Here is a 57,671-nt window from a genome sequence, read left to right on the forward strand (position 1 = left end):
GCAGCACCAGGGTGTTGACGAAGAAACCGACCAGGTCGTCCAGTGCCTCGTCCGAGCGTCCGGCGACCACCGAACCGATCGGCACGTCGGTACCGGCACCGAGCCGGGTGAGCAAAGCGGCCAGCCCGGCCTGAAGCGTCATGAACATCGTGACCCGGTGCTCGCGCGACAGCTCGACCAGCGCCCGATGCAGTTCGGCACCGATCGGCAGGGCGACCCGGTCGCCCCGATGGTCGGCGCGGGCACCGCGCGGCCGGTCGACGGGGAGCGTGAGTTCCTCCGGCAGGTCGGCCAAAGTAGCGCGCCAGTAGGCGAGTTGGCGGGAGACCAGACTCTCCTGGTCGTCCTCGTCGCCGAGCAGCTCGCGCTGCCAGAGCGCGTAGTCCGCGTACTGGACGGGCAGCGGCTGCCACTCGGGGGCCGCGCCGTCACACCGGGCGGCGTAGGCCGCGGCCAGGTCACGCAGCAACGGGCCCATCGACCAGCCGTCGCCGACGATGTGGTGCAGCGCGACGACCAGCACGTGCTCCTCGGGTGCGACCCGGAGGAGAGTGACCCGGACGGGCGGTTCGGTGGCCAGGTCGAAGGAGCGGCGGGCGGCCCGGTCGACCTCGGCGTCCACCGCTTCCGGAGCGCAGTCCAGCAGTTCGACCGGGAGCGCGGCGTCGGCAGGGGCGAGGACCAGCTGGTGGGGCTCGCCGTCGTGCTCGGCGATGACGGTGCGCAGGATCTCGTGCCGGGCGACCAGATCGCCGAGGGCGAGTTCGAGGGCGGCCAGATCAAGCGGCCCGGTCATACGCAGGGCGAGCGGCATGTTGTACAGCGCGCTCGGCCCCTCCATTCCGTCGATCAGCCAGAGCCGCTGCTGGGCGAAGGAGAGCGGAAGCCGTTCCGGGCGCTCACCGGCCGTCAGCGCGAGCCGGGCCCCGGCACCGTCCAGCCGCATCGCCAGGCCCGCCACCGTCGGCGCCTCGAAGACATCCCGCACCCCGATCTCGGTGCCGAGCACCGAACGGATTCGGCTGAGCAGTCTGGTGGCGAGGAGCGAGTGCCCACCAAGAGCGAAGAAGTCGTCATCGACCGAGACCGGTCCCGTCACACCGAGCACTTCCCCGAACAGGCCGCAGAGGATCTCCTCGCGCGCCGTACGGGCCGCCCGGCCGCCGGTGGTCGCCGCGAAGTCGGGCGCGGGCAGCGCGGCCCGGTCGAGCTTGCCGTTGACGTTGAGCGGCAGTGCTTCGAGCGTGGCGAAGGCCGCCGGGACCATGTAGTCCGGCAGAGCGGCGGCCGCGTGGGCGCGCAGCACGGCCGGGTCGAGCGGGGTGTGCGCCACGACGTAGGCGACCAGCCGGGTGCCTGCGGCGCCGTCCGTGCCGTCCGTGTATGGCAGCACCGCGGCCTGAACGACGTCGGGGTGGGCGGTCAGGACGGTCTCGATCTCGCCGGGTTCGATCCGGAAGCCGCGGATCTTGACCTGGTGGTCGGTGCGGCCCAGGTACTCGAGTCGGCCGTCCGGGCGGCGCCGGGCGAGGTCGCCGGTGCGGTACATCCGCTCCCCCGGCATGAACGGGTCGGCGACGAAACGCTCGGCCGTCAGCGCCGGACGGCCGAGGTAACCGCGGGCCAGGCCGACGCCGCTCAGGTACAGCTCGCCGGGGACCCCGGGCGGGACCGGCCGCATGCCGGGGTCCAGGACGTGCGCGCGGAGGTTGGGCAGCGGGCGGCCTATGAGCGGGCGCGGGTCGCCGGAGAGGCGGTGGTGAAGCGCGTCGACGGTGCACTCGGTGGGGCCGTACATGTTCAGCACGATGGTGTCGTCGGCGGCGGTGAGGGTGGTCCACAGATTCTGGCCGAGAGCCTCGCCGCCCACCATCATGAGGGCCGGCGGGCAGCGGTCGAGCAGGCCCTCCTCGACGAGCCGCTCGGCTTGGCCGGGTGTGACGTCGAGGACGTCGGTGCCGGTGCGCTCGGCGTAGCGGACGATCGCGGTGGCGTCGCGACGCAGGTCGTCGTCGAGCAGGTGGAGTTCGTGGCCCGCGACCATCCAGAGCAGGGCCTCGAGGGCCGTGTCAAAGGAGAGCGAAGCGGTCTGGGCGAACCTGAACCTCCGCCCCGGGTGGGCCTGTCGGGTGGCGGCGATGGATTCGTCACGGTGGAAGGCGAGCAGGTTGGCGAGGCCGCCGTGGCTCACCACCACGCCCTTGGGGCGGCCGGTGGAGCCGGAGGTGTAGATCACATAGGCGGCGTTCGACGGGGTGACGCGGACGGGCGGGGCGTCGGCCGACTGGTCGGCCCAGGCCCGCTCGTCGGCGTCCAGGACGGCGAGACCCTCCAGCGCCTCGGGCAACGGCCAGCCGGCGCTGGTGAGCACGGCCGCAGGCCGGGCATCGGCCAGCATGTGAGCGGTGCGCTCCAACGGGTACTCGGCATCCAGCGGCAGGAACGCCGCACCGGCCTTCAGCACAGCGAGCACGGCGACCAGCGAATCGGCGGAACGCGGTAGGGCGAGCGCGACCACGTTCTCCGGGCCGATGCCCGCGGCGAGCAGGCCGTGCGCGAGCCGGTTGGCACGGGCGTCCAGCCCGGCATAGTCCAGCCGGGTCTCCCCGAACACCAGGGCCGTGTCATCCGGGGTCGCGGCCACCTGGGCCGCGAAAACCACCGGGACGAGGACGTCGGTACCGGGCCGGGCGGTGTCGTGCCACTCGGCCAGCCCGGCCCGGCCGGCCACACCCAGTACGTCCAGCTCGGCGACCGGGCGGTGCGGGTCGTCGGCGGCCTCGGCGAGCAGACGCAGCAGGGCGTCCGCGAGGCGTTCCGCGGTTGCCCGGTCGAACAGGTCGGTGGCGAACTCCAGGCCCCCCTCAAGGCCGGCCGGGGTGGCGTCCGGGTGGTGACGCTCGGAGAGGTTGAGGGTGAGGTCGAAAGCCGTGGTGGGCAGGCCGAGCGGCTCATAGGCGGTGCGGGTGCCGGGGAACGCGGGGCCGCCGCCCGCGGTGTTGTCGAAGGCGATCATCACCTGGAAAAGCGGGTGCCGGGCCAGCGTGCGGGCCGGGTTGAGCTCCTCGACCAGCCGCTCGAACGGCACGTCCTGGTGCGCGTAGGCCGCCAGATCGGCCTCCCGGACCCGGGCCAGCAGCTCGGCGAAGGTGGGCCGACCGGTGAGATCGGTGCGCAGCACCAGGGTGCTGGCGAAGAAGCCCACCAGCTCGTCGAGGGCCGGGTCGAGGCGGCCGGCCAGGGGGGTGCCGATCGGCAGGTCGTCGCCGGCGCCGAAGCGGTGCAGCAGGGTGGCGTAGGCGGCCTGGAGCACCATGAAGAGGGTGACGCCGTGGCCGGCGGCCAGCTCGGCGAGCCGCGCGTGCAGGTCCGCGTCCAGCGCCAGCGGGACGACATCGCCCCGGTGGCTCGCGACGGCCGGGCGGGGGCGGTCCAGCGGGAGCGGCAGCTCGTCCGGCAGGCCCGCCAGCGCCTGCCTCCAGTGGTCGAGTTGGCGGGAGATCTGTGACTGCGGGTCGGTTTCCGCACCGAGCAGCCGGTGCTGCCAGAGGGTGTAGTCGGCGTACTGGACCGGCAGTGCCTCCCATTCGGGTGTCGAGCCATCACGGTGGGCCGCGTAGGCATCGGCGAGGTCGCGGAAGAGCGGCCGCAGCGACCAGCCGTCGCTGGCGATGTGGTGCATCACCAGGAGCAGCACGTGCTCGTCGGGCGACTCGGGGCGGAGATACGCGTGGACCGGTACGTCGACGGCCAGGTCGAAGGTGTGGCCGACCAGCTCCTGCACCGGGCGGTCCGTGACGGTGAGCAGCGGGGCGGGGGGCGCGGGCAGTATCCGCTGGTACGGGACGCCGTCGTACTCGCCGAACACCGTACGCAACGTCTCGTGGCGGGCGACGACGTCGCCGAGGGCGCGTTCCAGGGCATCCGCGTCCAGTGGTCCGGTGAGCCGGAGGGCGAGCGTGACGTTGTAGGTGGCGGCGGGGCCCTCGGCCTGGCCGAGGAACCACAGCCGGCGCTGAGCGAAGGAGACCGGCAGGCGCTCGGGCCGGGTTTCAGGGCGGAGGACGGGCCGGCCCGGGTCCGTGGCGAGCCTGGCGGCGAGGGCGGCGACGGTCGGGGCCTGGAAGAGGTCGCCGATGGCGAGTTCGGCGCCGAGTTCGGTGCGCGCCCGGCCGACCAGGCGGGTGGCCAGCAGGGAGTGGCCGCCGAGTTCGAAGAAGTCGTCGTCGATGGTGATGTCGTCGATGCCGAGGATCTCGCCGAAGAGGGTGCACAGGGTGCGTTCCCGCTCGTCGCGCGGACCACGGCCGGCGGTGTCCGCGCCCAGCTCGGGGGCGGGCAGCGCACGCCGGTCGACCTTGCCGTTGGCGTTGAGCGGCAGGGCGGGCAGTACGACCACGGCCGAGGGGACCATATAGCCGGGGAGGGTCGTGGCGGCGAACTGCTTGAGGTCGGCGCCGAGTGCGGAGTTCCCATCGAGGGCGGAGCCGAGCACCGAGCAGTATCCGACCAGCCGGGTGTCGCCGGGGCGGTCCTCGCGGGGGATCACGATGACCTGGCGGACGGCCGGGTGGCGGGACAGCACGGCCTCGATCTCGCCCAGCTCGATCCGGAAGCCGCGCAGCTTGACCTGGCCGTCGACGCGGCCGAGGAACTCGATCGCGCCGTCGGTCCGGCGGCGGACCAGGTCGCCGGTGCGGTACATCCGCTCCCCCGGTGTGAACGGGTCGGCGACGAAACGCTCGGCCGTCAGCGCCGGACGGCCGAGGTAACCGCGGGCCAGGCCGGCGCCCGCCACGTACAGCTCACCGGGTACGCCGGGCGGGGCGGGCTGCAGTCGGGCGTCGAGGACGTGGGCGCGCATGTTGTCGAGCGGGGCGCCGATCGGCGGCCGGGAGCCTGCCAGGTCGGCGGGGACGAGGTGGTGGTGGGTGGCGAAGGTGGTGGCCTCGGTCGGCCCGTAGACGTGGGCGAGCAGCAGGTCGGGGCAGCGGTCGAGGACGCGCTGCATCAGGGTGCCGGAGGCGGCCTCGCCGCCGGTGCAGACGGTCCGCAGGGCGCGGAAGGTCTCCGGGGCCTGCTCGGCGACCAGGTCGAAGAGCGCCTTGGTGAGGAAGACGGCGGTGACGCCGTGCCGGGTGGTGACGGCATGCAGGGAGGCGGCGTCCAGGTTGCCGGGCGGGGCGACGACCACGGTGCCGCCGGACAGCAGAGGTGTCCACAACTCGTAGGTGGCGGCGTCGAAGGCGTGCGGGGAGTGGAGCAGGATCCGCCGGTGTCGGCCGTCCTGCCAGCGGCGGTCGGCGGCGAGGTCGACCACGTCGCGGTGGCGGACCGCCACGCCCTTGGGGGTGCCGGTGGAGCCGGAGGTGAACATCACGTAGGCGAGCTGGTCGGGGTGGACCGGGATGGCCGGGTCGTGCGCCGGGGCGGCCGCCTCGTCGCCGGGTCGGACCACGACGGCGGTGTGCGGGAATCCCGGGTCGGTGCGGTCGGTGAGCAGGACCGGGGCGGCGGTGTCGGCGAGCAGCGCGGCCATCCGCTCCGGTGGCAGGCTCGCGTGCATCGGGACGTAGCAGCCGCCGGCCTTGAGCACGGCCAGGGTGGCGACGATCAGGTCGACCGAGCGCTCCATCAGCAGGGCGACCGGGGACTCCGGGCCGACACCGCAGGCGATCAGATGGTTCGCCAGCCGGTTGGCGCGGGTGTTGAGCTCGGCGTATCCGACGGTGCCGCCGTCATGGGCGAGCGCGACCGCGTCCGGGGTACGACCGGCCTGGGCCTCGAACAGCTCCGGCAGCGAGCCGCACGGGACGGGCGCGGCGGTGGCGTTCCACTCGTCCGACAGGCGGCCGCGCTCCTCGGGGGCGAGGATGTCGAGGGTGCCGATCGGCGCCTCGGGGCTGTCGGCCGCGGCGGCCAGCAACCGGCCCAGGCGCTCGAACAGGGTGGTGACGGTGGCGCGGTCGTAGAGGTCGGCCGCGTACTCGACCGATCCGGTGAGGCCGGCGGGGGCGCCGTCGGGAGTGTGCCGCTCGGTGATGCCGATGTTGAGGTCGAACTTGGCGACGCGCAGGCCGAGGGGTTCGGGCGCCGGCTCCAGTCCCGGGAGGGCGAGTTCACCCTCCTCGTGGTTCTGCAGTACGAGCAGGGTCTGGAACAGGGGGTGGCGGCTGAGGGAGCGGACCGGGTTGACCTCCTCGACCAGCCGCTCGAACGGCACGTCCTGGTGAGCGAAGGCATCGAGCTGGGATTCCCGGACCCGGCCGAGGAGCTCGGTGAAGGACGGGTCTCCTGAGGTGTCGGTGCGCAGCACCAGGGTGTTGACGAAGAAGCCGACCAGGTCGTTCAGCGCCTCGTCGGATCGGCCGGCCACGCCGGTGCCGAGCGGGATGTCGGTGCCGGCGCCGAGCCGGGTGAACAGCGCGGCGAGTCCGGCCTGGAGGACGGAGAACAGGGTGGCGCGGTGTCCGCGGGCCAGATCGGCCAGCGCGGCGTGCAGTTCGGGGCCGTAACCGAACGACACGGCGTCGGCGGTCCCGGTCGGGACGGGTGGACGGGGGCGGTCCACCGGCAGCTCCAGCTCCTCCGGAAGACCGGACAGCACTCCTCTCCAGTAGTTCAGTTGACGGGTCATCAGGCTGTCGGGGTCGGTCTCGTCGCCGAGCAGCTCGCGCTGCCAGAGCGCGTAGTCCGCGTACTGCACCGGCAGCGGCTCCCATGGGGGGGCGGAACCGTCGAGGCGGGCGGCATAGGCGGCGGCGAGGTCGCGCAGCAGCGGGCCGAGCGACCAGCCGTCGCCCGCGATGTGATGGAGCACGACGAGCAGCACGTGCTCGGTGGACGGATCGCCAAAGGGCGAGGTGGGCGGTGTGGGCAAGGTGGGGTTGAGCGAGAAGACCGTGACCCGGATGGGCAGTTCGGCGCTCAGATCGAAGGTGCGGGCGGCGGCCCGGTCCCGTAGTGCGGGGTATTCGTCCGGCGAGCAGTCCACCGTCTCGAAGGCGATCTCCGCCTCCGCCGACGGCAGGATCCGCTGCACCGGGACTCCCCCGGCCACCGGGAACACCGTGCGCAGGGCCTCGTGCCGGGCGACCACGTCCGCCGTGGCGGCGCGCAGCGCGGCGATGTCGAGCACACCGCGCAGGCGAACCGCGAACGGCAGGTTGTAGAGCGCGGTCGGCCCTTCGATCTGGTCGACAAGCCAGAGACGCTGTTGTGCGTACGAAACCGGGATCACGGTGCTTCCTCTGCTCACGTCACGGCGTGGATGGTGTTGGGGGGTTGCCTAGGCCGCGACCGCGGTGGTGGGGCGCACCGTGGGCCGGCAGTCCAGGAGGTCTACGGGGCGGCCCATCGCGACGGCGATCCTCCGGTCGCCGCGGAACGGGTCGCGGCCGTGCGCGCAGAGCACGTTGTCGACCAGCATCACGTCCCCGACCTGCCAGGGCTCGCGGACGGTGGCGGCGTCATAAGCCGCGTTGAGGGCGTCCACGTCCTCCTTGGAGAGCGGATCGCCGTCGCCGAAGCCGGTGTTGAACGGCAGGCCGTCCGGGCCGAACTCGTCGACCATCGCCTCCCGGATGTCCGGGTCCAGCGACCACTCGTTCCAGAAGGCCAGGTGGTTGAACCAGACCTCCTCCCCGGTACCCGGATGGTGGACGGTTGCCGAACGCAGTTGGCTGGTACGCAGGTTGCCGTCCGGCTGCCACTCCCACGCGATGCCGTTCTCCCGGCAGTACCGCTCGACGTCGGCACGCTCCTCGGTGCCGAAGGCGGTGCGCCAGCCGAGCGAGATGTAGTCCGAGTAGGTGCGGGTGAGCGTCCAGCCCGAGGACCGGCCCCGCTCCGCAAGGTGGTCGGGGAGTCCGGCGAGGACCTTGCGGACATCGGCGGTCGGGGTGGCACCCCCCGTTTCGGGGGCGGTCAGGCAGGCGAAGAGCAACCGACCGGGGAAGGTCAGCGTGTAGCTGTTCTCGTTGTGCATCCGGATCGACTGGTCGGGCGGCAGGTCGGTGGACGAGAAGACGCCGTTGCCGAAGTCGCTGCGCGGAGTGGCCTTCTCCCGGTACGGGGTGGGCTCGGGGATCAGCACATCACGTACGGCGGCGACGTCGGCGCTCTGCGCCACCGGCAGTCCGCGCAGGAAGATCGTGCCGTGCTCGTGCAGTGCGGCGGTCAGCGCGGCCTCGTTCGCCCGCAGCCACTCGCAGGCCTCGGCGAGGCCTGCGGTGGCCGGGACGTGGGCGAGGGCCGGGCGGCCGGGGTTCAGTTCCCAGTTCGGCATGGCGGCGCTCACCGCTGGTCGAGGGTGGCGAGCAGGCTCGCCGGGCGGATGTCGGTCCAGTTGGCCTCGATCCAGTCGAGGCACTCCTGGCGGGTGGCCTCGCCGTGGACGGTGGTCCAGCCGGCCGGCACGTCGATCCAGACCGGCCAGAGCGAGTGCTGGTTCTCGTCGTTGACCAGGACCAGGTAGCCGGAGTTGTCGTCCTCGAACGGGTTGCTCATGGTGGTCTCCGTAGGTGAGAGATGCTCTGGGGTGCGATTCGAAATTAGGGGCGCCGGCCCGGCGTGAGCGGCACAAGATGCGGCAGGTGAGAGGCAGTTAGGAACCTGCCGGGGTGGCAGCGGGCTGCCACCTGGTGCTCTGGCCGGGAGGATTCACCGGGTGGGGCGGTCATGCCCCTGCGGAGGCGGCTGCGAGGTGGCGGGGGCAGCAGAGGTCGGCACTCCGAGGTGGGGAGTGGGGACGTGCGCAGCGCGGGCTCGCGACCGCTCGGCCCGCAGCGCCGGCTCCAACGCCGTCAGCGCCCTGTCCGGTTCCCCGGTCAGGGCGCTGACGCCGAGCCTCGTCCACGTTCACGTCCAGGTCGTCCGTGCCGGCGTCGGCGAAGCCGGGGTCGTCCGAGATGGCCTGGTGCGTCCCGGTCGCCCAAGGCGCCGACGGCGGCAGTCGGGCCGGGCGGTACGCGGTGGCTCTGGTCCGTACGGCGCGGCGGCGCCGTCCACGGCGTGCGCTTCCGCGTGCCCTCGGGAGTCACAACGACTTGCGCGACGGACGTGGCGGCAGTCTCGACGGCCTGGACTGCCACCCATGACACCACCTCTCAAGCGGTGCGGGGAAGCGGTCGACCACGCGGTCTGTCCAGCTGCCGAGCGCTTCGAGCGTCATCCTCCGATCGCCGTGGCCCGGTCGCTGTGGCAGCCGTTCTGACGGCGCGGGCGGGGTGCCGGTGCCCGGTGGCGGTTCCTGCTGCCGGCTGGGCGGAGTCTGACAATCCGGGCTGCCCGGCCCCCTCCGGCGTGGGGTCTTACCCGCCGGGATGCCGTCGCCCAATGGGCCGTTGCCGTGTCCTCAGGTGAGCGGGTGGGTCATCGCGGAGTGAGGCGGACGGGGAAGTGGTCCAGGCCGAAGTTGATGATCGAGCGGTTGTACTGGACGGGCCCCGTCGGCTCGATGAGGGCCGCCTTCTCGAGTGCGGCCGCGTACAGCGCGCTCAGCTCCGCCTTGGCTAGCGGGGCACCGATGCAGTAATGGGCGCCCAGACCGAGCGCGAGGTGCTTGTTGGGCGAGCGGTCGAGCCGGATCTCCTCGGGCTGGTCGAAGGCCTCCGGATCACGGTCGGCTGACCACACCCAGACCGCGACCCGGTCGCCTCGGCGGATCTGCCGTCCGCCCAGCTCGATGTCCCGGGTGGCGGTGCGCAGGGTGTGGAGGCCCACGGAAGTCCAGCGCAGCAGCTCGTCGACGGCGGAGTCCATGGACACCTCGCCCTGCTGCAACTTGCGCCAGAGGTCCGGACGTTGGACCAGGGTGTGCAATCCCATGGCGGCCGTGTGGCGGACGGTCTGGACGCCGCCCACCACGATGTTGTCCAGGTTGAGCACCACGTCCTCGACGGGCAGCAGTCGCCCGCCGACCTTGTACGTGGCCATCATGGAGATCAAGTCGTCGCGCGGATCGGAGCGGCGCAGCATCACCTGATGCAGCAGATAGGGGATCAACTGCTGGTGTCCGGCTCGCCGTTCCTCCGGTGTGCGGCCGAGGAAGGCCACGTCGCAGACCCGGACCATCATGTCGCGGTCCTTCTCGGGGACGTCCAGCAGGTCGCACATGACCGCGAGCGGCAGTGCGGAGACCACGTCGACGAGGTCCACCTCGCCCTGTTCGACCGCCCGGTCGAAGAGCTCGCCGGCCCGTTCGGCGATCGAGCGGGCGGCGCCGCGTACCCCGCCCTTGGAGAAGAACGGGTTCGCAGGGGCCCGCAGTTCGCGGTGGCGGGGCGGGTCGGTGAGAGCCATCATCCGGCCGGATCCGACCGGCACCTTGCCCTCCCCCGAGCCGAGCAGCGAGCCGGACTCCGAGCTGAACACGGCCGCGTTGCGCAGCACGTCCGCCGACTCCCGGTAGGTGAGGACCGACCAGACGGGGCCGTCGTCGACGGTGTCGGTGAGGTGCACGGGGGCCTCGCGGCGCAGTTCGGCGACCAGCTCCGGGGTGTCGGGCCGGGCCCAGAGGCCGGGGTCGGTGAGGTCGACGGCTGTCGTGGTGATGGTCGGCATCACAGCTCCCTGAGTGCGGTGGGTGACGGGGCGGATGCGTGACGGTCCGCCAGTAGAGAGGCCAGGAGGTCGACCGGGCCGGGCCGGTCGACGGTGGCGAGCAGGTGCCCGCCGGGGACGACGCGGTGGGTGAAGGTGCCGCGGGTGTGGGCGGCCCACCCGGTGAGGCCGGTGGTGGCGAGCATCGGGTCGTCCGCCCCGGCCAGTGCGTGGAGCGCGGAACCGATCGGGGCGTGCGGACGGTGGCGGTAGGTGGCGCTGACGGCAAGGTCGGTGCGGATGGCGCCGAGAGCCAGCTCGACCAGGTCCGGATCCGCCCGGACCAGCTCCTCCAGCCCGGTGAGTCTGAGGAGTTCGGTCGCGTCCAGGTCCCTGGTCTCGCGCTCGGCCCATTCGGCAGGCGACGGCGCGCCCACCGTCACCACCAACTCGGGACGGCGGTCGGCGGGCAGTGCCCGGGCGACCTCGTACGCGAGCAGAGCGCCGAAGCTCTGTCCGTAGAAGCCGAACCGGCCGCCGTCTCCGCCGGTCAGGTGCGGGGTCAGCGCCTCGGCGACGGCCGCCACCAGGGCGTCGAAGTCCGGCGGCATCGGGTGGCGGCTGCGGCCGCCACGGGCCGGCGGGCGCAGTGACCAGACCTCGGCGACGGGGGCCAGGGCGCGGGCCAGCGGGGTGTAGGCCGTGGCGTCGCCGCCGGCGTGCGGGAAGCAGAACAGCCGGACAGGGCGGTGGGGTTGGGGCGCGGGGACCAGCAGCCAGTCGCCCTCGGCCCGGGGGCGGGCCGCTCTCGCGGCGGGACTGCGGGGCGTGGTGGTCAGGGTTGTCATCGGACGGCCTCACGACGGGCGGTGAGGCTGGGGCGGGCGGCTGCGGGCCCGGCCTCGGCTGCGCGTCGGACGGCGGCGGTGAAGCCCGCCAGGTCGGCGGCGTCCAGCAGGTGGCGGAGCTGGAGCTCGACGTTGAGCTTGCGGCGCAGCAGGTGGACGACGCGCAGGGCGGCGAGTGAATGGCCGCCGAGGGTGAGGAAGTCGTCGGTCGGCTCGACGGTGGGGACACCGAGCACCGTGCGCCAGACCTCGGCGACCTGCTCCTCCACTCCCCCTGCCGCGTGCGCCTCGCCGGCCGACTCGGGCCCGGCGGCGTCCCCCGCCGGGGCGGGCAGGGCCTCGTGATCGACCTTGCCGTTCGGGGTGAGTGGCAGGGCGCCCAGCACGGTCACGGTGGACGGCACCAGGTGGGCAGGCAGGGTGCGGCGCAGCTCGGCCAGCAGGTCGGTGGGGCGGACGGCCGCGCCGGTGACATACCCGGCCAGCCGGTGGTCCCCGGGCGCGGCCTCGTGCATGATGACCGCGGCGGCGCTCACTCCGGAGACGGCGCCCAACGCGTGCTCGACCTCACCCAGCTCGATCCGGAAACCGCGCAGCTTGACCTGGCGGTCCACCCGGCCGACGTACTCCAGGAGGCCTTCGGCGGAGCGGCGGGCCTGGTCGCCGGTGCGGTACATCCGGGCGCCCGGTTGCGTCGCGAACGGGTCCGCGACGAACCGGCCGGCGGTCAGCCCCGGGTGGCCCGGGTAGCCGTGCGCCAGGCCCGGCCCGGCCAGATACAGCTCGCCGACCGCTCTGGCGTCCGTCACAGGGGCGAGCCGGCCGTCCAGCAGGTAGGCGCGGACGCCGGGCAGCGGCTCGCCCAGGTGCGGTCCGGGGCCGGTGACCGGTGCGGTGATCGCGTCGACGGTGCACTCGGTGGGCCCGTACAGGTTGAGCGCGTCGATGCCGCCGTCGGCCAGTTCGCGCCAGGTCCCGGCAGGCACGGGCTCACCGCCCATGAACAGCCGCGGGACGCGGGCGCCGGCCAGCCGCTCGCGGAGCAGCTGCCAGTGCGAGGGGGTCAGGTCGAGGTCGGTGACGCCGTGTTCGGCGAGCAGCTGCGCGAGGCGCGCCGGTTCGGCTCGGCAGGCGTCGTCGATCACCACCAGGGTGTCTCCCCGGCAGATGCGGATCCACTGCTGGACGGAGGCGTCGAAGGAGACACTGGCGTTCCAGGCGACGACCCCGGGCTCCGGGCGGTAGGCGCCGCTGCGCTCCAGGGCGGCGGCGAGGTCGGCGACGGCGCCGTGCGGGACCTCCACGCCCTTGGGGCGGCCGGTGGAGCCGGAGGTGTAGATGACGTAGGCGGAGTCGAGCGGGTGCGGGGTGACCTCGGTCGCCGGGTCGTCGGTGTCGGAGTCGGCCGGGGCGAGGGCGTCCGGGCGGAGCACCGGTACGCCGGCCGGGACGGGCGGCGCGGTGTCGGTGCTGACCACGGCCGCGAGGCGGGCGTCAGCGGCCATGAAGGCGATCCGCTCGGCCGGGTAAGCCGGATCGAGCGGGACGTACGCGGCGCCGGACCGCCAGGCGGCGAGCAGTGCGACCGGCAGGTCGGCGGTGCGGGCGAGGTGGATGCCGACCCGGTCGCCGCGCCGGACGCCGTGCGCCCGAAGGGCGCGGGCGAGGGCGGCGGTGCGGCGGTCGAGGGCGGCGAAGTCGAGGCTGCCGTCGACGGCGTGCACGGCGGACCGCCCGGGGTGGGCGGCGACGGCGGTGCGCAGACGGGACAGCAGGTCGGCAGCGGGGGCCGGGTTGTGGCCGAGTGCGGCGGCAGTGAGGGACGGTTCGGCGAAGGTGGTCATGCGAGGGCGCTCCTCGGTGGTCGATGAGATGGGTGGATCACGATGTAGGGGTGCCGCGTCGGGGCGGCGGGCGGAACCGTCCCGGCCCACCGCCCGGACGCGGCCCACGGCGCGCGTCGGGTGAGGGTGTCGGGCGGGCAGAACGGGCGGGCGGGGCGTGACCGGCGGTACTGAGCGGCAGTGCTGGTCCGGGGCCGCATCCGGCACCGGCCGTACGTGGCCGGCAGCTGTCCGGCGCAGAGGGCGGGGAGCCATGCCCGGCAGCGCGACGCTGCCGACGCGGCACCGGTCCGACCGTGCGGGCCTGCCCGTTCGTCGTCGACCTCGCGCGGCCGCCCGCGCTGGTCCTGCCCTGCGTGGCCGGGACACGTGCCCGGCCGACTGCTGACGACGCGCCACCGGCGTCGCACGACCGCGTGCCGGCCCGGCCCGACGCGGCAGCGGCAGCGGCAGCGGCAGCGGCAGCGGCAGCGGCAGCACGCGACCAGCGGCGCTGGTCCGGCCGCGCCGGCCCCGTCCGACGTGGCGCGGACCGTACGTGGCCGGCAGCGGTCGGGCCGCTGGACGGCTGGCGGTATGTGACCCGCCGCGCGACGCTGCCGACGCGGCACCGGCAACCCGTGACCGGCGGTACCGGTCCGGCCGCAGGTGACCGACAGCGCGGTCCGGCCGTACGCGGCACCGGACGTGCCTGCCCTGCCGTACGCGCACCGGCAGCATGAGGCCCGGAGCCACGCGCCAGGTGGCGCGTCAGAGCTCGGCGGCCAGTCGCGCCAGCGCCTCCGCGTAGGCGTCGATGAACTCCTCCGCCGTGGCGTCGTCCACCACCGCGCGCTGATGGTCGACGGCGAGCAGCACACGGTGCGAGACCGGGTCCTGGATCAGCGAGGCGCCGAAGGCGAAGCTGTTGGGCTCGTGCCGCAGGGTGGGCTCGCAGCCGATCCGGCTGTCCTCGATCCGGGCCGCGCTGAGCCGGCCCAGCGCGTGGAACCGCAGGTAGCCGAACTGACTGTCGAGCGCGGTGTCGGCCATCATCCGGGCCAACCGGGCGAACGGCACCCGGCGGTGCGGCATCATGTCCAGCTCCTCCCGGTGCACGTGCCGCACCAGGGCGGCCAGGTCCTCGTCCGGCTCGGCGACCAGCGGGACGGTGTTGAGGAACAGTCCGTACACCTCGGTACCGCCCAGCCGTTCCAGTCGGCCGTTCATCGCCAGCCCGGTGGTGACCCTGCGGCGGCCGGTGATCCGGGCGAGGGCGTGCAGATGGGCGGCGAGCGCGACCGACTTGACCGGGACGGCGAGCGCGTCGGCGACCGCGCGCAGCTGCCCGGGGGCGTCGGGGAGCACGCGTTCCACCGTGCGTGGCAGCTCGTGGGCGTCCTCGCTGCCGGGCCAGAGCTGGCCGGTGGCGCCGTCGAGCCGCCGGTGCCAGTACGCCAGGGACTCCTGGTCGGCGGCGGCCTCGCGTTCCACGGCGACGAAGTCCCGGAAGGCGGTGCGCGGCGGCGGGACGGGCGCGGAGGCCGGATCGGCGGCGAGCGCGGTGTGCCGTTCGAGGATCTCGGTGAGCAGCGAGGTGAAGCTCCAGCCGTCGAGGATGGCGTGGTGCTCGGAGATGGTGAGCTGGAAGGCGTCGCCGGCGAGCCGCTGGACCGTGATCCGGAAGAGCGGCGGTTCGGCGAGGTCGAAGGGCCGGTCCCGATGGTCGTCGAAGACCCCGCGTATCTGCTCGTCCTGCTGTTCCTCCGTCGCCTCGCGCAGGTCCGCGAACTCGACGGGGACGGGCAGCGTGCCGTGCACCAGCTGGAGGGGTTCGCCGTAGCCGGAGAGGTCGAGGCCGGTGCGCAGAACGGCGTGCCGGGCCATCGCCTCGTCGACCGAGCGGCGCAGCGCGGTCTCGTCCAGGGCGCCGGTGATCCGGTAGGAGTTGACGTTGTGGTAGCTGTCGGTGCCGCCGGCGACCTCCATGTGGAAGACCATGGAGAGCTGCATCGAGACCATCGGGTAGGCGTCGACGATCCCGGGCGGCAGCTCGGCCCGGTCCTCGTCGGCGATCAGCGCGAACGGCCGGTCCGCGGCGGGGTCGGCGGCCACCGGGCGGGCCAGCGGCAGCAGTTCGGCGACGGTCGGCGCGTTGAAGACGTCCCGCAGGGTGACCTGCCAGCCGCGGTCGTGCAGGGCTCCGGCCAGTTGGACGGCGCGGATCGAGTCCCCGCCGAGGTGGAAGAAGTCGTCGTGGACGCCGATCCCGCCGACCCCGAGCACCTCGGTCCAAACCCCGGCGAACAACTCCTCTTCCGGCGTGCGCGGCTCGACGTGCCGGCCGGCCGGAGCAGGCGCGGCCCGGTCGGGCGCGGGCAGCCCGGCCCGGTCGACCTTGCCGTTGACGGTGAGCGGCAGCGCGTCCAGCACGGTGGTGCTCGCCGGGATCATGTACTCGGGCAGCGAGCGGCCGAGGAAGTCGCGCAGGTCCCGGGGCCCGTCCGATGAGCACCCGGTGACATACGCGGCGAGCCGGTCGTCGTGCACGGTGACCACGCAGGCGTCCACCTCGGGGTGAGCGGCGACGGCGTTCTCGATCTCGCCGAGCTCGATCCGGAAGCCGCGCAGCTTCACCTGGAAGTCCGCCCGGCCGACGTACTCGAGCCCGCCCTCCGGCAGCCGCCTCGCGAGGTCACCGGTCCGGTAGAGCCGGGCGCCGGGCGGTCCGTACGGGTCGGCGACGAAGCGGCCGGAGGTGAGGCCTGGGCGGCCCCAGTAGCCGTGCGCCAGGCTGCCGCCGCCGATGTACAGCTCGCCGGGGACACCGGGCGGGCAGGGGCGCATCCAGTCGTCCAGGACGAGCGCGGTGAGGTGCGGCATGGGCTCGCCGATCAGGCTTCGCTCGAAGCCCGCGCCGCCCTCGGCGACGTCGTGGGTGGTGACGTGGACGGTGGTCTCGGTGATGCCGTAGAGGTTGCAGAGTCGGGCGGGCGGCAGCGGGTCGAGGTCGTGCCAGCGCTGGACCACGCCCGGGTCGAGCGCCTCGCCCCCGAGCATGATCCACCGCAGCGCGGGCAGGGCCCGGGGGTGGCTGCGCAGCGCCGGCTCGAGCTGACGCAGCGCCGAGGGCGTGAGGCAGAGATGGGTGACCCGTTCCTCGTCGAGCAGACCGGCGAACTCCTCGGGCGAGCGGCTGGTGAGGTGGGGGACGACGACCAGGCGGGCGCCGTGCAGCAGAGCGCCCCAGAGCTCCCAGACCGTCCAGTCGAAGGCGTAGCTGTGGAACAGCGTCCAGACCGTGTCCGGGCCGAAGCCGAAGTGGTCCCGGCCGGAGTCGAGGAGGCGGCTGACGTGCTCGTGAGCGACGGCGACACCCTTGGGACGGCCAGTGGAACCGGAGGTGAAGATGAGGTAGGCGATGTCGCCGGGGCGGCCGGCGGGGGAGGTCCGGACCGCCGGGTGGTCGGCGATCTCCTCGGCTCGGGCGGCGAGGTCGAGGGTCGACCAGGGGCCGTCGGGGGCGCGGTCGGGCCGGTCGGTGATGACCAGGGTGACGGCGGTGTCCCCGAAGACCAGCGCCGCCCGGTCGGCCGGGGCGGCGAGGTCGACCGGCACGTAGGCGGCGCCGGTCTTCAGCACGGCCAGGATCGCGACCGGTACGGCGGCGGTGCGTTCCAGCAGCAGGCCGACCCGGTCGCCGGGGCGCACTCCGCGGGCGAGCAGGGCGTGAGCAAGCCGGTTGGCACGGCGGTCGAGTTCGGCGTAGCTGAGGGTGCCGTCCTGGTCGCTGACGGCGGGCCGGTCGCCGTACGCGTCGGCGGCGCGCTCGAAGAGGTGGTGCAGGCAGTGGCCCGGGCCGAGCCGGGCAGGGCGGTGCGGCCGCCCGGCGGAGGTGAGCCGGAGCACGGTGGCGTCGGGGTCGGCGAGGGCGGCGTCCAGCAGGCCGGCGTAGTCGGCGGCGAGCCGGCGCACGGTGTCGGCGTCGAAGAGGTCGCTGCTGTACTCGGCTTCACCGCGCAGGTCGCCGCCGCCGGTGTCCTCGAAGACGGACCAGGTGAGGTCGAACTTGCTGGTGCCGTTGGAGCGGACGGTGCGCTCGGCGGTGGCGGCACCGAGCGCGAACGGCGCCCGGTCCTCGGCGTGGGCTCCGAACACCACCTGGACCAGGGGCGGGTGCTGCGGGGTGCGGGTGGCCCCGAGCATGTCGACCAACTGGTCGAAGGGGACATCGAGGTAGCTGAGGGCGTCGAAGGCGCCGTCCTGGACGTCCGAGAGCAACCCGCGGAAGGTGGCGTCGGGTGCCAGCCGGACGCGCATCGGCAGCAGGTTGACGAAGTAGCCGATCAGATCGCCGAGTTCGGGACGGTTGCGGGTGGTGACCGGGGTGCCGACGAGCAGGTCGTCGGCACCGGTCCAGCGGCCCATCAGCAGGGCGAATGCGGCGAGCTGAACGGTGAACGGGGTGACGCCCTCCTGTTCGGCGAGCGCCCGCACCCGGGCCGCGGTGCCGGGTGCGAGGTCGAACGGCTCGGTGGCGCCGAGCTGACTGCCCTCGGCGGGCCGCGGCCGGTCGCCGGGCAGCTCCAGCAGGGTGGGGGCACCGTCGAGACTCTGCTTCCAGTGGGCGAGGTGCTCCTCGTAGGAGGCGTACTGCTCCTCCTCCGCCCAGTCGGCGTACTGGGCGGCGAGCGCCGGCAGTACGGGTACCCGTTCCTCGCTCAACGCCGCGTAGAACTCGGCGAGTTCTCGGTCGAAGAGTTCGGCCGACCAGCCGTCCCAGACGATGTGGTGGACCACGAACAGGAGCATGGTGCGGTCGTCGGCGAGCCGGAACGCCTCGGCGCGCAGCAGGGGGCCCGCGGTCAGATCGAACGGCTCGGAGGCTCGCTCGGCCATCAACTGCGCGGCACGGTCGCCACGTTGGTGTTCGGGCAGCTCGCGGAGGTCGGTGACGGCGAGTGGCATGGCGAGGGTGCGGTGGACGCACTGGCGCGGGCCGTCGGGATGCAGGGCGAAGGTGGTGCGCAGCGCCTCGTGCCGGGCGGCCACGCCGTCCAGCGCCCGCTGGAGCACGGCGAGGTCGAGCGGGCCGGTGACGTCGTACGTCCAGGGGGTGGTGTAGGTGGCGGCCTGCGGGTTCCACCGGTCGAGGAACCAGAGGCCGCGCTGGAGGCCCGAGACCGGCGCGGTGCGGACCAGGTCGGCATCGGTGGCCGGCACGGCTGCCCGGGCAGCCGTTTCGGTGGCGGGCAGGACCGCGGACGGTGAAGTCGGCGGTACGGCGGGCAGGTCGGCGGACGGGAAGGTCGGCCGCGCGGCGGGCAGGTCGGCAGACGGGCTCACGGCCTCGTTCCCTTCGGTCGGGCGGGTGGGCTGATGGGCTGGGCGGGGCGGCACTGGTGCCGCGTCATCGCGAGACCAGCCGTTCGGCGATGGCGCTGACCGTCCGGCCGCGGAACACCGCCTGCGGCGGGACGCGGGTGCCGGTCTGCTGGGAAAGCCGCATGGCGACCCGTACGGCGGCCAGCGAGTCGCCCCCGATCCGGAAGAAGTCGGCGTCCGGACCGAGGTCCTCGGCCAGTTTCAGGACGGTGCGGACGGCCTCGGCCACCAGCCGCTGGTCCGGGGTCAACGGGTCGGCCGGGGCGGCCTCGGGGCGCCCGACCGGTGCGGGCAGAGCCCGGCGGTCGGCCTTGCCGTTGGCGTTGAGCGGCAGTGTGTCCAACACGTCATAGGTGACGGGCACCATGTGCTCGGGCAGGAGCCCTGCCAGGTGGTCGAGGAGCGCGTCCGGGCCGGGCACCGGAGCTCCGGCTGCGACGGTGACGTACGCGGCCAGCCGGCGGTCGCCCGGGGCGGGCTCATGGACGGTGACGACGGCCTCCCGCACGAACGGATGGCGGGTGAGCGCGTCTTCGATCTCCCCCGGCTCGACCCGGAAGCCGCGCAGCTTCACCTGGTCGTCGATCCGGCCGGTGATCTCCAGCACCCCCTCCGCCGTCCGGTGGCCGAGGTCGCCGGTGCGGTAGAGCCGCTCGCCGGGGGCGCCGAACGGGGAGGCCACGAACCGCTCGGCGGTCAGCCCGGGCCGGCCGACGTATCCGAGAGCGAGCCCGCCGCCGGCCGCGTACAGCTCACCGGTGATGCCGTCCGGCACGGGACGCAGCCGCGCGTCGAGCACGTGGATCGCCTTGCCGTGCAGCGGGTGGCCGATCGGGATGGACGCGCCGGCGGCGTCCTCCCGGGTGGCGCGGTGGCAGGTCGTGAGGCCGAGGCTCTCGACCGGACCGTAGCCGTTGGCGACGACCAGGTCCGGCCACTGTTCGAGCGCTTTGCCGACATGGGTGACGGAGGCCCGCTCCCCCGCGGTGAAGGCCACCCTGAGGTCGTCGTAGGTCTCCGGGAACTCCTCCAGAAGGAAGTTGAACAGGCTGGCGGACAGCTGGAGCTGGGTGACTCCGTGCCGGCGGGTGAGTTCGGCGACGGCCCCCGGGTCGGGCCGCTGGCCGGGCTGGAGCACGCACACTCCGCCGAAGGCGAGCGCGCCGTACAGCTCCAGTGCGAAGGCGTCCCAGGAGACCGGGGAGCACTGGAGCCAGACCTCGTCGGGCCCGAAGCGGGCGTAGTCCTGGCCGAGATACGTGCCGGTGAGGGCCCGGTGCGGGACGGCGACGCCCTTGGGGCGACCGGTGGACCCGGAGGTGAACATCACGCAGGCGAGGTCGGTACCGGTCACCGCTGAACCCGGATCGTGGCCGGGACAGGCCGCGACGGCGGCGGCCGCGGCGTCCAGGTCGAGGTGGCGGGCGACCGGGAAGGGCGGGCTCGCGTCGCGTTGGGTGACCAGCAGTGCGGCACCGCTGTCGGCGACCGCGCCGGCCAGCCGCCCGGCCGGGAAGTCCGGGTCGAGCAAGGTGTAGGCGGCGCCGGCCTTCAGCGCGGCGAGCAGGGCGACCACCAGGTCCGGTCCGCGCTCGACCAGGACCGCGACGGTGTCACCGCGGCCGATGCCCAGGCCGCCGAGGTGGTGGGCGAGACGGTTGGCCCGCTCGTTCAGGGCGCCGTAGTCGAGGCGGTCCTCACCGGAGACCAGGGCGAGGGCGTGCGGGTCCCGCGCGGCCCTGTCCTCGAACAGGGTGTGCACGGGCACCTCGACGGCGGCGGCGAGAGTGCCGAGCCAAGCCTCGCACAGTCCGGCCATGGTGGCTGGATCGAACAGGTCGGAGTCGTACTCGAAGCGGCCGGTGAAGTCGGTGCCCCGATCGTCGACGGAGATCGACAGGTCGAAGCGGGAGACCGGGTTGGAGTGCAGCTCGCGGGTGACCTCGGTGCCGCCGATGGTCAGCGGGCGGGTGTCCAGCGGGTGCAGTTCCAGCAGCACCTGGCAGAGCGGGTTGCGGTCCTCGGTGCGGTCGTCGGGCCGCTCCTCCATGACGGCGCCCGCGATGGCGTCGAACGGCGCCTCCTGGTGGCGGTAGCCGCCGATCGCCACCTCACGGACGTGCCGGACCAGCTCGCGGAAGTCCATCCCCTCCTCGAGTCGCACACGCAGCGGCAGCAGGTTGACGAAGTAGCCGATCAGGGCGTCGAGTTCGGCACGGCCGCGCACGCTCACCGGCGACCCCAGCACCAGGTCGCGCCGGCCGGTCCGCCGGTGCAGGGTGAGCGCGAGCCCGGCCAGCAGCACCATGAACGGCGTCGCGTCCTCGCTGCGGGCCAGCGCCCGGACGGCTTCGGCGACCGGGCGGGGCATCGTGAAACGGTGGAACGCGCCGCGGAAGGACTGTTGCTCGGGGCGGGGGCGGTCGGTGGGGAGCGCGGGCTCGGTGGGTGTGTCACGCAGGTGCTCGCGCCAGTAGTCGAGTTGCCGCTCGGCGGTGCCGTCCTGGCGCTGCCAGGTGCTGTAGTCGGCGTACTGGACCGGGAGTTCGGGAAGCGCGGCCGGGCGGCCGGTGCCCAGAGAGTCGTACAGGGCCGCCAGTTCGGCTTCCAGGACGGGGAGCGATCCCTCGTCCCAGACGATGTGGTGGCAGAGCAGCAGCAGCGTGGACGTGTCACCGGTGCGGTAGAGATGGGCGCGGACCAGCGGCCCGGCCTCCAGGTCGAAGGGCACCAGTGCGGCCTCGGCGAGCAGACCTTCCAGGGCGCCCGGTGAGGTCTCCACGACGGTGAAGGGAAGATCGACGGACGGGTGGACGATCTGCCGGGGGCCGTCCTCGCCCAGCTCGAACGTGGTGCGCAGCGCTTCGTGCCGGTCGACCACGCCGGCCAGGGCCCGGCGGAGCAGCTCAGGATCGACCGGTCCGGCGAAGCGGAACACCCAGGGCACGGTGTAGGTCGGCGCGCCCGGGTTCCACTGGTCCAGGAACCAGAGCCCGCGCTGGAAGTTCGCGAGCGGCGCCTCGGTGGCACCGGTCCGGTTCAGCGCCGGGCGCTCGCCTTCGTCCGAGGCCGCGGTGACCGCGGCGGCGAACTCGGCGAGGGTCGGTGCGTCGAAGATGGTGTAGGGGGAGATCATGCCGAAGACGTCGAAGACCCGGCCGACCACGCGTACGGCGGTGAGCGAATCCCCGCCCAGGTGGAAGAAGTTGTCGTCGGCGCCGACCTCGGGAACCCCGAGCACGTCCGCCCAGACGGCGGCGATCAGCTGCTCGGCGGGGGTGCGCGGAGGGCGGCGGGCGGCGACCGGTGCGGCGGGCACGGGCTGGGGTTCGGGCAGCGCCGCCCGGTCCACCTTGCCGCCGGCGGTGAGCGGGAAGGCGGCCAGCAGGGTGACGGTCGCCGGGACCATGTGCTCGGGGAGCCGCTCGGCCAGGTAGGCGCGCAGCTCGCCGATGTCGGGGACGGTACCGGTCACGTAGGCGGCGAGCCGGCCCTCGTGCACCACCACGACCGCCCCGGCGATGCCCGGCTGGCCGACCAGCACCTGCTCGATCTCGCCGGGCTCGACCCGGAAGCCGCGGATCTTCACCTGGTGGTCCGCTCGGCCGACGAACTCCAGCACGGCATGCGCACCGGCCTGCCGGACCACGTCACCGGTGCGGTACATCCGGGCACCCGGTTCCGGTGCGAAGGGGTCCGCGACGAACCGAGCGCCCGTCAGTCCCGGGCGGCCGTGGTAGCCGGAGGCCAGCAGCGGGCCACCGATGTACAGCTCGCCGGCCGTGCCGGGCGCCACCGGCCGCAGCCGGTCGTCCAGCACGTACGCGCGGCGGTCGCCGAGCGGGCGGCCGATCGGGACCGTGTCGCCCTCCCCCGCGGCCGGGCCCGCCAGCTCGTGGACGGTGGCGGTGACCACGGTCTCGGTCGGCCCGTAGGCATTGAGCAGTGGGACACCGGTGGCGGCGTACCAGCCGGCTGCGGCGTCCGGGTAGAGCCGGTCGCTGCCGGAGATCATCAGACGGAGGGTGCGCGGCGGCCGGACGTCCTCGCGCAGCGCGGCCACCACTTCCTGGAAGTACCCGGCGGCGAGGTTGGCCACGGTGACGCCCTCGGCCTCCAGCAGCTCCAGCACGGCGGCAGGGGCGAGCAACTGCTGCTCGGGCACGAGGATGCAGGCACCGGCCGAGAGGGCGGTGAGCACCTGTTCGACGGCCACGTCCACGGTCGGTCGGGCGAAGTGCAGCACCACGTCGTGCTCGGTCAGGCCGAAGCGCTCGACGGCGGCGGCCAGGTGACCGGCCAGCGCGGCAAGCGGGACATGAACGCCCTTGGGGCGGCCGGTGGTGCCGGAGGTGTAGATGAGGTAGCCCGCGGCGGACTCGGGGCCGTGGCGGCCCCGGTCCCGGTGCGGCTCGCTCACGGATCCGGCGAAGTCCGGTCCGGGCTCGTCGGCCCCGACGAGCTCGCCGTCGGTCAAGGCGAGGGTGGCTCCGGCGTCCTCGCGGATCCAGCGGTTGCGCTCCTCGGGCGCCTCCCTGTCCAGCGGCAGGTAGGTGGCGCCGGCACGGAGGGCGGCGAGCAGGCCGACCACATGGTCGAGCCGGTCCCTGCCGGTGACGGCCACCGTACGCCCGGGGGCGATCCGGGCAGCCAGGGCACCGCTCAGCTCGTCCAGCTCCCGGTAGGTGACGGACCGGACGCCGAGGCGTAGGGCCGTGCGGTCCGGAAACCGGCGTGCGACTGATACGAACGGGAAACCGCGAGATTCCATCATCCAACCCCGATGAATTAACGACGCTGCGGGTAGTGGTCTCGACGATAGGGCGGCACTTCCGGCCCGATCGGCAGAATTCCCGGAAGACCATCGGCAGTTTCAACTGCCGCTTCACTGCTGTGCACTGACGCGAACAGAACAGCCCACCGAGGCACACAGGGGCGCCTCGGTGGGCTGCGGGTAAAGCATTTCAGTTATCAGCTGACGGGAATCCCGGCGAATTCCGGGGACCATACATCGTCATGACCCAATGCGGTTGGCGTATATTTCCCGAGCGCGCTGATCAGTAACCGGATTTCGAGCGCGAGGCACTCCGCGAACCGGATCAGCCCGGCCTGCGGATCCTCGGCCGTGGCGAGCAGGGCTGCCCGGCCCAGACCCACCGCGCGGGCGCCGAGCGCCAGGCTCTTCACCGCCCGGCCGCCCTCCCAGATCCGTCCGGAGACCAGCAGGCAGGGCGGTGGCCCCGCAGTCGCCAGCCGACGCAGGCATTCCGCCAGCGGCAGGCCGACCTGGTCCGGGAAGGCCCCGGGGGCCCAGCCTGTGCCGCCCTCGGCGCCGTCCACAGTGACGGCGTCCGCCCCCGCATCGGCAGCGACCCGGGCGGCTTCGGCGACGTCCCGGCCGGGGTGCAGCTTCACCCAGATCCGGGCCCGGGGGTAGTTGTTGCGCATCAGCCGGACCTGCTGGCGCAGGATCTCCGCCGTGAAGGTGCCGGGGGTACTGGAGCGCAGCACCCGGCCGTCACCGAACACATCGTCCAGTCCGTACCGGTCACCGAGCCGGGAAGCGGCCTCGGCCTCCAGGACGGTCATCCCGCCGAGGCCCGGTTTGGCACCCTGCCCAAGCTTCAGCTCGAAGGCCAGCCGCCCCGATTCGAGCAGCGGCAGCGCCGCCGGATCGCTGTAGACGAGGTTCCACACCTCGGCATCGGCATCCTCGGTCGACTGCTGGACGGCGACCCCGCCCCGCCCGTCGGGCAGTTCGTCGGCGTAGGCGCGAATGCGGCCGAGGAGTGCCCGGTCCGCCTCCTCACCGAGCCGGCCGTAGCCGTTGACCGGGACGATGTTCTCGCCGATCACCATGGGGAGGCCGAGTGCGCCCGCCTGCCGACTGAGCGCGAGACCGAGGTCGCCCCCGGCCGCCCGGGTGGAGCCGAGCGCGGACACGTACACCGGCAGGTCGGAGGTGAACCCGCCGATCGTGGTGGCCAGTTCGACGTCGCGGTAGTCCGGCTCGCGACCGAGGTCGATCAGCCGGGCGAGCCGCTGCGGCATGAAGACCGGCGGAATGATCCGCAGCGCGTCGAGCGCGTCCCGCTCGCCGTCCGCACGCCGGCCGTCCCGGTGCTCCGCGCCGAACAGGACCCGGCCGTACTCCCCGGGCGGCGGGAAGGCCGCCGCCGTCCCGGCCCGGGCGCGCCGGCGGACCTCCTCCTCCGGGAAACCGGGCGCCGAGAGGTCGCTCACGGCGACACCACCCCGGCCAGCTTCGGGAAGGCGCTGGCCTGCCAGACCGCGTCCAGCCCGGCCACGTAGCGGGTCAGCCGCTCGACGCCGATGCCGAAACCGGCGCTGCCGGGCACACCCTCGCGGACCAGGTCCAGGTACCAGCGGTACTTCTGCGGATTCTCGCCGGTCTCCCGGATCCGGGTGACGATCTCCGCGTAGTCGTTGGTGCGCTGGCTGCCGCTGCACAGCTCACCGTAGCCCTCGGCCGCGATCAGGTCGAAGTTCCGCAGCAGGCCGGGCTGTTCCGGATCCTCCCGGTCGTAGAAGCCGCGCGAGCCCTTCGGGTAGTCGGTGACGAAGAACGGCCTGTCCCGCTGGGCGGAGAGCAACGCCTCGCCGGTCCAGTCGAGTTCGGCGTCCGCGCTCTGCGGGTGGCCGAGCCCCTGGAGTTCGGCGACCGCCTCGGCGTGCCGCATCCGGCCGAAGGAGCCCTTCAGCAGCTCGGCGAAGGCGCCCGCGTCCCTGCCGAGTTCGGCGAACTCCTTGGGCAGCTCGCGGATCGCGCTGTCGACCATGTGCACCACCAGCTCTTCGACCAGCCGGACGGCGTCGTCTCTGGTCGCACCCGCCATCTCCACGTCGAGCTGATGGAACTCGGCCAGGTGGCGGCTGGTGCCGGCGGTCTCCAGCGGCTCCAGCCGGACGTTGGGAGCGATGCAGAAGATCTTGTCGAAGGTCAGCAGTGAGGCCTGCTTGTAGAGGATGGCACTCGTCATCAGCTTGTAGCGGTGACCGTAGAAGTCGACGTCGACCTGCTTGGAACCGCGCGAGCCGGGGTCGGTGACCGGGCCGATGATCGGCGGGAGCAGCTCGGTGAAGCCCTGCTCGCGCAGGAACTCACGGGCCGCGGAGAGAAGCTGGTGCTGGATCCGGAGCGCGCTGCGAGTGGTCGGGGCGGTCAGATGGCGACCGGGGTCCGGGATCGGTGCGTGGCTCGTGAGCCCGTCGGTGGTCATGGCGTGGTGGGTCCCAACTCTCGTCGTGGCGTGGACGTCGTGCGGGGCGGTACGGGCGGGTGAGGCGGTACGGGCGTGCGGGTTGTGCCGGGGGCGGCCCCGACGAGGGTCGTGCCAGGGCCGGACCGGACGGCCGACCGTGCGGCGGCGCGGGCGTCGTAGGTCCGTTGGAGGTGGGAGAGCGCCGAGAGCAGCCCGGCCGAGCCGAGGATCGGGGGACGCGGGCCACCGTCCGCCAGGCCCGCGATCGGCATCGAGCCGACGCTCGACCAGTGCAGCCGGCCGTCGGGCGCGAGCGAGGTGCGGGCCCGGCCGGCGTTGTCGGGGTGCAGGCAGTAGGGGACGTCCAGGTAGCCGGCGGCGAAAGCCCGTATCAGCGCTCGGCCGACGTCGGCGTCCAGCTCCAGCACGGCACCGATCAGCGCGCGTGCCTCCGCCTCGATACCGGTGTCCTCGATGTACGTGCCGGGCACAGCGGTCAGCGGTGTGCGGGACCGCTCGTCGGCGGCTGCCGCGGCACCCGTCTCCAGCGCCCTGACGTTCTCGCCGACGGTGGGGATCCGGTGCGCCTCGGCGGTGGTCTTGACGATCAGCCGGGCCGCACCCGCCCGCACCGCCAGCCGGGCCGCGTCCTCCAGCAGCAGCCGTGCCCCGCCGGGCGAGCGCGGGAAGACGCCCATGTAGGCGTAGAGGACGACGTGGTGGTCGACGTCCGGCAGCAGTTCGCCGGCCAACCGTCCGAGCACGGTGAGCGCCTCCTCGTCCTGGCGCGGATCGGCCTGCTGGGCGTAGCTGAGCGAGATGGAGCGCAGGCCGTGCTGCCGGAAGAACAGTGCCTCCAGCACACTGACCGCGATCAGCAGGCTCGGCGGGCAGAGCTGACCCATCAGGCAGCCGCCGAACGTCTCCAGATGCGGTTCGACGCCGAACTCCCTTGCCGAGAGCAATAGTTCGCAGCTCCGTCGCCAGCTTGCGACCGCCTCACGCAGCGGTGTCCGGCTGTACGGCAGGCAGTACGAGACCGGACCTCCCTCGGTGGCGTCCAGACCGACTGCCAGCAGCGCGCGGACGATGTGCTCCGGCATCGCCGAACCGTGCCGGACCTGCACCGGGAAGCGTGCGTCCGCGATGCCCCGCAGCACCGCCCGGGTGGTGTCCGCGGAGTGGGTGGCTATGGGGTATCCGTTCAGGCCGACCCCCTCGGCGAGGGCCTCCCGGGCGGCCGCGAGGTCGCCGGTGCGGGTGTAGCTGTCGAGCGTGATGGTGCCGACGGTGACGGCGTCCGCGTCCCGGGTGGCGAGCAGGCCGCCGCGCATACGCTGCGGGTCGGCCATGCCCATCCTGGGCTGGACGACCAGGGCGCCCGTCGCCCGGGTCCTGGCGACGAAGGCACCGAAGCCGGACGTGAGCGCGGCGGGGGCGGAGGTGCGGTCGGCGGGCCCCTCCCGGCGGGCGGTGAGCGCGTCGCCCACGCAGTCCCCGGAGCCGGTCACAGCAGCACCCCCGACCCGGCGGGCAGGGAACTGGATCCGGCGGGCAGCGAGCCGACGAAGGACTGGAACTCCAGCACCGAGCCGCCCTCTTCGAAGACCCCGTCAAAGCCTGCCGTCAGCAGCGCCCGCTGCCGGGCCGAGGTGCCGGAGCCCGCGATCCCGAGCTTCCCGCCGATCACCGTCGGCGTGCGGGCCAGCTCGGGGCAGTCGCGCAGCGCCGCGATCACCCGCAGTCCGTCATGGAAACCGTGCCCGTTGACACTGCTCAGCACGATCAGGTCCGGCTCGATCCGGCGGCACTCGGCGACCAGCAGCTCGTCGGGCACGCACGCGCCCAGGTTGGTGACCCGGTGGCCGAGCTCCTCCAGCAGCAGCTGGAGGAAGACCAGGTTCCAGGTGTGCGAGTCCGAGGCCATGGTCGTCACGACGATGTCCAGACCGGTCGGCTCGGCCTTTCCGTGCTGCTCCACGGCATGCTGCTCCACGGCGCAAACCCTCTGTGTCAGTTGGTGGTGGGGAGTCCCGGGAGTGGTGGGACTCCGGGTGTCCGGGGCGAATGGAAGTCCGGCTCGCCCGGCCGTGGACAGAACGCTAGGGAGGATCCGGGCGCCGGACCGGCAGCTCGTCCGGCAGGATGCGGGCAGTATCGGCCCAGGCCGGGGCCGTCGGACGGGGCTCAGCTCGCGGTCGCCAGCTCCGGGTACGCACCGGTGCCGCACAGGCGCCGGCAGAGATTCAGCACGGTGAATCGCACGCCGTCGCGGGCGGGGACGCTGCGGATCAGCCCGCTCGCCAGCAGCTCGTGGACCGCCGCCAGGCACTCCTGCGGCGGCCGGCCGCTCAGCTCGACGGCATCCTCGCCCGACCAGTCCCCCGGTCTGGCCGCGAGCTGCTCAAGTAGGTCCCGCTGGCCGAGCGTCAGCCGGTCCAGCGCGGCCCCCAGCGCCGCACCCACGTCCGCCCTGCCGCCGTACCCGGCCGGCGGCGACGCCAGGTGGAACGGACCGTCCGCCAGCTGCGCCACCAACTGGCGCGGGGACAGCACCGCCGACCAGTCGGCCATGAGCTCCAATGCCCCTGGCAGGCCGTCGAGTTGACGGCAGAGCGCGGCAATGGCGGGTGCGTCGTCGGGCCCCATGCGGTAACCGGGGCGGAGTCGGCGCAGGTGCGTGAGCAGCAGCCGGACGGCGCTCACCTCGGCCAGCGCCACCGGGTCGTGGTCGAGTTCCGGCCCGGGAGTGGGCAGCGGGGCGAGCGGGATCACCTGGCCACCGGGCAGCGGCTGCGGGACCCGGGCGGTGATCAGCACCCGCAGGCCGGGGCAGCGGTGGAACAGCTCGTCCAGCAGAATCGTGTCAACGCCGACGTCGGCGCCGTCCAGGACCAGCAGGGTGGGGCGTTCCCCGATCGCCCGGGCGAGGTCCTCGCGGCGTTCCAGTCCGGCGGTCGGCTGGCGGCCGCAGTCGATCCAGCGCACCGACCACCGGGACGCGAGGTGCAGCCGTCGCGCGACCTCCAGGACCAACCGGGTCTTGCCGACCCCACCCAGACCGGCCACCGTGACCAGCCGGTCGCCGTGCACGGCGAGAGCGTCGGTCAGCACCTCGGTCTCGAGCTCCCGGCCGACGATCGCGCCCCGGGCGACCGGCGGCGCGGTCGGCTCGTCGCGCGGCTCCTCGGCGAGCGTCTGCCGGCGCGCGGCCGCCTCGAAGTTCGACCGGTTGCGGCCCTCCAGCCGCAGCGCGTCGGCCAGCAGCCGGACCGTCTCCTGCCGGGGGCGCTGCACCCGCCCGGTCTCCATGTCCCGGATCGCCCGCACGCTCAGGGTCGCGTGATCGGCGAGTACCTGCTGCGTCAGGCCGACCCGTTCACGCCGGACCCTGAGCAGTGCTCCGAAGCCCGCCGTCGACTGAAGCGACTGAAAACCGTCCATGCCTCGTCCACCTTCCGTGGGTTGGCCAAGCACTGTGGACCGGGGGCCCGGGCAGCGCGTGGCACGCCGAGGGCGTCGGCGAACGGCGGTGACCGTCGAGCCGTGTTCCCCTTGGTGCCGATGGTCCACGGCACGGCTCTACGACCGATCAACGGCCGATCACCACACGTTCACGCCCTCTCCACGCCACCCACCAACTCTGCGGCGGGGGCCGGGGCGTGCAGCAACCGCCGGGGAAAGCCCGGCGCATGCCGGATCTTCGGCAGGAGACTTTGGGGTCATCGACCCCAAGGACGTCGAGGGATGGGTCGTCACCGGGCATCACAACGACGTCCTTACCTATGTCGGCCCCGATGAGCCTCAGGATCAGTCGCAGATCGCTGTCGGGCTGTTCGGACGTTCCAAGCGCCACCGGGACGGCACCGAGCTTCACGTCGTCCACGTTGAGGACAAGCGAGATTCAGCGGCCCCAGCGTAGGCAGCCGCGCTTCACCGCTGGTGGTCGCCTAGGGCGCATCGGCTCCAGGTCCCGCCGGCTTCGGTGACCAGGCGGGTGGCGGTCTTGTCGTGATGGCCGAGTGCCTTCGCGATGACGGGGGCCGGGGCTTGAAGGACGAGTTGACGGATCGCGGACGTCCTGCCGCGCTGCGGAGGGACGCCGATCTCACACAGGTGGACGTGGAGGGTGACCGGGTTCATGGGCTGTCCCGGCTAGCGGCCGGGGAAAGGGCACTGTGAGCTCCTGCTGCTGGCGTAGGGCAGGTGTTGCCGGGACTGGATGTAGGCCCGCATCAGGTCGGCGACGGCTTCGGCAGCGGGGACGGCGGGTCTCCCAGCCGGACCGTGACGGTGGTCCCGTCGTCGGTGATGTCGTCGATGATGAGGCGGACGATGCGGCCGGCAGCGCACTGACGGTCTGTCGGCTCCGTCGTCAACTCCTGCTCAGCCGCCGTGCGATGGCCTCCAGCAGCTCATCCAGCGCCGCCTCGCGCGTCCGCTCGCGAGGCCTGGCCAAGCCCACCCGGCTGGGCGAGATTCCGGAGACTGGACGGAACACCACGTCCGGATGGAAGTAAAAGCGGGCCGCCGACGCCGGGGCCAGCGCCACGCAGCCGCCGGCCACCGCTCCGAGCCACTCATCGGGACGGCTGGTGACCGCGCCGACGCGGACGGGGTGCCCGTCCCGCTCCTCCGCGGCCAGCCAGTGCTCCCTCCACGCTCCGGTCTCGACTCCGGCCGCGACGAACGGCTCCTCCGACAACTCCCGGAGCTCCACCGTCTCGCTGTTCGCCAGCGGATGCCGAGCTGGTAGCAGCACCCCCCGCTCCTCGACGAACAACTCCCGCACTGTGAACCTCTCCTGCCCCGGAAACGGCATACGCACCACTGCCGCATCCACCTCACCCCGAGCCAGGCCGGCGCTCGGGTCCGACCAGTCGAACTGCCGCAGTTCCACCCGCCACTCCGGCTGTGACCGGCGGAACCCAGCGATGGCCTCAGGGACCGCACCCACCGCGCCCGCGTCCAGGAAGCCCAGGCGCAGCACCCGCGCCGCCCGGCCGGTTGCCTGCACCGCCTCGTCCCAGCCGTCCAGCAGTGCGGGCACCCGCGAGGCGAGCTCACGACCAGCCGCGGTCAACTCCATCCCCGACCGCGAACGCGCGAAGAGCCGTACCCCGAGACCGTCCTCCAGGCGCCGGATCTGCTTGGTCAGCGCAGGCTGCGAGACGAACAACCTCTCCGCCGCCCCGGTCAGGCTGCCCTCCTCCGCCACCGCGGCGAAGTACCGGAGCAGACGTGTGTGCAGGTCCATGCCACCAGGTTATAGAAGCAGGTATTGGACGGTGCCGAATTGCCAGCGGACCCTGAAGGCATGACCGGCACCCATCTCGCGCTCCTCGTCGTCACCCTGCTCACCGCCACCGTCAACGTCGGTATCGCGGCCGCCGACCTCACCGGTGCGCGCCTCGTGCTGGCCAACGCGGCGCAGGTGGGTGTCCCTCGATCCTGGCTGCCCTGGCTGGCCGCCCTCAAGCTGGCTGGTGCGGCGGGCCTCCTCCTCGGCCTCACCGACGCCGCACCGCGCTTCCTCGGCGCCACCGCGGCCTGTGGCCTCGTCCTGCTCTACCTGGGCGCGCTCGTCTTCCATCTGCGCGCCCGCGTGCTCTACAACCTCGCGTTTCCCGGTTTCTACTTCGCCACCGCCGTCGCCTCACTGGCGTTGACCGTGTCCTCCTGACGGCGGCACCACTGAAGGTTCGATGAGAACGCTCAACCACTTGCTGCGACAGATCACCGTCGTCGCCGCTCCGGACCTCGGCTGTCATCCAACCTTGTCGTCAACTGCCATCGGATCTCATTGGATCCAAGTCGTCGTCAGGCCCCGAGAATCCGAGGGTTCATTGGCGTCCGCCGAACCTGTCGCCATTCGATCGTTTGACGACAGGCGGACGACGCGTCCGGGTGATGTAGTCGGACAGGCCTCTGTGTGCCATCGGTGAACACCACCCCGAGCGGGCGCAACGGTCATTACCGTCCAGTCGCATGACGACGGTAACAACCCGTACGGTCGAATACCCGGCCGACAACCTGACGATGATCGGATACCTCGCGCTCCCGGCCGGTGCCGAGCGCCGGCCCGCAGTCCTGATCGGACCCGAGGGGATAGGGCTCAGCGATGTCGAGCGCCGGCGGGCCGAGGCTCTAGCCGAGCTGGGGTACGTGGCGCTGGCCTTCGACCTCCACGGCGGACGCTATTTGGAAGACCCAGAGGAAATGTTGGCCCGTTGCATGCCGCTGCTCGCCGATCCCGACCGCATGCGAGGAATCGGTCACGCCGCGCTCAACGTGTTGCGTGCCGAATCACGGGCCGACCCCGACCGGACCGCCGCCGTCGGCTACGGCACCGGGGGCGCAGTCGCACTGGAACTCGGTCGCGATGGCGTCGACCTGCGCGCGATCGGGACAGTCAACGCACTGACCACGGGCCGACCGGGCGAGGCGGCACGCATTCGCTGCCCGGTGTGGGCCGGGGTCGGGTCGGAAGACCCCATCATGCCGCCCGCGCAACGGGAGGCGTTCACCGCAGAGATGCAGGCCGCGGGCGTCGACTGGCGCCTCGTGGTCTACGGAGGAGCACTTCACGCCTTCCACCACCCACCGGTCGACCACACCGTGCCTCCCGGCGTCGGCTACCACCCACGGCACGCACAGCGAGCCTGGCGTGACATCGTCGCCCTGCTCGCCGAGTGCCTGCCCGTCACGGATTGATCCGATCGGCTCCTGATACTCACTCCTGCCCGCAGTCGTCGTCTTCGTCCCACAGCCGCGCTGGCACGGGACGGCTACCAGCTCAGCCCGACCCTCCGGATCCTGCCGGTCGGCGAGTGGCGGCCCGAGCTGGCGCGTCACGACGCCAGGGCGTATGCGGAATCCCTCAGGCTTCTGCGGGGTGCCCGCAACGCGAGGGAGCGGTTGGGCCTCCTGATCTCCGACATGCCTGAAGAGCGGCTGCGAGACGTGCTGCTCGTCGCCCTCAACGCCTACCTTGAAGGGCAGTCCACGGGCGAGACCCTGAACGGCAAGGGCAAGACGGACATCCTGATCCGAGTCGGAGAGCGCAACGTGTCGATCTCCGAGTGCAAGTTTCCACACCGGGCCGAAGTCGGTCACCGACGCGCTGGACCAGCTGCTCAGGTACACGGACAACGGCGGCCGCCGGACGTCTCTGCTGATGTTCTACCGGGAGAAGGACCCGGATGCCCGGATCGCCGACACTGTCGCCGCGATCCGTTCCCACCCGCAGTGCGAGTCCTTCGACTCCAGCAGAGCTGACGAGGACCGGCAGTGGGATTTCGTTGTCCGGGGCAGCGGGGATCCGGGCAGTGCTCCCCGTGCCGAGATGACGTAAACGCTCAGGGGCAGTTTCAGACTGCTCTGAAACTGCCCCTGCCCAGCGACTTCGTATAGTCGGGACGACAGGATTTGAACCTGCGACCCCTTGACCCCCAGTCAAGTGCGCTACCAAGCTGCGCCACGTCCCGATGCGCGCTGGCCGGGGCCGGGCCCCTGCTGTGCGCGCAGGCTCAAGATTACCTCACTCCGGAGCCACGATGGACGCGCGGGCTTCCCGGGCGTGTGCCGCGAGGGTGGCGGCGCCGCAGGTGGTGGCCAGGTCCGCGGCTCGGGTGAGCTCGTGTGGGGAACGGAGGGCGAGGCCGTACTCATAGCGGGCCAGCGCGTGTTCGTACGCGGACGGCGAGGCCTCCAGGTGGCGGACGGCCCGGGCGAGCAGCGGGATGGCCTCCGCTTCGGGAGCCAGGGCGGCGGCGCAGCGAAGGGCCTCTCCGATGGCCGTTGCGGTGCCGAAGCGCTCGGCGTGGGCCCGGGCCCGGGTGGTCAGCTGGGCGGCGCGCGCCGGGGATTCGGTGGCGATGGCACGGGCCAGCTCACCGGCCCAGGGGGCCCAGACGCCGTTGTGGCGTCCCCGGCTCTCCAAGTCCCTTCCACCGGCCTCCAGTTCGGACACTCCCTCCTTGGTGTGCCCGGTGGCCAGCAACAGGCGTCCGCGTACGCTCGGGCCGTCGGGAATCACGATGGCGTTGGGGTAGGGCGGCCGGAAGGCGTATCGCTCGGCCACCGCCTCGGCTCCGGATGTGTCGCCGCGTGCCAGCAGGGTGTCGATGAGCAGGCCCACCGAGATCCAGTGCACGGGCAGCCCGCGCCCTATGCGGTCGGCCAGTCTCAGCCCTTCGCGGAGAAACGCCTCGGACTCGTGCAGATTGCCCCTGCGTCGGTGCACAAGACCGAGCAGGGTGTGCGCGAACGCCAGGTGCGCCCCGCTCCAGCCGGAGATCTCGTACGCCCGGACGGCCTCGGTGAACAGCGCCTCCGCCCGGTCCAGCCGGTCGGTGAACGCGTAGCTGATGCCGGCGAGTGCCGGTGGCTCGAAGCCCCATTCGGTGTCGGTCCAGCCGAGCCCGGGTGCCGGATGCCCGTCGACCAGGGCCCGGTCGCACAGTTCCACGACGAGCTCGGCGTCCTCGCCGCGCAGCATCGCGTCGAAGGCCCGGATGGTGAGCAGGGCGCGCTCGGCGTTGTCGCGGCCCTGGAGCCGGTCGGCGAGTTCCGCGAGCCGGCGTGAGCGCGCCGGGCCGTCGTGTTCCCTGGCCTGGGTGCCCTCCCAGAGGAACTGCGCGGCCTGGAGCCGCATTCGGGCCGGGCCGGGCGGGGTGTCGGCTGCCTCGGCGGCGAGTGTGACGGCCGCTTCGTTGAGCTGGTCGTTGTGGGCGAGCGCCTGGGCCAGGCGGTAGGTGGCGTCTACGCGCAGTCCACGGTCGAGTCCGGGCAGTTCCAGTGCCTGGCGCAGATGCCGGATGGTGGTGGGCGGGGAGGTCAGCAGGGTGGCACAGCCCAGCTCGTAGAGCACCTGCGCGCGGGTCCCGCTGCGCGGCGGCTCCTCGAGTGCCCGCTCGAGGCAGCGGCGGGCCGCCTCCGGCGCGCCGACCGCCAGATGGTCCGCTGCGGCCTCCCTCAGCTGCTGGACGACTTCCTGGTCGTCGTCGGGATGCACTTCGAGGAGATGGCGGGAGGCCGCGCCCGAGCCGAGTCCGGCATCTGTGACGGCCCAGGCGGCGCGGCCGTGCATGGCGGTGCGCATGGCCGGCGGGATGGCTCGGTAGACGGCTGTGGCGATGAGCGGGTGGACGAACTCGAGCGGGTCGGGCCCGGTGACGATACGCGCGTCGCGCAGCCGCTCCGCGCATGCGGCTGCCTTGGCCGCCGGCATCCCGGCGAGGGAGGCGGCGAGTTCGAGCGAGATGTCGGTGCCGAGGACGGCGGCGGCCCAGGCGAACCTGGTGGCGTCGGGCCCCAGCCCCTCGAGCCTGGTGACCAGCCCGCTGCCCCGTGCGGTGGCACCGAGGGCGCGCAGTTCGCGGGTGCGGGGCCCGACGGGCTCAAGAGCGTGGTCCTGCACCTTGGCGATGAGCTCGACCGCCTCGTACGGGTTGCCGTGGGTGACGGCCCAGACCTCGCGGCAGAACGCGTCGTCGGCAGCCTCGCCGACGATGGCCCTGACGAGCTCCGACACGGCCTCGGTGGTCAGCTCGTGCAGCGGGATACGCAGGCGCGCCGCGGCACCCGCGGTGTTCAGGAGCACGGACGAGGCGTCGGATGCGTCTTCCGGGCGGTGCGCGAGGACGATGAGGAGCGGGAGCGTACTCAGCCGGGTGGCGAAGGAGACGAGCCAGCCGAGCGACTCGCCGTCCGACCAGTGGGCGTCGTCGACGAGGACGACGAGGGGCCGCTTGCGCAGCCGTTCGGAGAGCGCGGTGACGACCCGGTCGAGTCCGTCGCGCACACCCTGCGGGTCGGCGGGCGGCCCGGACGGGGTCGCGATGCCGAGTGCGGGCGCGGTGATGTCGTACCAGTCGCCGAACAGTTCGCGCGCCTCGTCCGGTGCCATGCCGCCGAGCGCCGGCTGGAGCAGCTGCCGGACGACGTGGAACGGTACGGAGGTGGCGGTCTCACTGCCCCGCGCGGTGCGGACCGTGCAGCCCCGGGCGCTGGCGATACCGCTCACCTCGGCGAGGAGCGCGGTCTTGCCGAGGCCCGCCTCGCCGCTGTAGATCAGCAGACCGCCGGTGGCGCGTTCCGAGCGCAGCGCCTCCACGGCGCGCGCAGCCGCTGCGACCTCCGGCTCGCGCTCCAGGAGCGCTGTACGTTCATGGTGTTGCGCCCGGTACGGCATGGGCGACCTCCCCTCCCCACGAGGTGTCAGATGGCTGAGAGTAGTCCGGTCGCGCCGATGGCGGACACCGTTCTGCCACGGCACGCCCTGCGAGTGACAATCGAGGCGTGAACAGGACGCCGAGAGACCGCGACAACGAGGGCAAGGCCCGCAGCGCGCGCCCCCGGGACGGGCTCGGGCGCCCCCTGCCGTACGGGGTGGAGGGCGTGCCCCGGCAACCGGAGGGTCTGGTGCGCACACCGCCGGAGACACTGGTGGAGGCCCAGCGGCTGCTGGACGCGGGGATGCCGTTCCACGCCCATGAGGTGCTGGAGGATGCCTGGAAGTCCGGGCCGGAGGAGGAGAGAGAGCTGTGGCGGGGCCTCGCGCAGCTCGCGGTCGGGCTGACCCATGCGGCGCGGGGCAATGCGAGGGGCGGCGCGGCGCTGCTGGCCCGTGGGGCCGGTTCGGTGGCGTCCTACGCGACCTCTGCTCCGTCCTCCGGTCTGCACGGCGTCGACGTGGAGGGGCTCACCCGCTGGGCGGGCGCACTGACGGAGGAGCTGCGCCGGGGCGACACGGCCGTATCGGCGGCGGATCGGGCACCGCGGCTGCGCCTCAGCCCGTGACGAGCACGACCTCCAGGGTCCTCGGGCCGTGCACGCCCTCGACCCGGTCGAGCTCGATGTCGCTGGTGGCCGAGGGCCCGGAGATCCATGTCATCGGGCGGGCGGGGTCCAGTCTGGTCAGTGCCTGCGGCACAGATGCGACGATCTGTTCGGGTGCCCGCACCACGCAGATGTGGTGGTCGGGGACGAGAGTGATCCGCCGGCGCCCCTGATCGGGGCCGCCGTCCAGCACGATCGTGCCGGTTTCGGCGATGGCGAGGGCGCAGCCGGTGATGACGCTGTCGACGGCGTCGAGCTCTCGTGCCGTGGAGCTCGCCCGGTCCGCCACCTCGGTGATGTACGTCGCCTTCTCCAGCCAGTGCGACGGGAGTCCGGGCGGTACGAGCATGGTGCGGGAGCCCCGGGCGGCGAGCAGCCGCGCCAGGAGTGCGGGGAGGTCCTGCTGGTCGGTGCGATGGACGAGGGCGCGGTAGTCGGCGAGGTTCTCGTGCAGCAGATCGGTGACGGACGCCGTGTCGCCGGGGGTGTGGGACTCCAGGTAGTCGCGGCGTACGTCGGGCGCGTGGTGTGTGTGGGGTGTGGGGGGCGCATCAGGTGTGCCGGGTGCGTCGGGCGCTCCGCGGACGGCCGCCCGGATCCGCGCGAGGATCAGCTCCCTCGCGCTGTCGCCGTGCCCGGCCGACGCGGTGGGCGCTGGGCGCACGGGTCCGACGGCCGCACCCGATGCCCGCTGTTCACCCGGCGTGCCACCGGCCGGGCCCCCTTCGTCCTCCCCGCCCTGCGCACGGTGTCTGCGCCACCAGTCGCGGAACGGTTCCGCCGGCAGTACGGGCAGGTCACGGGTCGCCGTCCAGGCTCCGGCCCCGGGCGGACGCGCCGGGTGAACGCGGCGAGTCCTGGCGGCAAGCCGCTCGCTCGCGGCGAAGGCGGCAGGGTGGTCGAGCAGCCAGCCCGCCGCCTTGAAGGCGGCTTTCTCGACGCGATGCCCGAGGCCACCGCCCCGTTCCACCACACGCTCGCGCAGATGGACCAGTACCTCGGGGATGTCGATGGCCACCGGGCAGACGTCGTAACACGCCCCGCACAGCGACGAGGCGAACGGCAGGGAGGCGTCGATCTCACTCGATGTGCCGCGTAGTTGCGGGGTGAGGATCGCGCCGATGGGGCCGGGGTAGACGGAGCCGTAGGCATGGCCCCCGGCGCGTTCGTACACCGGGCACTCGTTCAGACAGGCGGAGCAGCGGATGCAGCGCAGCGCCTGGCGGCCGGTCTCGTCGGCGAGCGTCCGGGTGCGGCCGTTGTCGAGGAGTACGAGGTGGAAGGCGGAGGGGCCGTCAGCGGTCTCCCGGGCTGACGCTCCGGTCCACATGCTCGTGTACGGGTTCATCCGTTCGGCCGTGGACGAGCGTGGCAGCGTCTGGAGGAAGACCTCCAGATCGCGCCAAGTGGGCACGACCTTCTCGATCCCGACGACGGAGATCAGTGTCTCGGGGAGGGTGAGGCACATCCGTCCGTTGCCCTCGGATTCGAGCACCACGAGCGTGCCGGTCCCGGCGACCATGAAGTTGGCACCGGAGACGGCGACCTTGGCCCGCAGGAACTTCTCGCGCAGATGGAGCCTGGCCGCTTCCGCCAGCTCGGCGGGGCTGTCGCCGAGTCCTTCGGGTGCCGGACGGCCCCAGTCCCCCATGCGCTTGCGGAAGATCTCGCGGATCTCGCTGCGGTTCCTGTGGATCGCGGGCACGAGGATGTGGGACGGCCGGTCGTCCCCCAGTTGCACGATGAGCTCCGCGAGGTCGGTCTCGTAGGCCGCGATGCCCTCGGACGCGAGGAACTCGTTGAGCCCGATCTCCTGTGTGGCCATGGACTTGACCTTGACGACCTCCCGCTCGCCGGTGGCCTTCACCAGCTCTGCGACGATCCGGTTGGCCTCGGCGGCATCGGCCGCCCAGTGCACGGTGCCGCCGGCCGCGGTGACGTTCTCCTCCAGCTGGACCAGATACGCGTCGAGCCGGCTCAGCGCCAGGTCCTTGATCTGCTTCCCGGCCGCACGCAACAGCGTCCAGTCGTCCAGCTCGGCCACGGCCTTGGCGCGCTTGTCACGGATCGTGTGGGTGGCGTGCCGCAGATTGGCACGCAGCGTCTCGTCGTGTACGGCTGCGCGTGCCGCGTCGGGGAACGACGGGAATGACGGCATCCCGAGAAACGTGCCGCTCATGCGGAATCCCTCCCTTCTCCCGTCCCTTGCCCCTCCGTCGCGGCGAGGATCTCGGCGATGTGCAAGGCGCGCACGGGCGCGTCCGCGCGCCGCAGGATGCCGTCGAGGTGCATCAGGCAGGAGTTGTCACCACCACACAGCACCCCGGCCCCGGTCGCCAACGCGCTGCGCGCCTTGTCACGGCCCATCGCCGTGGACACATCGGCGTTCTTGACCGCGAACGTACCGCCGAACCCGCAGCATTCCTCGGCACCCGGCAACTCCACGAGTTCCAGCCCGGCGACCGCTTCCAGCAGCCGCCGCGGCCGTTGCCCCAGACGAAGCAGCCGCAGCCCGTGGCAGGACGGGTGATACGTGACCTTGTGCGGGAAGCTGGCACCCACGTCGACGACTCCGAGGACGTCGACCAGGAACTCGGTGAGCTCGTAGGTCCGTGAGGCCAGCGACGCGGCCTCCGCGCCACCGAGCCGCGGATACTGGTGCCGCACCATCGCGGCACACGAGCCGGAGGGGGTGACGACATACTCGTACCCCGCGAACGCACGGGCCGTGCGTCGCACGAGTCGTTCTGCTTCGCCCCGGTAGCCCGTGTTGAACTGCGGCTGTCCGCAGCAGGTCTGCGCGGCCGGAAAATCGACCCCGACACCGAGGCGCTCGAGCAGGCGTACCGTGGCCACTCCGGTGGAGGGGTATACGGCGTCGTTGAGACAGGTGACGAACAGGGCGACGCGCATGGGCGGAGGATATGCCGGGGCGCTGACGGCACACCAGGCACGACGGGCCCGGGCGAGCCGGACACATGCTCCCGGCACACCGGGATGTGGTGGGTGGCGGTCCAAAGCCCCTGTGGGGCGGCGCAGGCGCCGGATCCTCCCGGGGCTGTCAGTGGCGCCCTGTTCAATGCGGACCATGGAGATACCTGCACAACGGCAAGGGCTGTTCTGGGATGTACAGGCAGGGCGGACGGCGCCGCCACCCGCGGCGGTGCTTCTCGGCTGGGAGCTGGTCGACGTGAATCCGGAGCTGGGAACCATCGAGGTGGCGTTTCAGGCGGGTGATCAGTTCACGAACCCCGTCGGTGTGATCCAGGGCGGGTTCCTGGCAGCGATGCTCGATGACACTCTGGGGCCGGCGCTGGTGGCGACGTTGCCCGAGGACCAATTCGCACCGACCGTCGATCTGCATGTCCAGTTCCTCCGTCCCGCCCGCCCCGGACGGATCGTGGGGCGGGGACGGATCGTGCAGCGCGGTAGGGACATGTGCTTTCTGGCCGGTGAGCTCATAGGCACCGACGGCAAGCCGGTGGCTGTGGCCACCGCAACCGCGCGCATTCAGACCATTCGGCATCAGGGGTCCTGAGGACTGCCCCGTAATGATCGGCCGGCGTCGTGCGCCCGCTGGGGATGACGGGACAGCCCTGCTGTCCGGCGAGCTCCGGCTGGACCCGGCGCGGCGCTGCATGTGGTGGTGCCGGACTGCCGTCCGACGGCCGGGCCGGGCCGGGGGCCGACACGCGGTGTTCCCCGGCCCCCCCTCGTTGCCGTGGCACGCTGGGACGCGGTGGAGCCGGCCTCCCGGGTCAGGAGACGCGGGCCCGTGCGAGCCCGGCCAAAAAATCTTGGTGGATTTTCCGGCGCGGATGTCGAAATCGCCGGGCGTGCTTCTACCTACCCGTGACAGCGCCGTGAAGGCGCCGGAATACGGAATGTACGGAAGGCAGAGGAGCCAACCATGAAGTACATGCTGCTGATGCAGTTCAGCGAGACGAACGTCGACTTCCCGCGGATCGACACCTGGACACCGGAGGAGATCCAGGCGCATATCGGGTTCATGCACGACACCAACACGAAGCTGGTCGAGGCCGGTGAGTTCGTCGACGGGCAGGGGCTGGCGATGCCGGAGGCGGCCAGGATCGTCCGGGCCGGAGCTGAGGGCGGGCTGCCTGTCGTCACCGAGGGGCCGTTCCCGGAGACCAAGGAGTTCCTCGCGGGGTACTGGATCGTCGACTGCGAGACACCGGAGCGGGCGGTGGAGCTCGCCGCGCACATCTCGGCTGCCCCAGGGCCGGGTGGTGCGCCTCTGAACATGCCGATCGAGGTGCGTCAGGTGCTGTCGGCGCCGACCGAGGACGTGTGAAGCACTGAACGGAGCCGACCGGGGCGACCGGGACGCCGAGGACCTGCTGCGCGTGCTGGCGCCGCAGGTCGTCGGTGTGCTCACTCGGCGGTACGGGGACTTCGACACGGCGGAGGACGCGGTGCAGGAGGCTCTGCTCGCGGCTGCCGCACAGTGGGTCGATGAGGGGGTTCCGCGCAATCCGCGGGGCTGGCTGATCCAGGTGGCGAGTCGGCGGATGACCGAGCAGGTGCGCAGCGAACAGGCCCGGCGGCGGCGCGAGGATCTGGTCGGTAGGCGGGAGAGTGCCGACCGGTGGGCGGCGCCCGGGGCGGATGAGGAGCAGGACTCGGGCCGGGATGACACCCTCGCCCTGCTGTTCCTTTGCTGCCACCCGTCCCTGACGCCTTCGGCGGCGATCGCGCTGACCCTGCGGTCGGTGGGCGGGCTCACCACCGGTGAGATCGCCCGCGCGTTCATGGTGCCGGAAGCCACCATGGGGCAGCGGATCAGCAGGGCGAAGCAACGTATCAAGGTGTCCGGCGCGCGTTTCCGGATGCCGGACCGGGACGACTGGCAGCGGCGGCTCGACTCCGTGCTGCATGTTCTGTATCTCATGTTCACCGAGGGGTACGCGTCCGGGGCGGGCGAGACCCTCCAGCGGGTAGAGCTGTCCCTGGAGGCGATCCGGCTGACCCGTGCGCTGCGGCGGATGCTGCCCGGTGAGAGCGACGACAGCGAGGTGGCCGGGCTGCTGGCGCTGATGCTGCTCACACATGCCCGCAGCGCGGCACGGACCGGTCCGGGCGGTGAACTGATCCCGCTGGCGGATCAGGACCGCACGCTGTGGGATGCCGCTGCCGTCGCCGAGGGCATCGCGCTGATCACCGAGGTGCTGCCGCGCGGCAGGCTGGGTCCGTATCAGGTGCAGGCCGCCGTGGCGGCCGTGCACGACGAGGCGAAGAGCGTCGAGGAGACGGACTGGCCGCAGATCCTGGCGCTGTACGGAGTGCTGGAGCAGCTCTCCCCCAATCCGCTGTACGCGCTCAACCGGGCCGTCGCCGTCGCGATGGTGCACGGCCCCGACGCGGGGCTGCGGTTGCTGGACGGCCTGGCGGCGGAGCCGGTGCTGAGAGACCATCACCGGCTGTCCGTGGTGCGGGCGCACCTGCTCGACATGGCCGGTGACCGGGAGGCCGCCGCAGCGCAGTACCGGGCCGCCGCGAGTCGTACTCCGAGCCTGCCGGAGCGGCACTATCTGACGATACGGGCGGCCCGGCTCAGCTCACCGGATCGCGGGAATCGCGGTCGCTGACCTCGTCGTCGAACGCGACGGAAGCGGCGGCGGTGCCCACGGGGCGGCGCAGTCCGGGTGCCAGGGCCAGGGTGACCGCGACCGAGGCGGCGGACATCAGGGCCATCGCCGTGGCGGGCGAGGTGTACTGGGCGACACCGCCCGCGAGGGCGGCCGCGACGCCCTGCATGGCGAGCATGCCGGAGGTCTGGAGGCCGAGGGCGTGGCCACTCAGCTCGTCCGGGGTCAGCGCCAGCAGTCGTTCCTGGAGCAGCAGGCTTGCCGCGTATCCGACCGATGCGAGGACCACGGCGGCCTGATGCGTCCAATCAGCACCAGGACATCCATCGTGACCTCCGGAAACGGAGTGATCGACCGGCTTCCAGTTTCCCGGCTTCCCCGGGAGTCGGCAGCTCCAGCGGCGAAGGGCTCGCGCACGGCGGCGCGCCTGGGACCTCCGGCGGTCCCTGCCGGGAGCCCTCTGTGAGGCAAGGGTTTTCCCCGTATCGAGTTCATCTCGCCGTTCCCTACTGTCTGCCGCACCGGCGATTCCGCGTCCCTGACTGGTGATGTCAGGTGCATGTAAACGCATGTGAACACGGTGTTTCGTCCGGCGGCGGCTCTTGACCAGGGGCCGTCATGCAGGCGGCGGCGCACGGGCGATGGAGCCCGGGAACCGCGGGTCGCACCCCCACAGCGAACCGCGGTTCCGCGCCGCCCGTCTGCGATCCCCAGCTCCTTGAAAGGGAACACCTTGAACGGTTCCGGACGGAGACTCATATCCGTCGTGGCCGCGACCGCCACCATCGTCGGTGTCGCCGCCACCTCCGCCGTGGCGTTCGCCGCCGCCCCGGCGGACTCCTCGCCGAAGCCCGCACCGGCCGCGCAGTCGATCCCCAAGCTGCCGAGCGCGCCGGTCGAGAAGGTCATCGTGACCTACAAGACGCAGTCCACCGAGGCCAGTTCGAACACCGCAGCCAAGAGCGACGCGGCCGCCAAGGCCACCGAGACCGGTGAGAAGCTGGCCTTCGAGCGCCGCCTCGCGGGCGGCGCCGCGCTCGTCGACCTGGGCGGCGCGGCCTCCAAGCAGGACCTCAGCGACGTCATGGCCGCCTTCCGCGCCGACCCCTCGGTCGCGTCCGTCGAGCCGGACATCCGCGCGTACCCGATGGCGATCGCGCCCAACGACACGCAGTACACCGCCCAGTGGGACCTCTTCGAGGCCACCGGCGGCATGAACGTGCCGACCGCCTGGGACAAGGCCACCGGCAGCGGCGTCACCGTCGCGGTCATCGACACCGGCTACGCCACCCACTCGGACCTGGCCGCCAACGTCGTCTCGGGTTACGACTTCATCTCCGACTCGGCCGACGCCCGTGACGGCAGCGGACGTGACAGCAACCCCAAGGACGAGGGCGACTGGAACGCCACCGACGGCGAGTGCGGCCTCGGCTCGGAGGCCAGTGACTCCTCCTGGCACGGCACGCATGTCGCGGGCACCATCGCCGCGGCCACCAGCAACAACAAGGGCATCGCGGGTATCGCGTACAACGCGAAGATCCAGCCCGTGCGTGTGCTCGGCAAGTGCGGTGGCTCGTCCGCCGACATCGCCGACGCGATCACCTGGGCCTCCGGTGGCAGTGTCCCGGGTGTCACCGCCAACCCGACCCCCGCGAAGGTGATCAACCTCAGCCTCGGCGGCTCCAGCTCCACCTGCCCCAGCGTCTACAAGAACGCGATCAATGCCGCCGTCTCGCGTGGCACCACGGTCGTGGTCGCGGCGGGCAACGAGAACTCCAACGCGTCCGGATCCACCCCGGCGAACTGCCCCAACGTCATCACCGTGGCGTCCACCAGCCGGGAGGGCAACCGCTCCTTCTACTCCAACTACGGCACCACCGTCGACGTCTCGGCGCCCGGTGGCGAGACCCGCCGCGGGACCGACACGCCCGGCACCGTCACCACCCCCGAGAACGGCATTCTCTCCACGCTGAACTCCGGTGACACGACTCAGTCGTCCGAGAACTACGAGCCCTACCAGGGCACCTCGATGGCCGCACCGCACATCGCCGGCCTCGCGGCACTGCTGAAGTCCGCGAAGTCCTCGCTGACCCCGGCCGAGATCGAGACCGCGATCAAGGGGAACGCCCGCACGCTCCCCGGCACCTGCTCCGGTGGCTGCGGCACCGGTATCGCCGACGCGGCCAAGACCGTGAACGCCGTGCTCGGCACCGACACCGGTTCCGGCGCGACCTTCACCAACAGCACGAACGTGACGATCAGCGACAACGCCACCGTGTCGTCGTCGATCAGCGTCACCGGCCGCACCGGCAACGCGCCCTCCGCCCTCAAGGTCGCGGTGGACATCAAGCACACCTGGCGCGGCGACCTGGCGATCGACCTGATCGCCCCCGACGGCACCGTGCGCAGCCTGAAGACCACCTCGGGCTCCGACAGCGCCGACAACGTCCTCGCGACGTACACGGTCGACGCGTCCAGCGAGGTCGCCAACGGCACCTGGAAGCTCCAGGTGCGCGATGTGGCATCAGGTGACACGGGCTACATCGACAGCTGGGGTCTCACCTTCTGAGACGGCTGACAGAAGCCTGTTTTCACTGGTCAGGGGCGCGTTCGCAGGCGAAAGCCGCGGGCGCGCCCGGCCGCTTTCCGGGTAAGGTCCTGTCCGCATGCCGGACACCAGGCATGGACTGGGACGATGGACTTCGTATCCTCACTGCACGCATGCACACACGGGCAGGGGACTCGCGGGCCGGAAGGGGGTGGTGGGTGCGTGACGTCGATCCAGAAACGCACTGCTCCCGTCGGCCGGGCAGAGGTCATCGAACGCCTCGAAAGGGTGCTCCACGCGCGCGGGCGCGCCCTGCTCACGGGGTCGGCGGGAGTCGGTAAGACCGAGGTCGCCCTTGCCATCTCCGCCCGTGCCCAGTCGCGCGGCGAGACCGTGCTGTGGCTCGCCACCCTCCCCGGTGATCGCTCCATCCCCGGTGCGACGGCGGCCGCGCTCGTCGCCTCCGTGTCCGCGACCCTGTCCCCTGCGGGGCAGCTCGGACCGCACGGCGCCGAGGCGCCCGCCGGTGCCGACGGCCCGGTCCGCGGCGCCGCGGACATGACCCGCCCCGGCGACGCACCGTCCGCCGGTGCGCCCGCCGCGCCTTCCGTCCTCTCAGCGCCCGGCAGTGCCCGTGCCGGCTCGTACGACGTTCGTGACGGGCTGCCCGGTCCCCAGCGCGACGCCGTCGCCATGCTGTGCCGTGAAGCGCCCGTGCCCGAGGGCGGCTGGGACCCCATCGCCCTGCGGCTGGCACTCGCCCAGATACTGCGCACCCTCGCGGGGCACCGTCCGGTGCTGCTCGTGGTGGACGGCGTACAGCGGATCGACCCCGACAGTGCCGATCTGCTGCGCTTCGCCCTCCATCTGGCCCCGCCGGCGCTGCGGGTGATCGCGATCGAGACCCCGGAGGCGCACGACCCCGACGCCGGCGCCACCGGGCCCGAGCAGCTCTGGGTACCGTCGGAGGCCGATGTGCTGCTGGTGCCTCCGCTGCACGCCGACGACATCGCCGAGCTCCTCATCCACCACAGGCTGCCGTCCCGGATGGCCGGGCGGATCCACAAGGCCAGCGGTGGCAATCCCCGGCTCGCGCTCGCCGTCGGCCGCTCGCTCGCGGACGCGCGGACGCCCGTGCACCACGCGGAGGCACTGTCGCTCTCGGGACGTGCCCGCGATCTGTCCCGGCAGCTGCTGGGGCTGGTCTCACCCGCGGTCAGGGGCACTTTGCTCCTGGCGGCACTGGCCCTGCGTCCCACCGCGTCCCTGATCCGCCGCGCCGGACGCCCCACGGCCGAGGCCGATCTGGCGGCCGCGGAACGGGCCGGTCTCGTCCTGCTCACCGAGGACGGAACGGTGGCCTTCCGGGCCGGCATCCTTCCCTCGACCCTGGTGCACGACGCCTGCTGGACCGACCGCAGCGAGGGGCACGCGGCGCTGGCCCGGGTCGTCGACGACCCCGTCGAGGAGGTCAGGCACCGGGCCCTGGCCACCGACATCCCCGACGAGGAGCTGGCCGCAGAGGTCGCGGCGGCGGCGGACAGCGCACGGCGGCGCGGCAACAACGCCCTGGCCGCCGAGCTCGCCCTGCTCGCAGCCGAGTCCACGCCCGGCCGGAACGGCCCGCAGCGCATCGCCCGCCTCGTGGACGCCGCGGAGGAGGCCGCCCGGGCGGCCCGCGCCGATCTGGCGATGCGCGCCGCCACGGACCTGCTGGCACGTGACGCCTCCCCCGCCGACCGGGTACGGGCCCGGCTCGCGGTGCTGGACACGGCGGGCCAGGGGCTGACGGGGCTGGACGAGATCTACGCCCATGCGATGGAGGACTCGGAGAGTGACACCGCGCTGAGGGCCGCCGTGCAACTGCGCCTCTCGGTGAAGTACGTGCTGGCCGACGGCGATCCGGTGCGCTCCCGGGCCGCCGCGATCGACTCGGCGGCGCTCGCCGCTTCGGTCGGTGACCGGATGACGGCGGCGAAGGCGCTGACCGTCCAGGCCCGGATGGAACGTGTCCTCGGTTCCCTGGAAGAGGAACGCGTGCTCCAGGAGGCCAGGGAGCTGGAGATGGCCGATCGCCCACTCGGCATCCGCAACGCCGCGCAGATTCTCACCATCCGCCATGCCCTGTTCGACGACCGGCTCATGGACGCACGCGACGGGCTGAACACACTGCTGCCGCTGGTCGAGCGGCGCGGCTCGGTCGAGGACGCGATCGAGCTGTTCCGTACGCTCGCGGAGGTCGAGGCCAGGCAGGGCCAGTGCACGGCCGCGCTCGCGCACGCCGGGCGGTCGCTCGCACTGACCCTGGAGGCCGGGCTGTCCCCCGGGCCGGCCTGGTATGCGCTGGCGCTCGCCGAGACCGCGGGCGGCAGCTTCGCCCGCGCGGCGAGCTACGCGCGTCGCAGTGCGCAGGCGTCCGAAGAGGAAGGCGACAACGTCTTCCTCTCGCGGAGCCTGTACGCACTCGGCCGCGTCCAGCTCGTCATGGGGGACGTCGCCAACGCCCTGGAGACACTGCGCCGGGTGCAGTCCGGCGAGCGGGCGCAGGCCGCCGTCGACCCCTCGATGCTCCGCTGGCACGAGGAGCTGGCGGAGGCGCTGGTGGCGAGCGACTCCCTCGACGAGGCAGCCGCGCTGCTCGCCGAAGTGCGCCCGGTCGCCGAGCGCCTCGGCCGCTGGTCGGTGCTGCTGGGATGCGATCGCGCCGAAGGGCTGCTGCTGGCCGCGGGCGGGAAGACGGACGAGGCCGCCGCGCTGTTGACCCGCACGGCCGAGTGCTTCGCGTCGGCCGGTCTGCCGCTCGAGCAGGGCCGGGCGCTGGTGGCGCTCGCCCGGGTGGAGCGCCGCAGGCGGCGGCGTTCGGCCGCGCAGCACGCGCTGCACACCGCGGCAGCCGTCTTCGAGCGGGCGGGCGCGGCGTCCTGGCTGGCGCTCGCGAAGGAGACTCCGGCCGGTGCCCCCGAACCGGCTCCGGCCGCCCGCGGTGGAGCGCTGTCGTCGCTGACGGAGGCGGAGCTGCGCCTGGCGCAGATGGTGGGCCAGGGCGCCAGCAACCAGGAGGCGGCGGCCCGGCTGTATCTGAGCGTGAAGACGGTCGAGGCGCGGCTGACACGTATCTACCAGAAGTTGGATGTCCGGTCCCGTGCCCAGCTCGCCACCGCGCTGGGAGCATGGGCGGGCGGCCGTACGGGCTCGCTGACGACGGACGCCGGGCCGGCGCCCACGTAGGACCTGGCACAGGTCCTGTGGGGCGGCCGGCCCGGGGGTCGAGCAGCGCGGGAACGGTCAGGCGATCCAGGCGCCGGTGAGTCCGAGTACCGCGGAACCGTCCAGGTCGGCGATCTTGGTGCCGGTGAAGCCGCGGGCCCAGTCGGAGGTCTGGATGCGGAACGCGGGGCTGTCGGCGGTGAGCGCCTCCATGACGGACTCGGCGACCTGGGCCGGGGTCTGCGCACCGTTGAGGAACTGCGAGGTGGTGCGGGTGATGTACGCCTGGAGTGCGGGGGCGTACACACCGGCGTCGGCGACCACGCCCTCGAGGTCGACGCCGAGGTTGTTGACGAACTCGGTGGCCACGGCGCCCGGTTCGATGACGGACACCTTCACGTCGAGACTGGCCAGCACCGGGGCCAGGCTCTCCATGTAGCCCTCGACGGCGAACTTGGCGGCGCAGTAGGCCTCGTTGAACGGCTGGCCGATGATGCCGCCGACACTGGTGACGGTGATCAGCCGGCCACCGGAGGCCCGCAGATGGGGCAGGGCGGCCCTGGAGGCGGTGAGCACTCCGAAGAAGTTGACCTCCATGACCTGCCGGACATCGTCCACGGTCTCGTTCTCGAGCGTGCCGAGGTGTCCGGCTCCGGCGTTGTTGACCAGGGCGTCGAGCCGGCCGTAGTCGGCCACCACTCCGTCGATCGCGGCGGTGACGGACGCGGGGTCGGTGACGTCGAGCTGCCGGATGTCGAGCTCCACCCCCGCGTCGGCGGCGGCCTTGCGCAGCGCGTCGGTGCGGCCGGTGTCGCGCAGGGTCGCCACGGTGCGCCAGCCGGCCTGCGCCGCGGCGACGGCGGCGGCGAGGCCGATACCGGACGAGGTGCCGGTGATCAGGACGACGGGGGCGGACTGAACGGACTCTGAGGACATGGCGGGGCCTTTCGATGGCAAAGCGGGAAACACTGCGATGCAAATCTGTGCGTGTACACACACCATAACCATTATGTGTGCACACACGCAACCCGTAGACTCAGGCTATGCCGAAAAGGAAGCTCACGCAGGCCGAGATGCCCGTCGCCGACCACGCCTTCTACGGTCTGGTCTGGGCCGGCACCGTACTCACGGAGCGCGTCGACCGCGCCCTCAGCAAGGCCCACGACCTCCCCGTCTCCTGGTTCGAGGTAATGCTGTGGCTGGCCTCAAGTCCGGACCCGGTGCCCGCGTCGGTGCTCGGCAACAGCACGATGCTCAGCCGCAGCCAGGTGTCCCGCGTCATCGACGCCCTCCAGGCCCGGGGGCTGGTCACGCGCACCCCGTCAGCCCGGGACGCACGCTCCATCGAGGTGGCACTCACACCCGAGGGCCACCGACTGTTCGCGGAAGCGGACGAGACGCGGCGGGCGAGTCTGGCTGCGGTCTTCACCGACCTCCTGGACCAGGAGGATCTGGAGACACTGAGTGCCGTTTGGCGCAAACTCAAGGCCAACAAGGAGAGTCCGGCCTAGATACGAGAAGGGTGTGGCGGATTTCCCCAGCCGGTGACCACACACCGGACACCGTTGACTGATGAACCGTCAGATGATCTCCGTCGGCGTTGTTGACAGTCCACCGCCAACGCGAAAAGATGGCTGGCCGCGCCGCCGGAATCCCCCACCTCTTCCCCTTGCGCTCTCCCCTACACCTTTCCTCGCTCAATTCCTTGGCGGTCTTGGGTCGCGAGTTCCCTTACTCGCCGCCCCATTTCGGCATGCCCGCCTTCTCTCCTGCTCCCCAACAGGCCGTAAAGCCAAGGTCATTCGGCCATCCGCCGCTGGTTGACCGTTGAGTAACCCGACGCTATCTTCAAGCCGTTCCGCAGAAGCCCGAATTTCTTTCCCCAGGCATTGCGGGACTCCGTACGTCTTGCGCTTCTGATTGACCGAAATTTAACCTCCGGGCAACGCCAACGCTTATTCGGAGAATTATGACGTCGGCAGAGCACATCGTGGACCTGGTCATCGGAACCACCCCCTTCGGTGAGCCGGACGCCCGACTCGCCGCCGCGGTCAGCCGCGCCGGCGGACTCGGAGTGCTCGACCTGGGGGCTGGTGACAGAAGAGCCAGGGATGCCCTGGCGGCACTGCGCCGCTGGGCGCCGGGCCGGTTCGGCATACGCGTCGGTCCTCGGTGTCGACTGGGCCCGGACGAAATCGGCGCCGCACCGTCCCCCGCCGTACGGTCCGGCGACGCACTCGACCGCCCCCCCGGCCCGGACACCGTGGTCCTCGCACCGGACTCCGCCTGGGCGCCCGGGGACGTCCCGCACGGCCACCGTGTGCTCGTCGAGGTCACCGATCTGGACTCGGCGCGCGCCGCCGTGCGGGCCGCAGCCGGTGGGCTGATCGCCCGTGGCAGTGAGTGCGGAGGCCCCGTCGGCGAGCTGAGCACCTTCGTACTGCTCCAACAGCTGCTCGCGGACACCGAGTTACGCGGCACCCCGGTGTGGGCCTGCGGAGGCATCGCCCCGGGGACAGCCGCAGCGGCGGTCGTCGGGGGCGCCGCCGGAGTGGTGCTGGACACCCAGCTGGCGCTGCTGGCCGAGTCCGAGCTGCCCGAGTCCGTCGCGGCGGTGCTACGCACCATGGACGGCTCGGAGACGGTCGTCGTGGACGGACGCCGGACCCTGCGCCGCCACCCGGCCCATGCCTCAGCGGCGGGCAGCAGCACGTGGGAGGACCGACTCCCCGTCGGCCAGGACGGTTTCCTCGCGTCGCGCTTCACCGAACGCTGGGGCGACACCGGCCGCGCCGTACGCGCCGTCGCCGACGCCGTACGCGACGCCGTGCGCGAGGACACCGCCGTACGCGCGCTGCGGCCCGGCTCCGCGATGAGCAGGGCGCTCGGCACCCGGCTCCCTGTCGCGCAGGGTCCGATGACCCGGGTCAGCGACCGTGCGGGCTTCGCCGACGCCGTCGCCGAAGACGGCGCCCTCCCCTTCATCGCCCTGGCGCTCGCCGGGGCCGAGCAGTCACGGACGATGCTGGAGGAGGTCCGGGAGGCCCTCGGCGGCAGGCCCTGGGGGGTCGGCATACTCGGCTTCGCCCCGGAGCAGACACGGGCCGCCCAACTGGAGGCGGTGGTCGCCGCGCGCCCCACGCACGCCATCGTCGCCGGAGGCCGGCCTTCGCAGGCGCGCGTGCTGGAGGAGGCGGGGATCAACGCCTTCCTGCATGTGCCGTCGCCCGGTCTGCTGCGGCAGTTCCTGGACGCGGGCGCCCGCAGGTTCGTCTTCGAGGGCGCCGAGTGCGGTGGTCATATCGGACCCCGCAACAGCTTTCCCCTGTGGGAGGCTCAGTTCGCCGTACTGGAGGAGTTCCTTGACGGCGTCCGGGACCGGGACCGCGTGGACGGGGCCGGGGCACAACAGGCCGCTGAGCGGATCGAGTTGTTCCTCGCCGGGGGCATCCACGACGAACGGTCCGCCGCGATGGCCGCCGCACTCGCCGCCCCGCTCACCGCGCGCGGCTGCGCCGTCGGGGTGCTCATGGGCACGGCCTATCTGTTCACGGAGGAGGCCGTGACCCGGGGCGCGGTCCAGCCGCTGTTCCAGCGACGGGTGATCGCGGCGGAGCGGACGACCCTGCTGGAAACGGCGCCCGGCCACGCGACCCGCTGTGTACCGAGCCCCTTCAGCGACTCCTTCCGCACCCTCGGCGACGATCTGCGCCGCGAAGGGCTCGGCGACCGTGAGGTCTGGGAGCGGCTCGAACGGCTCAACGTCGGGCGGCTTCGGTTGGCCGCCAAAGGCCTTGAACGTGCCGAGGACGGCGCCCTGTCCGCCGTGGACGAGGAACGGCAGCTGGCGGAAGGCATGTTCATGGCCGGCGAAGTCGCCGTTCTGCGGTCCGCCGGCACCTCCGTCGCGGCGCTTCACACCGCGGTCTGCGACGGCGCCGCGGAGTTCCTCCAGGAGCGGAGGACCGCACTGCGGGCACGTCCCGGGCTCTCCCCGGACACCACGGCGGGCGCGGAACCGGAGCCGCCCCGACCGCTGGATGTGGCGGTGGTCGGGATGGCATGCATGTTCCCGGGCGCGCCTGACCTCGCCTCCTTCTGGGCCAATGTCCTCGACGGTGTGGACTCCGTCGGCGAGGTCCCGCGCGAGCGCTGGGACCCCGATGTGCACGGCCCCGAGGCGAGCGGTGCCACAGCCTCGCGCTGGGGCGGCTTCCTCCCGCCCGTCCCGTTCGACCCGCTGCGCTACGGCATACCTCCGGCCTCGCTCGGCAGCATCGAGCCCGTACAGCTCCTGGCGCTGGAGGCCGCGCGACGGGCTCTCGAGGACGCTGGGCTCGGCCCGGACGGACGGGACTTCGACCGGATGCGCACCGGTGTGGTCTTCGGCGCCGAGCCGGGCAGCGACCTGTCCAACGCGGCGACGCTGCGGGCCGTACTGCCCTCGTACTACGGCACGGTACCCAGGGGCCTGGACGAGCAACTGCCCGCGCTGACCGAGGACTCGTTCCCCGGGATGCTGTCCAATGTGATCTCGGGACGGATCGCCAACCGGCTCGACCTCGGCGGTCCCAACTTCACCGTCGACGCCGCCTGTGCCTCCTCGCTCGCCGCCGTGGACGTGGCCTGCAAGGAGCTGACCGCGGGCACCAGCGACGTCATGCTGTGCGGGGGCGCCGATCTGCACAACGGCATCAACGACTACGTGCTGTTCACCTCGGTGCACGCGCTCTCGCCCACCGGCCGCTCACGGGCGTTCGACAGCGCGGCCGACGGGATCGCACTCGGCGAGGGCGTGGCCTGTGTGGTGCTCAAGCGGCTGGCCGACGCCGAGCGCGACGGCGATCGCGTCTACGGTGTGATCAAGGGCGTCGGCAGCTCCAGCGACGGCCGTTCGCTCGGGCTGACGGCACCCCGCCCGGAGGGGCAGCGCAGGGCGCTCGAACGGGCGCACCGGAATGCGGGGACCACGCCCGCTGACATCGGCCTCGTGGAGGCGCACGGCACCGGCACGGTGGTCGGCGACCGTACCGAACTGGATGTCCTCACCGAGGTGTTCGAGGCCGCGGGCGCGGCCCCGGGGAGCTGTGTCCTCGGCTCGGTCAAGTCCCAGATCGGGCACACCAAGTGCGCGGCCGGGCTGGCCGGACTGATCAAGACCGTGCTGGCCCTGCACACCGGGGTGCGACCGCCGACGCTGCACCTGGAACGGCCCAACCCGGCCTGGCAGGAGGGCCGGAGCCCGTTCGTGTTCCACCGCGAGGCGCTGCCGTGGACCGCCCGGGCCGGTCGGCGGCTCGCGGGGCTGAGCGCGTTCGGGTTCGGCGGCACCAACTTCCATGTGGTGCTGAGTGCCTACGACGACGACACACCACCGGCGCACGGGCGCGACGTCTGGCCGGCCGAGCTGTTCCTGTTCCGCGGTACGGACCACGGGGCGGCGCGCAGGGCGGTCGATGAACTGCTGGCCCTGGCGTCGGCCGACGCGGACGGGCCGGGGCGCTGGCGGCTGCGGGATCTGGCACTGGCCGCATCCCGGCGCGGCGACACGGGTCGCGGCCCGGTGCGCTTCGCCGTGGTGGCAAAGGATCAGGCGGAGCTGTGCGAGAGGCTGCGGCGGATACTGGCCGGGGAGGGTGCTCCTGAGGCGGGCATCCACCTCGCGAACAGCACCGCTGGCGGTTCCGGGTCGGGGTCCGGGACCGGGACCGGGACCGGGACCGGGACCGGCGGTCCCGGTACGGGGACGCCGGGAAAGGTGGCGTTTCTGTTCCCGGGACAGGGCAGCCAGCGCCCGGGGATGTACGCCGAGGTCTTCACGGCCTTCCCAGGGCTGCACCACCTGCTGGCCTGCGACGGCGGCACCGCCGCGACGCTTCATCCACCCGCCGCGTTCGCCGACGACACACGCACCAGGCTGCGTACCGCTCTCATGGACACCAGGGCCGCCCAGCCCGCCCTCGGCATGGTGGGCCTCGCCGCCCACGCCCTGCTCACCCGGGCCGGGATCGAGCCGGACATGGCGGCGGGACACAGCTACGGGGAACTGGTCGCCCTGTGCGCGGCGGGTGTTCTCGAACCCGGCACCCTGCTGGAGCTGAGCAGGGAGCGGGCCGCGGCGATTCTCGCGTCGGCCGGAAGCGACCCGGGCGCCATGGCCGCGGTCTCCGCGTCCGTGGGGGACGTCGAGCGGGCCCTCGGCCCGGCCCGGTCGTCGGGCGAGGTCTCCGGACTGGTCATCGCCAACCACAACGCACCGCGCCAGACGGTGGTCTCAGGACCGACTGCGGCCGTCGACGCCGCCGTACGACTGCTGCGCGAAGCGGGCCACGGTGCCAAGCGGCTCCCGGTGGCGTGCGCTTTCCACAGCCCCCTGGTGGCGGGCGCGGGCGAGCGCTTTGCTCAGGTGCTGGGCGAACGCAGCCTACGGGAGCCGGAGTTCGCCGTCTGGTCCAATCGCACCGCGCGGCCGTACGAGCAAGGGCCGGACGCGATCCGCGCGGAACTGGCCGCGCAGATCGGCGCGCCGGTGCGGTTCGCCGAACAGATCGAGGCGATGTACACGGCCGGCGCCAGGATCTTCGTGGAGGCAGGCCCCGGCCGGGTGCTGACCCGGCTGGTCGATGACATCCTCGGCGACCGGCCGCACCTCGCCATCGCCTGCGAGCCCCGGCCGGACAGCGGTCTGCCCGGACTGCTGGACGCGCTCGCCCGGCTGGCCGTGGCCGGACTGCCGGTGCGCACCGGCTGGATGTTCCAGGGTCGGGACGCGGTCGACCCGGGGCGCTCCGCCGCCGAACGGCAACCCGGCTGGACGGTCGACGGTCATCTGGTCCGTACCGCCTCCGGAGAACTTCTGCCCGGTGCGCTGGCACCGGCCCGACGTTTCGTGGAAACGGTGGAGACGACTGTGACGACAAACCACCTCGACGGCCTCGACGGCCTCGACGGCGCAGACGGGGCCGCGGCACGCCAGGACGCGCTGATCGCCGAATTCCTGCGGACCAGCAGGGAGATGGTGGCGGCACAACGCGATGTCCTGCTCACCTACTTCGGGGGCGGCCAGACCACCGCCGACGCGGGCCCCGTCCCAGCGCCGCGCTCCGTGTACCCCGCGGCGACCCGGTCTTCCTCACCCGATCCGGTGCCATTGGCCTTGGCCGGCCCGGCAGCCCTCGCTCCGGAGAGCGCCACGACAGGCCCGGACGCCGCACTGTCCGATGCCGACGTGCTGCGCATGGTGGTGGAGATCATCAGCGAGCGCACCGGCTATCCACCGGACATGGTCGAACCCGGTCTCGATCTCGAAGCGGACCTCAGCATCGACTCGATCAAACGCACCGAGATCGTGGGCGAGTTGGCGGCACGGCTGGTCGCCGCGGGCGCGGTGGCGGTAGACGTGGCCACCCTGGACGACGCGGCCATGGAGGATCTGGCCAAGGCCAGGACCGCGGAGGCGCTGGCCGGGCGGATCGCCGCCCTCGCCACCGCGTCGCCCGGCGATGCGCCCGCGGACCCGCCCCCTTCGTCCGTGGTGGCCGCTGACTCCACGGCGGTCGCAGGGGCCGCCGTGACCGGGACACAGGACGCGACGCCCTTCGCGGTGGCTGCGCCCAAGCGGTTCGTCCTGCGCCCGGCACCCCTGCCGGAGACCGCCGCACCCGACGCGGCCCGGCTCACCGGGCGGCGCTTCGCGCTGATCGGCGACGGTGACGGCGAACGCGCGGGTGTGTCGGCCGCGTTGGCGCAGCGGCTCACCGACGCCGGTGCCACGGCCGTCGGCTTCCCCGCCGGGCATCTGCTCACGGACCAGGACGGGACGCTGGACGGTGTCATTCTCCTCGACCCCCTGGCGGAGTCCGGACCGGCGGTGCTCCCCGGGTCCTTCGCCGCCATCCAGGCCGCGCTGCGCGCCGGTCCCGGCACTCTGATCGCGGTGCGCTGCGCCGACGAGGGCCGTACCGGCGAGCGGGCGGCGGGCCTGGGCGGGCTCTTCCGCAGCATCGCCCGCGAGTACCCCGGCACCGCGGCCTCGGTGATCGACCTGCTGCCGGACGGGCTGCCCGGGCCGGGCGGACCGGCCTCGCTGGCCGCCGCCGTGCTCGAGGAGCTGGCCACGCCCAGCGGTGCGCCGGCCGTACTGCGCGGCCGGGCAGGACGGTCCGTACCTGAACTCTCCGAAGCCCCCTTCGGGCCCCTGGGCCTGACCGGTGCGGGCCCGGCGGGCGAGGGAGCGGCCGAAGCCGAGGCCATCGGGCTCGACCGGAACGCGGTGGTGCTGCTGACGGGCGGGGCCCGTGGCATCACGGCCGCCTGCGCCGCAACCCTGGCCAGGGCCAGCGGCTGCCGCATCGAGCTGCTGGGCAGGACACCGGCGCCGGTCGGCCCGGAGGATCCGGCGACGGCGGTGGCCGGGGACGAGGCCGCCCTGCGGGGTGCCCTCGCGGCACAGGGCGCGTACGGCTCCCCCGCCGAGATCGCCCGGGCCGCCGGACTCATCCTGGCCCAGCGCGAGATCACCGCCACTCTCGCGGCCCTCGAGGCAGCGGGCAGCCGGGTGCGCTACCGCAGTGTGGACTGCCGTGACTCCGCGGCCGTGCTCCAGGCGGTCAAGGAGATCCATGCCGACCACGGTCGACTGGACGGAGTGATCCACGCGGCCGGTGTCATCGAGGACCGGCTCATCGAGGAGAAGTCCGCCGAGTCCTTCGAGCGGGTCTACGGCACCAAGGTCTCCGGGGCCGCGTCACTGCTGTCCGCGCTCGACGAGCTGCCCGAAGGTCCCTCGTTCGTGGTGCTGTTCGGCAGCATCTCCGCCGTGCTCGGCAACCGGGGCCAGGCGGACTACGCCGCCGCGAACGACGCGCTGGAGAGCCTCGGCGAGCACTGGGGGGCACGCACCGGACACCGGGTGCTGACCGTGCACTGGGGCCCCTGGGCGCCGTCGGGCATCCACACCGGAATGGTGGGCCCCGAGCTCGCCCGGTCCTATTCACAGCGCGGGATCAGCCTGATCGACCCGGAAGAGGGCCCTCTCGCCCTGCTGAGGGAGCTGGCGTGGGGCGACATGACGGCCGGGACCGTCGTCCACACCGCTTCGGAGTGGTGAGATGACCGGTCCCGAGTTCCGCACCGTGCCCGTCGCCGTCACCGGGATGGCCGTGCTGTTGCCCGGGGCTCCGGACCTGGCGACGTACTGGCGCAATCTCCTGACCGGCGTCGACGCGATCAGCGAGGTCCCGGGAGGGCGATGGGACGCGGAGTTCTACCGTCCCGGGTCCCGCACCGGACCCGCCGTCGCGGACCAGGTCTACTGCCGCAGGGGCGGTTTCGTGGACACGCTGACGGACGTCGACGTCACCCGGTACGGCATCATGCCCAGCTCCGTTTCGGGCACCGAGCCCGACCAGCTGATCGCCCTGCACGTGGCGGCGGCCGCCCTCGCGGACGCGGGCGGGGACGAACGGCTGCCGGTGCGGGAGCGGGTCGGGGTGGTGCTGGGCCGTGGCGGCTATCTCACTCCCGGACTGGTCCGGCTGGACCAGCGGGTGCGCACGGCGAACCAGCTCGTACGCACGCTCGGCGAGCTGCTTCCCGGTCTCGGGGCGGACCAACTCGCCCAGGTTCGCGCGGCGTTCACGGAG

32 protein-coding genes, 1 tRNA gene and 2 pseudogenes (1 of these 35 running past the window's edge) are annotated in these 57,671 nt (G+C 72.6%); 12 read left to right on the forward strand and 23 right to left on the reverse strand.

Annotation, left to right across the window (positions count from 1 at the left end; genetic code table 11):
* The 16 genes from ACFV6V_RS11330 to ACFV6V_RS11405 all read right to left on the reverse strand — a co-directional run.
* Positions 1-7,240, reverse strand: a 7,240-nt coding sequence (locus ACFV6V_RS11330) for an amino acid adenylation domain-containing protein (RefSeq protein WP_385562427.1), incomplete at its 3' end; no start/stop codon positions are given.
* 48 nt (positions 7,241-7,288) lie between these two features.
* Complete coding sequence (locus ACFV6V_RS11335) at positions 7,289-8,287, reverse strand: TauD/TfdA family dioxygenase (protein ID WP_385562636.1); 999 nt, start codon at positions 8,285-8,287, stop codon at positions 7,289-7,291.
* A gap of 8 nt (positions 8,288-8,295) precedes the next feature.
* Positions 8,296-8,508, reverse strand: a complete 213-nt coding sequence (locus tag ACFV6V_RS11340; protein ID WP_361280659.1) for an MbtH family protein — start codon at positions 8,506-8,508, stop codon at positions 8,296-8,298.
* 864 nt (positions 8,509-9,372) lie between these two features.
* Positions 9,373-10,563 carry a cytochrome P450 gene (locus ACFV6V_RS11345; protein ID WP_385562430.1) on the reverse strand — a complete coding sequence of 397 codons (1,191 nt, stop codon included), beginning with the start codon at positions 10,561-10,563 and terminating at the stop codon, positions 9,373-9,375.
* Positions 10,563-11,390 (reverse strand): thioesterase II family protein, encoded by an 828-nt coding sequence (locus tag ACFV6V_RS11350; RefSeq protein WP_385562432.1) that lies wholly within the window; start codon positions 11,388-11,390, stop codon positions 10,563-10,565. The genes ACFV6V_RS11345 and ACFV6V_RS11350 overlap by 1 nt, the downstream gene beginning before the upstream one ends.
* A complete protein-coding gene (locus tag ACFV6V_RS11355) occupies positions 11,387-13,234 on the reverse strand; it encodes a non-ribosomal peptide synthetase (RefSeq protein ID WP_385562434.1) in 1,848 nt (615 codons plus the stop codon). Before ACFV6V_RS11355 ends, ACFV6V_RS11350 begins: the two co-directional genes overlap by 4 nt.
* A 750-nt stretch (positions 13,235-13,984) precedes the next feature.
* Complete coding sequence (locus ACFV6V_RS11360) at positions 13,985-18,559, reverse strand: amino acid adenylation domain-containing protein (protein ID WP_385562437.1); 4,575 nt, start codon at positions 18,557-18,559, stop codon at positions 13,985-13,987.
* A 64-nt stretch (positions 18,560-18,623) separates the two neighbouring features.
* Positions 18,624-23,372 carry an amino acid adenylation domain-containing protein gene (locus ACFV6V_RS11365; RefSeq protein ID WP_385562439.1) on the reverse strand — a complete coding sequence of 1,583 codons (4,749 nt, stop codon included), beginning with the start codon at positions 23,370-23,372 and terminating at the stop codon, positions 18,624-18,626.
* Between the two features lie 197 nt (positions 23,373-23,569).
* The gene (locus tag ACFV6V_RS11370; protein ID WP_385562442.1) at positions 23,570-24,841 is read right to left on the reverse strand and encodes a glutamate synthase-related protein; all 1,272 of its coding nucleotides are present in this window, start codon (positions 24,839-24,841) and stop codon (positions 23,570-23,572) included.
* Positions 24,838-25,839: an asparagine synthetase A gene (locus tag ACFV6V_RS11375; protein WP_385562445.1), complete on the reverse strand. Its 1,002-nt coding sequence runs from the start codon at positions 25,837-25,839 to the stop codon at positions 24,838-24,840. The genes ACFV6V_RS11370 and ACFV6V_RS11375 overlap by 4 nt, the downstream gene beginning before the upstream one ends.
* Entirely contained in the window at positions 25,836-27,197 is a 1,362-nt protein-coding gene (locus ACFV6V_RS11380) for a methylaspartate mutase (RefSeq protein ID WP_385562638.1), read from the reverse strand. The genes ACFV6V_RS11375 and ACFV6V_RS11380 overlap by 4 nt, the downstream gene beginning before the upstream one ends.
* A 131-nt stretch (positions 27,198-27,328) precedes the next feature.
* Positions 27,329-27,817, reverse strand: a complete 489-nt coding sequence (locus ACFV6V_RS11385; RefSeq protein WP_385562448.1) for a cobalamin B12-binding domain-containing protein — start codon at positions 27,815-27,817, stop codon at positions 27,329-27,331.
* 191 nt (positions 27,818-28,008) lie between these two features.
* Positions 28,009-29,265: a helix-turn-helix domain-containing protein gene (locus ACFV6V_RS11390; protein WP_385562451.1), complete on the reverse strand. Its 1,257-nt coding sequence runs from the start codon at positions 29,263-29,265 to the stop codon at positions 28,009-28,011.
* A 489-nt stretch (positions 29,266-29,754) separates the two neighbouring features.
* Complete coding sequence (locus ACFV6V_RS11395; RefSeq protein WP_385562454.1) at positions 29,755-29,964, reverse strand: hypothetical protein; 210 nt, start codon at positions 29,962-29,964, stop codon at positions 29,755-29,757.
* A gap of 92 nt (positions 29,965-30,056) precedes the next feature.
* Positions 30,057-30,200 (reverse strand): hypothetical protein, encoded by a 144-nt coding sequence (locus ACFV6V_RS11400; RefSeq protein ID WP_385562457.1) that lies wholly within the window; start codon positions 30,198-30,200, stop codon positions 30,057-30,059.
* A complete protein-coding gene (locus tag ACFV6V_RS11405) occupies positions 30,197-31,078 on the reverse strand; it encodes a LysR family transcriptional regulator (RefSeq protein ID WP_385562460.1) in 882 nt (293 codons plus the stop codon). The genes ACFV6V_RS11400 and ACFV6V_RS11405 overlap by 4 nt, the downstream gene beginning before the upstream one ends.
* Positions 31,079-31,138: 60 nt before the next feature.
* Between ACFV6V_RS11405 and ACFV6V_RS11410 the strand changes: the two genes are divergently transcribed.
* From ACFV6V_RS11410 to ACFV6V_RS11420, 3 genes are all read left to right on the forward strand, one after another.
* Positions 31,139-31,504, forward strand: coding sequence for a DoxX family protein (locus ACFV6V_RS11410; RefSeq protein ID WP_385562463.1), 366 nt, complete (start codon positions 31,139-31,141; stop codon positions 31,502-31,504).
* Between the two features lie 305 nt (positions 31,505-31,809).
* Positions 31,810-32,535 carry a dienelactone hydrolase family protein gene (locus tag ACFV6V_RS11415; RefSeq protein ID WP_385562466.1) on the forward strand — a complete coding sequence of 242 codons (726 nt, stop codon included), beginning with the start codon at positions 31,810-31,812 and terminating at the stop codon, positions 32,533-32,535.
* Positions 32,536-32,998: 463 nt separating this feature from the next.
* On the forward strand, positions 32,999-33,175 hold the full coding sequence (locus ACFV6V_RS11420) for a hypothetical protein (protein WP_385562469.1): 177 nt from the start codon (positions 32,999-33,001) through the stop codon (positions 33,173-33,175).
* A 59-nt stretch (positions 33,176-33,234) separates the two neighbouring features.
* On the opposite strand, the gene ACFV6V_RS11425 is transcribed toward ACFV6V_RS11420, so the two are convergent.
* Both ACFV6V_RS11425 and ACFV6V_RS11430 read right to left on the reverse strand, forming a co-directional pair.
* Positions 33,235-33,308 (reverse strand) — tRNA-Pro (locus ACFV6V_RS11425).
* Positions 33,309-33,361: 53 nt separating this feature from the next.
* Complete coding sequence (locus tag ACFV6V_RS11430; protein ID WP_385562472.1) at positions 33,362-36,016, reverse strand: ATP-binding protein; 2,655 nt, start codon at positions 36,014-36,016, stop codon at positions 33,362-33,364.
* Between the two features lie 107 nt (positions 36,017-36,123).
* On the opposite strand from ACFV6V_RS11430, the gene ACFV6V_RS11435 reads away from it, so the two are divergent.
* A complete protein-coding gene (locus ACFV6V_RS11435; RefSeq protein WP_385562475.1) occupies positions 36,124-36,624 on the forward strand; it encodes a DUF309 domain-containing protein in 501 nt (166 codons plus the stop codon).
* Here the strand turns inward: ACFV6V_RS11435 and ACFV6V_RS11440 are convergent.
* The 3 genes and pseudogenes from ACFV6V_RS11440 to ACFV6V_RS11450 form a co-directional block, all read right to left on the reverse strand.
* Positions 36,614-37,327, reverse strand: a complete 714-nt coding sequence (locus ACFV6V_RS11440; RefSeq protein WP_385562641.1) for a lactate utilization protein C — start codon at positions 37,325-37,327, stop codon at positions 36,614-36,616. The genes ACFV6V_RS11435 and ACFV6V_RS11440 overlap by 11 nt on opposite strands.
* A gap of 63 nt (positions 37,328-37,390) precedes the next feature.
* Positions 37,391-38,842, reverse strand: a pseudogene (locus ACFV6V_RS11445) (lactate utilization protein B); the annotation flags it as partial.
* Complete coding sequence (locus ACFV6V_RS11450) at positions 38,839-39,576, reverse strand: (Fe-S)-binding protein (RefSeq protein WP_385562478.1); 738 nt, start codon at positions 39,574-39,576, stop codon at positions 38,839-38,841. The pseudogene ACFV6V_RS11445 and the gene ACFV6V_RS11450, both read right to left, overlap by 4 nt.
* A 166-nt stretch (positions 39,577-39,742) precedes the next feature.
* Between ACFV6V_RS11450 and ACFV6V_RS11455 the strand changes: the two genes are divergently transcribed.
* The 3 genes from ACFV6V_RS11455 to ACFV6V_RS11465 all read left to right on the forward strand — a co-directional run bounded on the left by ACFV6V_RS11455 (position 39,743) and on the right by ACFV6V_RS11465 (position 42,272).
* The gene (locus ACFV6V_RS11455; RefSeq protein ID WP_385562481.1) at positions 39,743-40,201 is read left to right on the forward strand and encodes a PaaI family thioesterase; all 459 of its coding nucleotides are present in this window, start codon (positions 39,743-39,745) and stop codon (positions 40,199-40,201) included.
* A 372-nt stretch (positions 40,202-40,573) separates the two neighbouring features.
* Positions 40,574-40,978, forward strand: a complete 405-nt coding sequence (locus tag ACFV6V_RS11460) for a YciI family protein (RefSeq protein ID WP_385562484.1) — start codon at positions 40,574-40,576, stop codon at positions 40,976-40,978.
* A gap of 4 nt (positions 40,979-40,982) precedes the next feature.
* Positions 40,983-42,272, forward strand: a complete 1,290-nt coding sequence (locus ACFV6V_RS11465; protein WP_385562644.1) for an RNA polymerase sigma factor — start codon at positions 40,983-40,985, stop codon at positions 42,270-42,272.
* Here ACFV6V_RS11465 and ACFV6V_RS11470 read toward each other — a convergent pair.
* Positions 42,238-42,567, reverse strand: a pseudogene (locus ACFV6V_RS11470) (MFS transporter); the annotation flags it as partial. The gene ACFV6V_RS11465 and the pseudogene ACFV6V_RS11470 sit on opposite strands and share 35 nt — an antisense overlap.
* Before the next feature lie 471 nt (positions 42,568-43,038).
* Here ACFV6V_RS11470 and ACFV6V_RS11475 point away from each other — a divergent pair.
* Together ACFV6V_RS11475 and ACFV6V_RS11480 are read left to right on the forward strand one after the other, a co-directional pair.
* Positions 43,039-44,841 carry a S8 family serine peptidase gene (locus ACFV6V_RS11475; protein WP_385562487.1) on the forward strand — a complete coding sequence of 601 codons (1,803 nt, stop codon included), beginning with the start codon at positions 43,039-43,041 and terminating at the stop codon, positions 44,839-44,841.
* A 201-nt stretch (positions 44,842-45,042) separates the two neighbouring features.
* Positions 45,043-48,048, forward strand: a complete 3,006-nt coding sequence (locus ACFV6V_RS11480) for an AAA family ATPase (RefSeq protein ID WP_385562490.1) — start codon at positions 45,043-45,045, stop codon at positions 48,046-48,048.
* Between the two features lie 57 nt (positions 48,049-48,105).
* Here the strand turns inward: ACFV6V_RS11480 and ACFV6V_RS11485 are convergent, their stop codons facing one another.
* Positions 48,106-48,963, reverse strand: coding sequence for an SDR family oxidoreductase (locus ACFV6V_RS11485; RefSeq protein ID WP_385562492.1), 858 nt, complete (start codon positions 48,961-48,963; stop codon positions 48,106-48,108).
* A 107-nt stretch (positions 48,964-49,070) separates the two neighbouring features.
* Between ACFV6V_RS11485 and ACFV6V_RS11490 the strand changes: the two genes are divergently transcribed.
* The 3 genes from ACFV6V_RS11490 to ACFV6V_RS11500 all read left to right on the forward strand — a co-directional run.
* Entirely contained in the window at positions 49,071-49,538 is a 468-nt protein-coding gene (locus ACFV6V_RS11490) for a MarR family winged helix-turn-helix transcriptional regulator (protein ID WP_385562495.1), read from the forward strand.
* A gap of 458 nt (positions 49,539-49,996) precedes the next feature.
* Positions 49,997-57,136 (forward strand): SDR family NAD(P)-dependent oxidoreductase, encoded by a 7,140-nt coding sequence (locus tag ACFV6V_RS11495; protein ID WP_385562497.1) that lies wholly within the window; start codon positions 49,997-49,999, stop codon positions 57,134-57,136.
* Position 57,137: 1 nt separating this feature from the next.
* Positions 57,138-57,671, forward strand: the 5' end (the start) of a protein-coding gene (locus ACFV6V_RS11500) for a beta-ketoacyl synthase N-terminal-like domain-containing protein (protein ID WP_385562500.1). It continues 4,173 nt past the right edge of the window; only the first 534 of its 4,707 coding nucleotides appear in the window; it begins with the start codon at positions 57,138-57,140; its stop codon lies off the right edge, out of view.

The sequence above is a fragment of the Streptomyces sp. NPDC059828 genome (assembly GCF_042731955.1).
In the GTDB taxonomy this organism is placed as follows: domain Bacteria; phylum Actinomycetota; class Actinomycetes; order Streptomycetales; family Streptomycetaceae; genus Streptomyces.

What these genes read in the sequence shown, in the direction of transcription:
- ACFV6V_RS11495 (WP_385562497.1), top strand. Translation starts at nt 49,997, where the DNA reads ATGACGTCGGCAGAGCACATCGTGGACCTGGTCATCGGAACCACCCCC.
- ACFV6V_RS11335 (WP_385562636.1), bottom strand. Translation starts at nt 8,287, where the DNA reads ATGCCGAACTGGGAACTGAACCCCGGCCGCCCGGCCCTCGCCCACGTC.
- ACFV6V_RS11395 (WP_385562454.1), bottom strand. Translation starts at nt 29,964, where the DNA reads ATGAACCCGGTCACCCTCCACGTCCACCTGTGTGAGATCGGCGTCCCT.
- ACFV6V_RS11455 (WP_385562481.1), top strand. Translation starts at nt 39,743, where the DNA reads ATGCGGACCATGGAGATACCTGCACAACGGCAAGGGCTGTTCTGGGAT.
- ACFV6V_RS11410 (WP_385562463.1), top strand. Translation starts at nt 31,139, where the DNA reads ATGACCGGCACCCATCTCGCGCTCCTCGTCGTCACCCTGCTCACCGCC.
- ACFV6V_RS11415 (WP_385562466.1), top strand. Translation starts at nt 31,810, where the DNA reads ATGACGACGGTAACAACCCGTACGGTCGAATACCCGGCCGACAACCTG.
- ACFV6V_RS11420 (WP_385562469.1), top strand. Translation starts at nt 32,999, where the DNA reads ATGTTCTACCGGGAGAAGGACCCGGATGCCCGGATCGCCGACACTGTC.
- ACFV6V_RS11345 (WP_385562430.1), bottom strand. Translation starts at nt 10,563, where the DNA reads ATGCCGACCATCACCACGACAGCCGTCGACCTCACCGACCCCGGCCTC.
- ACFV6V_RS11450 (WP_385562478.1), bottom strand. Translation starts at nt 39,576, where the DNA reads ATGCGCGTCGCCCTGTTCGTCACCTGTCTCAACGACGCCGTATACCCC.
- ACFV6V_RS11430 (WP_385562472.1), bottom strand. Translation starts at nt 36,016, where the DNA reads ATGCCGTACCGGGCGCAACACCATGAACGTACAGCGCTCCTGGAGCGC.
- ACFV6V_RS11460 (WP_385562484.1), top strand. Translation starts at nt 40,574, where the DNA reads ATGAAGTACATGCTGCTGATGCAGTTCAGCGAGACGAACGTCGACTTC.
- ACFV6V_RS11365 (WP_385562439.1), bottom strand. Translation starts at nt 23,372, where the DNA reads ATGATGGAATCTCGCGGTTTCCCGTTCGTATCAGTCGCACGCCGGTTT.
- ACFV6V_RS11490 (WP_385562495.1), top strand. Translation starts at nt 49,071, where the DNA reads ATGCCGAAAAGGAAGCTCACGCAGGCCGAGATGCCCGTCGCCGACCAC.
- ACFV6V_RS11390 (WP_385562451.1), bottom strand. Translation starts at nt 29,265, where the DNA reads ATGGACGGTTTTCAGTCGCTTCAGTCGACGGCGGGCTTCGGAGCACTG.
- ACFV6V_RS11485 (WP_385562492.1), bottom strand. Translation starts at nt 48,963, where the DNA reads ATGTCCTCAGAGTCCGTTCAGTCCGCCCCCGTCGTCCTGATCACCGGC.
- ACFV6V_RS11340 (WP_361280659.1), bottom strand. Translation starts at nt 8,508, where the DNA reads ATGAGCAACCCGTTCGAGGACGACAACTCCGGCTACCTGGTCCTGGTC.
- ACFV6V_RS11350 (WP_385562432.1), bottom strand. Translation starts at nt 11,390, where the DNA reads ATGACAACCCTGACCACCACGCCCCGCAGTCCCGCCGCGAGAGCGGCC.
- ACFV6V_RS11355 (WP_385562434.1), bottom strand. Translation starts at nt 13,234, where the DNA reads ATGACCACCTTCGCCGAACCGTCCCTCACTGCCGCCGCACTCGGCCAC.
- ACFV6V_RS11375 (WP_385562445.1), bottom strand. Translation starts at nt 25,839, where the DNA reads ATGACCACCGACGGGCTCACGAGCCACGCACCGATCCCGGACCCCGGT.
- ACFV6V_RS11405 (WP_385562460.1), bottom strand. Translation starts at nt 31,078, where the DNA reads ATGGACCTGCACACACGTCTGCTCCGGTACTTCGCCGCGGTGGCGGAG.